The following is a 56,179-nucleotide window of genomic DNA, read 5'->3' as shown; positions in this document are numbered from 1 at the left end:
CAGAGATAATTTTGTTTCGTTTGTCGAGCCGTGCGATGCGGGCCTCCGCACGGCGTCCGTGCCGCAGATCTTGCCAGTTCCGGAGAAGAGGCAAGAGATTTCAAAGAGATGTAACCCCGGATGAGTGTGAGTCAAAGCGATCGGGCCGAGCTTCTGGCGTCGGGGTTGTTCGATGCGGACTGGTATCGTGAAACCTATCCGGACGTGGACCAGTCCGGCCTCGCCCCGCTCGAGCACTATCTGCGGATCGGGCGGCATCTGGTGCGAAGCCCCGGTCCCGATTTCGACAGCGCGCGGTACCTGTCCGCTCACGAGGATCTCGCCCGCGCCAACGTCGATCCGCTGCAGCACTACATCCGCCACGGGAGGCGCGAGAACCGCCAGGCCTTCACCCGCGCGGCGCCGGCCCCGGTGAAGGAGGCGCCGCACCGCGTCGAGGGCGCGGTCGCCCGCCGTCCGGGACGCCCGACCGTCATGCTCTGCGCCCATGTCGCGGCACAGCACCTGTTCGGCAGCGAGCGCAGCCTGATGGACATGCTCAACGCGCTGAACGCGCTGGATTTCAACGTCGTGGTCACGGTTCCGGCCGTGCAGAACACGGCGTATTTCGACGCGCTGCTGGGTCAGGCGATGGCGGCCTATGTGATCCCCTACGGCTGGTGGCGTCGGAATGTCCCGATCAACGAGCCGGTGATCGGCACCTTCTGCTCGGCGATCGCGGCCGACAGCGTCGATGTGGTCCATGTCAACACCATCATGCTGCGCGAGCCGCTGCTCGCGGCGCGCCGGATGGGGATCCGCGGAATCGTCCACGTGCGAGAGCTCATTCGCCACGACGATGCGCTGCTCGAGATCATGGGCGAGACACCGGACGAGATCGTGGCGGGGGTCTGGGACAGCGCCGATCTGCTGATCGCCAATTCACAGGCGACCTGCGCCGGGTTCGAGGATGACGGGCGGCTGCCGGTGGTGGTCTACAACACCGCCGACATGGACGACCTGCGCGCGCTCGACGCGCCGGGCGGGCCGGGGCCGCTGCGGGTCGCGATGATCAGCTCGAACATTCCGAAGAAGGGGGTGTGGGACTTCTGCGAGGTCGCGCGTGCCCTGCATGCCGACCATCCCGAGGTCCGGTTCTGCCTGATCGGCCCCCATAACGAACATACCGAGCAGATTGCCAGCAGGATCCATGCCGGCGACCTGCCGCCCTCGATCGAACTGCTCGGCTACAGCAGCAGCCCGGTGGAGGCGATTGCCCAGGCTGACGTCGTGCTCAGCCTGTCGACGTTCCAGGAATCCTTCGGGCGGACGGTGCTCGAGGGGATGGCGGCCGGCCGGCCGGTGATCGTCTATGACCACGGCGGTCCGCCCGAACTGGTGCGGGAGGGGGAGTCCGGCTTTGTCGTGCCGGTGGGCGATACCGCAGCGGTCGCGGACCGGCTGCGCGTGCTGGCCGGTGACCGCGCGCGGCTGGCGCGCATGGGTGCGGCGGCCCGCGCCGATGCCGATGAGCGCTTCGGGCGCAAGGCCTATGTCGCGCAGATGCGGGCCGCCTATGACCGGGTGCTGTCCTCGCCGCACGCGCCGCAGAAGATGGTGCTGCCTGCCCGCGCCGATCTGGCGCCGACACCGCGCAGCGAGATGAAGGTCGCCTATTTCATGTGGCACTTCCCGGTGCCGTCGGAGACCTTCGTTCTCAACGAATTGCGCATCCTGCGCGCCATGGGGATCGATGTGCGGGTGTTCTGCCGGCAGTCGCCCTATCCCGACTTCACGCCCGATTTCGACATCGAGTGGGAAAGCGTGCGCGACCCCGACCACCTGGCCGAGCGGCTTCGCGCCACGGGCCGTTCGATCGTGCACAGCCATTTCGTCTATCCGACCGTCACCAACATGGTGATGCCGGCCTGCGAGCGGGCCGAGATCCCCTTCACCTTCATCGCCCATGCGCAGGACATCTTCCGCTATCGCAACGACATCGAGAACCGCATCGGCGAGGTGAGCCGGTCGCGCTGGTGCCGCAAGGTGCTCGTGCCGTCGCAGTTCCACTTCCGCTACCTCGCGGCGCGCGGGGTGCCGACGGACAGGATGATGCTCAGCGCCAACGGCTGCGACGACACGCTCTATGTCGACGGCCGGATCGCCAACCGGGCGGCCCGACCGTTCCGGCGCATCGTCGCGATCCATCGCTTCACCGAGAAGAAGGGGCTCATCCACCTGATCCGCGCCGGCAAGCTGCTGGCGGACGAGGGGGTTCGGATCGCGCTTTACGGTTACGGCGATCTCGAGCAGCAGTATCGGGACGTGGTGGCGCAGGAGGGCATCACCAACGTCGAGTTCTGCGGCGCGGTCGCCAACCGCGAGGCGATGCTCGAGGTGTTCCGCGGCGCCGACCTGTTCGCCTGCCCGTCGGTGCGGGCCTCGGATGGCGACATGGACGGCATCCCGACCGTGGTGATGGAGGCGATGTCGGCCGGCCTGCCGGTCCTCACCACGGCGATCTCGGGAATTCCCGATCTGGTCGACGACGGGATCACCGGCATCATCTGCGACGCCGACCCCCGGTCCATCGCTGCCCGCGTGCGCGACTACTACGCGCTGCCCGAGGCCGCGGTCGAGGCGATCATCGAGAACGGGCTGGACCGCATCCGCCAGAACTACAATTCCGAGCGTCTGGTCGAAGGGATGATGCGGGTCTGGGCCAACGAGACGATCGACCTGATGATCGTCAGCTGGAACAACCTGCCCGAACTGGCCGAGGTCACACGGCGTCTGATCGCCAACACCAGCCTGCCGTATCACCTGGTGATCTGCGACAACGGCTCGCGCGCCGCGACACTGGCCTATCTCATAGACCTGCAGGCCAACAACGACCGTGTCACGCTGATCCTGAACCGCGACAACGCCTATGTCGGCCCCGGCACCAACATCTGTCTGGAACACGGGCGCTCGGATTACGCGATCTACGTCTGCGGCAAGGAGGGCATGACCCTTCGCAAGGGCTGGGAACTGCCGCTGGTCCACTACATGGACGCCCATCCGCGCGTGGGGCAGGGGGGCACGTTGTGCTATTCCCCCAGCTACCTGCGGGGGCGCGACTATCCCACGGGCGTTGCGCTGTTCGACAAGTTCCGGAACAGGGATTTCGCCGCGCGTCACCCCGACCGCATCTTCTCGCACGTCCAGGGCGGCTTCTTCATCCTGAGGCGGCAGATGGTCGACGAGGTGGGCGGCTTCTCGACCGCTGTCCCGCACAACTACACGGATGTGGAGTTCTCGTATTTCGTCGAGAGCAGCGGCTGGGAGCTGGGCGAGACCCCCGGCCTCAAGTCGCTGTTCAACAAGACACGGCCTGGCCTGTTTCACCGCATCGACGAGGGCATGGGCGCCGTCCATCCGCCGACGCTGGCGGACCTGCCGGCGCTGGACGCCATCGCCAATGCCGAGGTCTGCCACTGCAACATCTGCGCCACGCAGTTTCCGGCCTTCAACGCCGAACAGGGCGCGTCGACCTGTCCGAATTGCGGCGCCGACCGGCGGGCGCGCAGCGTGCATCGCACCCTTGCCGAGTCCACGCTGCTGTTCCAGCGGCTGCTTGCCCTGGGCGTCAACCTGCCCACGGGCCTGAAGCCGTTCTGGCAGGCGCAGTTCCAGGGGCCCGTGATGGGCACCGGGGAACTGGTCGGGGCGCTTCAGGGCAAATCGGGGCGGCTGGACCTGCCGGACGGTCGCCTCAAGGTGATCCTGCTGAACGGGCTTTTCGAGGCGGAGATCGGTGCCGAGGCGCGCGTCCGGGTCCTTGCCGAGGCGCAGCGGCTGATGGCCGCCGATGGTGTGTGCCTGGTGACGGGCGGGGGGGTCGATGCCGCGGCGCAGGTGACCATCGCGCGCGCGGGTCTGCGGCTGACCGAACGCCGGCGCCATGTCAGCCGGGTCACGCATTACGATTGGCACCCGGTGCTGACCTACGAGAAAAGCGCGTGAGCGCCGCACGGCAAGGAGACGACATCGTGAAACGGAAAACCGTCATCGTCGGCGGCGCCGGGTTCCTGGGGACCAGCATCGCGCGCGATCTCGCTCAGACCCGTGACGTGCTGGTGGTCGACACCGCCTCGCGCTTGCAGGCAGCGGCAGAGTGGCTGGGCGACACGCCCTCGGCGGTTCTCGAGTTTCCCGACGACCTGTCGGCGGCGCCCGACCTTTTTGCCGGGGCGGATGCGCTGGTCTGTCTGTCCTGGACCTCGACACCCTCGAGTTCGATGAACGACCTTGCCGGCGATGCGCTCGAGAACGTCGTGGCGAGTGCCCGCATCTTCGAGGAGGCTGGCCGGGCCGGCGTGCGCCGGGTGGTCTTCGCGTCCTCGGGCGGCACGGTCTACGGCAACCCCGAGACGGTGCCGGTGCCCGAGGAGGCGGCCCGCAACCCGCTGTCGGGCTACGGCGCCTCCAAGCTTGCGGCCGAGCACTTCCTTCACGTCGCGGCGGCACGCGACGGGTTCAGCGGCGTGAGCCTGCGGGTCGGCAATCCCTATGGCCCCTTCCAGCTGCGCGGCGCCGCCATCGGCATCATCGCGCAGTTCCTCAACAGCATCGCCCGGGGCGAGACCCCCGAGATCTGGGGCGACGGGATGGTGGTGCGGGACTTTCTGCACGTGGACGACGTGATCTCGGCCTTTCGCCACGCCGTCGATGTCGCGGACATCCCCTCGGGGGCCTACAACGTGGGCTCGGGGCAGGGCACGAGCGTCCTTGACGTTTGGGCGTTGATCCGCACGATCACCGGAACCCGGATCGACCCGATCCACAAACCTTCACGCGGCTTCGATGTCGAGACGATCTACCTCGACACCCGCCGGTTCCGCGCGGCAACCGGATGGGCGCCCCGGGTCTCGCTGCGCGAGGGAATCCAGCGGCTCTGGGACGAGACGCGCACGAGGCAAGTGGCATGAGGCCCGCCGGAGCAGCGGGAAAGCGACAGGCAGGCCGGGGCAAACGCCGCAAGGTCGCCCCCACGACGAGAATGCGAGAGAGTTCGATGGAGAGTAATCGGCAAGAAGCGTCGCGCGTCGCGCTGGTGGTGCTGGGGATGCACCGTTCCGGCACCTCGGCCCTGGCCGGCGCGCTGACCTTGCTGGGCTGCGACGGACCTGCCACGCCGATGAAGCCGACGCCGGACAACGCCAAGGGCTATTTCGAGCCCGAGCCCCTCTACCCCCTCCATACCCGGTTGCTGGAAGCCGCGTCGTCCCGATGGGACGACTGGCTGGCCGTCGAGGCCGGCTGGCTGGAGAGCGCGCAGGCCGAGGACTTCCGGTCGCGCGCGGCGGCCGTGATCGAAAAGCAGTTCGGCGAGTCCCCCCTGTTCGTGCTGAAGGATCCGCGCATCTGCCGGCTCGTGCCGTTCTGGGAGAAGGTGATGGACGATCTGGGCGTCACGCCGCGCTACATCCTGACCCACCGCAATCCGCTGGAAGTGGGCCAGTCGCTGAACAGCCGCAACGGGATGGAGATCGAGATCGCGCTGCTGATCTGGCTGCGGCACGTCCTCGACGCCGAAGCGGCGACGCGCGGCAAGCCGCGGTGCTTCACCAATTATGCCGAACTGATGACCGACTGGAACGGCGTGGCGCGGAAGATCGAGACCGAACTGGACGTCGCGCTGCCGCGCCTGTCCGAGGCGGCGACGGGCGACCTCGAGGAATTCCTCAGCACCAATCTGCGCCACCAGTCCGTGGCGGCAGACGAGGCGATAACCGACAAGCGCACCGCCGGGTGGGTCCGGGAAGTCTTCGGCATCCTCGAGAAATGGGTGGCCGAAGGGGAATCCGAGGCAGACTTCGACGCGCTCGACACGGTGCGGGCGCAATTCGACGGTTCGGCGCACGTTTATGCCCGGCCGCTGCAGCTCGTGCAGAAGGCGCAGGAAGAGTTGAAGAAACTGACCGCCGAAAGCACTCGCTGGGCCGAAGAGCGGGCGACGCTCGAGCGCGAGCTGGACACCCTGCGCGCGAACACTGTGCAAAGCGACCGTGGACCGGCCGCGGCGGACCACTGGGATCTGGCCCTGAAGGTCGAGACGCTGCGCCTGAACTTTGCCAATCTCGAGGGCCAGATCGCCGCGCTCGCGGCCGCGCGCGACGAGATGGTGGGTGCCGGCGCAGCCCAGGCGAAGGCGCACGAGGCGCGCATCGCGGAACTGGAGATCGAGCTGGCGGTCACGCGCGGCGCGCTGGACGAGCGCCGCATGACCGCGGCGCAGGCCGAGGCGGCGATGGCGGAGCTGCGCGAGCGGATGATCCAGCGCGAGGGCGCGCACCAGCGCACCGTGACCAGCCTGCAGGGCGAGCTTGCCGCGCTGCAGGCGGCGGTCGAAAAGGCCGAGGTGGATGCGGGCGAGCGTCAGGCGGTGATCGCCGGCCGTCTCGCGGACCGCGAAGCCCTCGCGCAGCGGCTCGAGCGCAGCCTGGACGAGCGCACCCGCGAACTCGCCGAACTGACCCGGATCATCGTGCGACGCGAGACCGAGCAGGCCGAGGCCGAGCGTGCGCTGGCCGAGCGGCATCGCGAATTCGCCCATCTCCAGCAGATCGGCGCGACACGCGAATCCGAGCGGGATGAAGAGGCCCGCAAGCTTGCGCAGCGCGGCGAAGAGATCGAGGCGCTGAGGCAGCATGTGGCGGCACTCGAGGCCGAGACGGCGGCGCAACGGGCCTATATCGCGGAACTCTTCGTCAGCCGGTCGTGGAAGGTGACGAAGCCCCTGCGCAGCGTATCCACCGCGGCGCGGCGCGTTCTGCGGCGCGGCTGATCGGCCCGCGATGCCGGGCGGAGGAGGCTGCCCGTTCCGCCCCGGATCACCCGGCGCGGAGGTCGTCTTCGGGCGCGGGCGCGGTGGCCTCGATGCGGTCGGGGTTTGAGATCGATTGTCCTTAACCGGCCCCACCCTCACACCACCCCCACCACCCCCAGCCCCGCTCCGAACAGCACCATCGCCCGCACATAAAGCGCCAGCGCGGCGCCCATCTCGGCCGCCCGCGGATCGGGGGCGCCCGCGTTGACCCAGGGCTCCTCCGCCACGGTCGTGCCGTAGGTCCGCGGGCCGGACAGGCGGATGCCGAGCGCGCCGGCCATGGCGGCCTCGGGCCAGCCGGCGTTGGGTGAGCGGTGCCGGCGCGCGTCGCGGGCCATGACCCCCAGCGCCGCCCGCGGCCGGGTCGAGGCCACCGCGAACAGCACCCCCGTCAGCCGCGCCGGGACCAGGTTCATCAGGTCGTCCAGCCGCGCCGCGGCCTTGCCGAAATCCTCGTAGCGGGCGCTGCGATGCCCGATCATGGAATCGAGCGTGTTGGCCGCCTTGTAGGCCGCAAGCCCCGGCAGCCCGAGCACCGCCCCCCAGACGAGCGGCGCCACCACCCCGTCCGAGGCGTTCTCGGCCAGGCTCTCGATCCCCGCGCGGGCCACGCCGGCGGCGTCGAGCCGGGCCGGATCGCGGCCGACGATCAGCGCGACGGCCCGCCGCGCGGCCTCGAGGTCGCGCGCGGCCAGTGGGCGCGCCACGGCGGCGACGTGATCGTAGAGCGACCGCACCGCGACCAGCGGCCAGGCGAGGATCGCGGCGACCAGAACGCCCGCCACCCCTTGGGGCAGCAGGCGTTGGGCCAGCACCGCCGGCCCCACCGCGACGGCCAGCACCACCGCGACGCAGGCCGCGCCGGCCACGCGCCGCCGCCACGTGCCGCCGCGGTTGAGGCGCGCCTCCAGCGCTGAAATGAGGCGACCGATCCAGGTGACCGGGTGCCCGATCCGGGCATAAAGCCGCTCCGGCCAGCCCATGACGGCGTCGAGGGCGAGCGCGAGGGCCATGGCGGCAGCAAGGCTCATCCCCGCCCCCCGGTGCGGAAGCGCAGGACGCCGGCGTAGCCTGCCGCGCGCAGCCGCGCCTCGGCCGCGGGCGGGGCGGTGCCGGGAGCGAAGATCAGCGCCCGGGCCGATCCTGTGTGGGCGCGGGCATGGCCGAGCGCGCCCAGGGCCCGGGCCAGCGCGGGGGTGGGGTCGTCCTGCGGGCCGCGCAGCGCGGTGGTGCGCGCGGCCGAGAGCGCGGCGAGCCGCGCCGCACCGCGCAGGTCGGGGCCGCGCTGCCACTCGGCCACCAGGTCGTCGATGCGCGGAAACGCCGTGTCCGCCGGATCGGTGGGGCAGGGGGGGCCCCAGAACCCGCCGACGATCTCGGCCCCGGGCGGGGGTGTGAGCGGCGTCAGCACCCGCGCCGCGCGCGGGGCCCACAGCACGGCGTCGGGCGCCGGCAGCATCAGCGGATCGGTGGCCCCTTCGAGCGTCAGGCAGGCAGCGGCGAGCCCCTCCTCGGCTGCCCCGCTGGCGCGGGCCAGCGCCACGAGCGCGGCGGTGGACATCCCCGCACCGCCGCCGGGCGGCAGGTCGGCGCTCAGCCGCACCTCACCCGTCGCGGGCCGCCCGAGCGCCGCGAGGAACGCGCGGCACCGCGGCGCGTCCAGCAGGGGGGCGTTCTGCTCGATCCGCAGATCGCGCGCCGGGCACCAGGCGGCGTGCACGCCGGCCACCGGGCAGGCGAGCGTCACCAGCGCGACCCGCCCCTCGGGCCCGCAAAGGCCCTGAAGCCACTCACCGAAATGTCCCGCGACGAAGACCATGGCTCAGCCGCGGGGCCGCGCGGGGGGAGATGCGGGCGGCCGCGACGGCGCGGCCAACGTCACCCTTTCACACACCCTCACCCCCTCGATCCCGCCCATCGTCAGCCCCGGCGCAGCAGATAGATGTCCATGATCCAGCCCTGCGCAGCGCGGGCGGCGGCGCGGGTGGCCAATATCTCGTCCTGCACCTCGGCCAGCGGACCGGCGCGCAGCATCTGTTCGGCCATGCCGACATAGGCCCCCCACCAGATCGTCACCCCCGCCGGATCGAGCGCCGCGAAGGCCCCGCCCGCGTCCAGCATGACGACGACGGTCGAGGCCCCCGCGGGCCAGCCGTCCCGGCGCAGCGCCCGGCCGGTGGTGATGGTGACGGGCGCGCCGAGATCGTTCAGCGGAATGGCATGGGCCGCGCACAGCATCTGGATCGCGGTGATGCCGGGGATGACGGTCAGCGCCAGCGGCAGCCTCTGCCCGACCCGCGCCGCGATGCGCAGGCTGCTGTCGTAGAGCGACGGGTCGCCCCAGACGAGCAGCGCCACCCGGGGGCCGCCGCCGCTGGCCAGATGGGCGCGCATCGCACCCTCCCACCGGGCGGCGATGGCGTCGTGCCAGTCGCTGACCCGGGCGAGATAGTCGGGGTTGGCCGGATCGCGGACCGGCAACGCGAACGTCTCGATCCGGGTGGCGGGGTTGGTGACGCAGGCCCGGCAGATCCGCAGCCGCAGCCCGGCGAGGTCGGCCTTGTCCTCGCCCTTCAGCGGGATGAGGATCAGGTCGGCCGCGTCCATCGCCGCCTGCGCCTCGCGCGTAACGTGGTCGGGATTGCCCGTGCCGATCCCGATGAGCGAAAGCTGGATCATGCGGGGTCCCCGTCAGGGACCGGGCGCCGCCTCAGACGGGCGCGCCCGGCGATGCGGTCAGGGTCAGGCGGCGTAGAGGCGGCGGGCGACGAGCGCCTCGGGCAGCCGGCCGCGCAGCGCCTTGGCGGCGGCGAGGACGGCCAGATCGACCAGCGGCTCAAGCAGCACGACGCTCATGTAGGCCAGCCCGAACGAGGCGATGGCGGCGGTGGCCCCGAACCCCTGGCCGTAGAGCGCCCAGAACGCGACCCAGGCCACGATGCCCCCCTGATAGATCAGCGACATCTGCATGACTTGGGCATAGCGCAGGTCCACGTAAGGCGTGCCCGGCGCGATCACGCGGCGCGCGACCTCGTGCAGCGCGAAGAGGGGCACCAGCAGCGTGGTCAGGTTCATGCCGTATTGCGGCAGGTCCGAGGGGGCGAAGAACAGCCCCTGAATCAGCAGCCCCAGCGCCAGCCCGATGGCCGAGGGCCCGGCCCCAAGCAGCAGGAACAGCGTCGAGCCGAGGATGAGATGCACCTCGGAGACGCCAACGGGGACGTGCGGCAGCACCTCGAAGAAGACGAAGGTCAGGACGGTCGCGGTCAGGCTGCGCAGGACCAGCGACGGCAGGCCGCGCTCGCGCAGCGCCTGTCCGGCGAAATAGAGGCCGGTGGCGCCGGCAGCGACGGCGGTGGCATAGCTCAGGGCGATCTTGCTGGGATCGACCAGGCCCGGTTCGATATGCATATGTGCTCCTTTCCGTCACACCCGACGGAGGTTGGGTTGTCGTCGCACAAGGCCGGTCTCCTGGCTGGCGGGTCGATGCGTCCCTTCGCCTTCCCGGCCCGGGGGCCAGTGGCTGTTGAAAGGACGCTCACCGCTGACAGTCGCGGGGGCGGCTGGGGTGGGGGCACCGCAACTTGGTCTGCCCTTCCCCATTCCCGTTTCAGCCCCTTGGCGCGTTCGGCCGCGGGGCACCTTGTGGGGCCACTCATCGGCCGATCGGCGCGGGCAGGCAAGCGGAAATCGCCCGGCCCGCTGCGGCATCGGGCCGTTCCCTTCGGCGCCGCCGCCGCTCAGCCGGCCGGGGCCGCGCTAAGGTCGATCAGGTGGAAGAAGCTGCCGCTGACCACCGCTTCCCCGGTTCCCCGGCATGAGCCCGTCTCGGCCACCGCGGCGCCGGTCGCATCCTCGACCGCGGCCAGCGGCGGGTCGGGCTGGGCGAGGATCGTGGCATAGTGGAACTCGTGACCCCGCAGAGCGTGGTCGCGGCCGAGGCCCGGCAGCGGGTGCAGGGGCCGCGCCAGCCGATAGCCGAGGTGCATCCGCCGGGTGGCGAAGCTGGTCTCGAGCCCCAGCAGCCCGGCCATCCGGTGCCGCGTCCCGTCCGCGGCGACCAACCCCGCCCCCAGCGCCATGTAGCCGCCGCACTCGCCATGGACCGGCCGGGTCCGGGCAAAGGCGGCCAGCCCGGCGCGGAACCCCTCGGCGGCGGCGAGGGCGCCCGCGTGCAGCTCGGGGTAGCCGCCGGGCAGCCAGCAGACGGTGGCGCTGGGGTCGGGGCCCGCGTCCTGCAACGGCGAGAACGGCAGGATCGTCGCCCCCGCGGCCCGCCAGTCGGCGAGCAGATGCGGATAGATGAACGAGAACGCCGCATCCCGCGCCAGCGCGATCCGCTCGCCCGGCGGCGGGACGGGCGGGCCGCCGGCGGGCGGTGCGCGCCCCCCGGCCAGCGCCCGCAACGCCGTCAGGTCGCAATGCGCGGCGACGAAGGTGCCGAGCGCCGCCAGCGTCGCGTCGAGGCGCGGCAGCTCCTCGGCCTGCACCAGCCCGAGGTGCCGCGCGGGCAGGGTCACGTCGGCGCGGCGCGGCAGGGCGCCCAGCACCGGGATGCCGGCGCTGGCGAAGCCCGCCCGCACCAGCGCCTCGTGCCGGGCCGAGGCGACGCGGTTCAGGATCACCCCCGCAAGCGTCACGTCGGCGCGGAAGCGGGCGAGCCCCAGCCCCACCGCCGCCGCCGTCTGCGCCTGCCCCGCGCAGTCGATCACCGCCACCACCGGCCAGCCGGTCAGCGCGGCGATGTCGGCGCTGGCCCCGGTCCCCGCCGCGCCCGGCCGGGCCACGCCGTCGAAAAGCCCCATCGCCCCCTCGGCGATCACCAGATCGGCGCCCGCGGCCGCCCCGACCAGCGCGCCGATCCGCCCCGGCCCCATCGCCCAGCTGTCGAGGTTGAGCGACACCCGCCCCGCCGCCGCGGCGTGAAAGGCCGGGTCGATGTAGTCCGGCCCGCACTTGAAGGGCTGCACCGCCACGCCCTCGGCCCGCAGCGCCGCGATCAGCCCCAGCGTCACGGTGGTCTTGCCGCTGCCCGATCCGGCGGCCGCGATCAGCAGCCCGGGCGGGGTCATTCGGGGAACCGCGGCGCGGGGCCGACCGGGCGATAGCGGCGGTCGTAGTCCCCGGCGTAAAGGCGGCTTTCGTCGAACCCCTCGGCGCCGAGCGCGGGGCCCACGAGGATCAGTGCGGTGCGTTCGCCCCGCCCGATGGCCGGATCGAGCGTGCCGAGCGTCGCGCGCACCACCTGCTCGTCGGGCCAGCTCGCCCGGAACACCACCGCCACCGGGCAGTCGGCGCCATAGGAGGGCGTCAGCCGCGCCACCACCTCGTCCAGCACCTGCACCGACAGGTGGATGGCGAGCGTCGCCCCGGTGCGGGCGAAGTTTTCGAGCGTTTCGGCCGCGGGCATGGCCGAGGCGCGGCCCGATGTGCGGGTCAGCACCACCGATTGCGCGACGCCCGGCAGGGTCAGCTCGGCCTCGAGCACCGCGGCCGCGGCGGCGAACGACGGCACCCCCGGCGTCACGTCGAAGGGGATGCCGAGCGCCCGCAGCCGGCGCAGCTGCTCGCCCATCGCCGACCAGATCGACAGATCGCCCGAGTGCAGCCGCGCCACGTCCAGCCCGGCCGCGTGGGCGGCGGCGATCTCGGCCATGATCTCGTCGAGCGACAGCGGCGCGGTGTTCACGATCCGCGCGCCCGGCGGGCAATGGGCAAGCAGCGCCTGCGGCACCAGCGACCCGGCGTAGAGGCAGACCGGGCAGGCCGCGATCAGGTCGCGCCCGCGCAGGGTGATGAGGTCGGGGGCCCCCGGCCCCGCGCCGATGAAGTGAACCGTCATGCGTCCTCTCCCCTCACTTCGGCGATGGCGCAGGTCGCCATGCCGCCCGGCGCGATCATCCGCGCCACGGTGATCCGCGCCCCCGGTCCTGCCGCGGCCAGCGCCGCCGCCTCGGCCACCGATCCGGTGCCGTGCAGCGCCTCGATCCGGGGTGAGCGGGTCGGGGTCGGCACGCCCGCCACCGCGACCCCCAGCACCGGCAGCCCCCGCGCCTGCCCGAGCGCGCGCAGCCCGGCGACCTTGCCGGGCAGGGTGGCCAGCGCCGCGACCGGGCCGCCCGCGGCCTCGGCGCGGGCCAGCACCTCGCGCAGCGCCGCCGCCAGCGCCTCGGGCGCGGCGCCCTCGCGGTAGCCGATCCCGGCGACCCTCATCGCTGCCCCCGCCACTGCACCACCGGCCGCGCCGCCTGCCAGTCGCGGAACCGCCCCAGCCGGCCGGCGGCGGCGATCTCGATCCTGAGCAGCGTGCCGCCGTGGCGGGCGTGCAGGTCCGACAGCAGGCCCTCGGCCTCGAGCGTCACGCCGTTGGCGACGACCGGGGTTCCGGGCGGCAGGCACGACCAGAGCGCGTCGTAAAGCGCCGCCTCGCCGCCGCCGCCGACGAAGACCGCGGCGGGGCGGGGCAGGGCGGGCAGGGCCGTAAGCGCCCGCTCCGCCCGCACCTCCATCCGGTGCGAGAGGCCGAAGTGCTGCGCGTTGGCGCGGATGGTGGCGGCCCGGTCGGCCCGCGCCTCGACCGCGATGGCGCGGCCGCCGGCGAGGCACCATTCGACTGAGACCGAGCCGGACCCCGCGCCCAGATCCCACAGCAGCGCGCCGGGCCGGGGGGCGAGGGCCGACAGCGTGACGGCGCGCACCGGCGCCTTGGTGATCTGGCCGTCGTGGCGGAACAGCTCGTCGGGCAGCCCGCTGGCCCGTGGCAGGCCCGCGCCCGGCGGCAGCGTCGCGCCGTCGATCGCCACCGCCACCGGCGCGGCGATGTCGGGCCAGCCGGCCCCCTCGCGCAGCCGCTCGCGCGGGCCGCCGAGCGCCTCGGCCACCGTCAGCCGCGCGGCACCAAAGCCGTTCGCGCCCAGCCAGCCCGACAGCGCCCCCACCGCCGGCCCGTCGCGCAGCGTGCAGAGCACCCGCACCCCCGGCGCAAGCACCGGGCGCAAGCGCTCGAACGGGGCGGCGTGCAGGCCGAGGCAGACGACCTCCTCCAGCCGCCAGCCGAGCCGCGCGGCGAGCAGCGAGAAGCTGCCGGCGACGGGGTGCGCGACCCACTCGGCCGGGGACAACTGGGCTGCGACCGAACCGCCCGCGCCGAACCAGAACGGATCGCCCGAGACGAGCATCGCCACTGGCTGCCCGCGCCGGGCGAGCAGCGGGCCGAGGTCGAAGGGCACCGGCCACGCCTGCCCCCGCGCCCCGGCGCCGACGAGCGCCAGGTGCCGGGGGGCGCCGAACACGACCTCGGCCCGGGCCAGCGCGGCGCGGCTTGCGTCCGACAGGCCCGCCGGCCCATCTTCGCCCAACCCGATGATGGCAAGCCAAGGTTCAGTCATGCCGCGCATCCTGCTGCTGGGCGGCACGACCGAAGCGAGCCTCATGGCCCGCGCGCTGGCCGAGGCCGGGGTAGAGGCGGTGTTTTCCTACGCCGGCCGCACCCACCAGCCGGTGCCGCAGCCGCTGCCGGTGCGGGTGGGCGGGTTCGGCGGCGCGGCGGGGCTGGCCCGGTGGCTGCGCGCCGAGGGCATCAGCCACGTCATCGACGCCACCCACCCCTTTGCCGCGCAGATGAGCCGCAACGCGGTCGAGGCCTGCGCCCGCACCGCCACCCCGCTGATCGGGCTGGAACGGCCGCCGTGGCAGGCCGGGCCCGGCGACGACTGGCGCCCCGTGGCCGACCCCGCGGCGGCGGTCGCGGCGCTGCCCGAGGCCCCGGCGCGGGTGTTCCTCGCGATCGGGAAACAGGGGCTCGCCGCCTTTGCCGCCCGCCCGCAGCACCACTACCTGCTGCGGCTCGTCGATCCGCCGGCCGAGCCCCTGCCGCTGCCGCAGGCGTCGGTGGTCATCGCCCGCGGGCCGTTCGATGCGGCGGCCGACACCGCGCTGCTGCGCGCCCACGCGATCACCCATGTGGTCGCCAAGAACGCTGGCGGCTCCGGCGCCGCGGCCAAGCTGACCGCCGCCCGCACGCTCGGCCTGCCGGTGATCCTGATCGACCGCCCCGTGCTGCCGCCGCGCGCGGTCGCGGCCACGGTCGCCGAGGTGATGGCGTGGCTCGGTCATGCCGGCACCCCGCGCGGGGTATAGACCCAGCGCCCCACCCGGCGGGTGGCCTGATTGCCGACGATCACCACCGTCCGCATGTCGGCCATCTCGGGCGCCGCCTCGGCAAGCGTGACGCAGGTCAGGCGCTCCTCGGGCGTGCTGACCGCGCGGGCAAAGAGGACCAGCCGCTCCGGCTCGCACTCGGCGCGCAGCAGGCTGAGCACCTGCCCGAACTGGTGCGGCCGCGCGCGCGAGCGGGGGTTGTAGAACGCCATCGCAAAGCCGCCGCGGGCGGCGTGGCGGACGCGACGCTCGACCTCGGTAAAGGGCTTGAGGTTGTCGCTGAGGTTGATGGCGCAGAAATCATGCCCCAGCGGCGCCCCGGCGCGCGCCGCCGCGGCCAGCATCGCGGTGATGCCGGGCAGGATGCGGATGTCGGCGCCCTGTCGGCCCGGGTGCGCCTCGAGCGCCTCGAACAGCGCCGAGGCCATGGCGAAGACACCCGGATCGCCGGACGACACGATCACCACCCGCGCCCCCGCCGCGGCAAGGTCGAGCGCGTGGCGGGCGCGGTCCAGCTCGACCCGGTTGTCGGTGGCGTGCAGGGTCAGCCCCGGGCGGGGCGCCACCCGCGCGACATAGGGGATATACCCCACCACGTCGGTCGCCTGCGCCAGCGCCGCGGTGACCTCGGGCGTGACGAGGGCCGCATCGCCCGGGCCGAGGCCCGCCACCGTGACCCACCCCCCGCTCATGCGCTGCGCACCGCGGCGATGGGGCGGCGGCCCCGGCCGTGGACCAGCACGATGGCGAAATAGGGGCAGTCGGCGGCATCGACCTCGACCAGCCGGGCCAGGCGCTGATCCTCCATCGTCCCGCGCTCGATCAGCCAGGCGTCCTCGAGCCGCCCGGCCGCCGCCAGCGCGCGGCGCACGCGGGGCAGGTTGCGCCCGGTCTTCATGATCGCCAGCGCGTCGGCGCCGCGCATGTGGCGGATCAGCTCGGGTTCGGGCAGGGTGCCCATCAGCACCGTCAGCACGTCGTCGCCCCAGCTGATCGGCACCTGCGTGGCGTTCCAGCAGCCGACCATGCCGGGGATGCCGGGGATCACCTCGACCGGCACCCGGCCCTGCAGCCGGACATAGAGATGCATGAACGAGCCGTAGAAGAACGGGTCGCCTTCGCAAAGCACCACCACCTCGTGCCCCTGCGCCACGAGGGATTGCAACCGCGCGGTCCAGTCGTCGTAGAACCCCGACAGCAGGTCGTTGTAGTCGGCCCCGTCGAAGGGCAGCTCGGTCGTGACGGGGTATTCCATCGGGTATTCGACGGCGCCCGGGGCCAGCATCCCCCGGACGATGCGTCGCGCCTGACCCTGCCGGCCGGGCTTGCGGAAATAGGCGACGTGGCGGGCGGCGCGGATCGCCCGGTCGGCGCGCACCGACATCAGCTCGGGGTCGCCGGGGCCGAGCCCGGCGCAGATGATGCGGCCACGGGGGAGGGCAGGGGGCAGGCCAGTGGGCAGGGAATGGGGCAGGGGGGCGCTCATTCGACGCGGCTCGCCAGCGCGTTGACGGCGGCGACCGTGATCGCCGACCCGCCGAGCCGCCCCGCGACCACCACCGCCGGGGCCGGGGGCGCCTCGATCAGCGCGGCCTTGGATTCCGCCGCGCCGACGAAGCCCACGGGGCAGCCGATGATCGCGGCCGGGCGCGGGCAGGCGGGATCCTCGAGCAGGTTGAGCAGGTGGAAGAGCGCGGTCGGCGCGTTGCCGATCGCCACCACCGCGCCGGCGAGATGCGGCCGCCACAGCTCGACCGCCGCCGCCGAGCGGGTGTTGCCGATCCGCGCGGCGAGGGCGGGCACGGCGGGGTCGTGCAGGGTGCAGATGACCTCGTTCCCCGCCGGCAGGCGCGGGCGGGTGATCCCCTCGCTCACCATCCGCGCGTCGCAGAGGATCGGCGCGCCCCCCTCCAGCGCCGTCCGCGCCGCGAGGGCCATGCCGGGGGTGAAGCGCACGTCGCGGGCGAGCGCCACGAGGCCCGCGGCGTGGATCATGCGGACCACCACGACCTCCTCTTCCGGGGTGAAGGCGGCCAGGTCGGCCTCGGCCCGGATGGTGGCGAAGGACTGGCGATAGATCGCCGCCCCGTCCGTCTCGTAAGCATGGGGCATCAGAACAAATCCTTGGGATCGAGAGTGTCGGCGGACAGCCCCCGCTGCATCGGGGGGGCGCCGGGGGCGCCGTCGCGGATCAGGTCGAAGCCCGCGCCGGTGGCGACCAGCGTCACGTCGGCCGCGCCGGGATGGGCGCAGCCCTTGGCGCAGCCCGAGACGTGCAGCACCCGCCCCGCGGGCACCCCGGGCGCGAGCCGCCGGGCGAGCGTGCGCACCGGGGCAAGGCCCTGCAGGCAGTCCGGCGCGCCGGGGCAGGCCGCGACCCGCAGGATCGGGTCGGCGGGGTCGGTGATGACCTCGGGCAGGGCGGGCAGGCGGGTCGCGCCCTCGATGAGCAGCATCCGCCACGGCGTCATGCGCACGGGCCCCAGCGCGCCGAGGGCGGCGAGCGTCCCGGCGCGCATCCGGCCGAAGGCCACGGCGACGAGCGCGCCCTCGGGGCGAAGGCCGGGGACCGGCGCGGGGGCGGGCGCCGCCGGGGCGATGCGCCCGGCGAGCGCGTCCGGCGGCACCGCGCCGCGGGCGATCAGCCGCGCTATCCGGCCGCGCCCCCCGCTCACCCCGCCCGCCGCCACGAACCAGCGCGCCAGCGCGACCACGGCCGCCGCCGCATCCTCGACCGGCGCGCCAAGCGCCGCGCCGTCGCAGCGGACGAGCAGCCGGCCGTCGGCGGACCGCTCGAGGCGGATGTCGGCGGCGACCGCCGAAAGGACCGGGGCCGGGCCGGTGTCCACGGCAAAGCCGAACTTCGCCGGCAGTGCGGGCATCTGCGCCAGCACCCCCTGCACCGCGGCCGCGAGCGCCAGCGTCGCGGCATCGGCGAAGGGCGTCACGAGGATGTTGCGGCGCCGTTCCGCCTCGGCGTCGGGGTCGATCAGCCCCAGCGCCGAGAGCGCGGCGATCAGGCCCGGATGGCCCGCCTCGGACACCCCGCGCAGCTGCACGTTGCCGCGCGCCGAAAGCTCGATCCAGCCGTTGCCGAAGGCGCCGGCGGCCGCGGCGAGGCCGCGGGCCTGCGCCCCCGTCAGCCGGCCGAGCGCCGGGCGCACTCGCACCACCAGCCCGTCGCCCGACGGCATCGGGCGCAGCGCGCCGGGACACCAGCCCTGGACCTGGAACCCGCTCATCCCCCCACCCCCAGCGTGGCGGCGATCGAGTTGCGGCGGGTGACCCACAGCCCGGCCTCGGCGAGCCTGTGGAACAGGTCGCGCAGCGCCGCCAGCGCGGCGGGATTCTCGCGCGCCATGAAGGCCACCAGATCGTCGCGGCCGAGCGTCGCGTCGTGGTAGAGGTCGAAGAGATGCGGCGGCACCACCCCGGCCAGATGGGCAAAGGCTGCCATGTGGTCGGCGGTGGCCGCGATCTCGGCCGCGCCGCGGAAGCCGTGCCGCATCATCCCGTCGGCCCAGGCCGGGTCGGCGGCGCGGGCGCGGACCACGCGGGCGATTTCCTCGGTCAGGCTCCGGGCGCGGGGGCGCTCGGGGCGGGTCGCGTCGAGATGGTAGAGCGCGGGGGTGGCCGTCCCCAGCCGGGCCAGCGCGGCGGCAAACCCCGCCTCATGCGCGGCATAGTCGGCGGCGAGCAGCAGGTCGCTTTCGGGCAGATCCTGCGCATGGACGAAGCTGTCGGCCCCGCGCAGCCGCGCCTCGAGCCCCGCGCGGTCGGGACGGGACTGCCCGTCGGCGCCGATCGCCCAGCTCGAGGCGGCAAGCCACGCCTCGCCCGCCGCGGCCCGCGCCGCGGCGTTGAAATCGTCCATCGCCACCCCCATGCCCAGCCCGTACTGCCCCGGCCGGGGGCCGAAGACGCGGGCGGCGGCGGCGCGATAGGGGTTGTCGGCGGCCCCCTCGTCCCGGGCGGCGAGCATCGCGGCGCCGGTCTCGAAGAGCGTCGCAAGCCCCGGGAACACGTCGCGGAAGAGGCCCGAGACGCGCAGCGTCACGTCGATCCGGGGCCGGCCGAGCTGCGCGAGCGCCAGCACCTCGACGCCCGAGACGCGCGCCGAGCCCGCATCCCAGACCGGGGCGAGCCCGGCGAGGTGCAGCGCCATGGCGAACTCTTCACCCGCGGTGCGCATGGTGGCGCTGCCCCACAGATCGACGACCAGCCCCTGCGGCCAGTCGCCGTGGTCCTGCAAATGGCGGCGCAGCAGCTCTTCGGCTAGCCGGACGCCCTGCGCGTGGGCGGCTCGGCTCGGCACCGCGCGGGGATCGACGGCAAAGAGGTTGCGCCCGGTCGGCAGCACGTCCGACCGCCCCCGCGCGGGCGAGCCCGACGGCCCCGGCGCCACCCGCAGGCCGGCGAGCGCGCGGCGCAGCCCGTCGCGCTCGGCCGGGCCGCAGGGGCCGCGGCCCAGCACGTGCAGCCCGTCGCCGTAGCTGCTTTCCTTGATGTCGCAGACGAAGCGGTCGATCCGGGTCATCGCCTCGGCGGCCGAGGCGCCGGCCGAGATGCCGAGGTCGGCCTCGACGCCCGAAGCCTGCGCCTCGGCCCGGATGTCGCCGATCAGCCGGTCCCGGCGGGCGGGGTCGAGCCCGTCGGCGGTGGAATATTCGTCGAGCAGCCGTTCCAGCCGCGCCATCCCCGCAGGCAGCGCGGCGGTGCGCAGGGGCGGGGGCAGGTGGCCCAGCGTCAGCGCCCCGATCCGGCGCTTGGCCTGCGCGGCCTCGCCCGGGTCGTTGACGATGAAGGGATAGATCACCGGCAGGTCGCCCGCGAGCGCCTCGGGCCAGCAGGCCGCCGACAGCGCGACCGACTTGCCCGGCAACCATTCGAGCGTCCCGTGCGCGCCCACGTGCAGCATCGCGTGCAGCCCCTGCGCCCGCAGCCACAGGTAGAAGGCGACGTAGCCGTGCCGGGGGACGCGGGAGAGGTCGTGATAGTCGTCGTCGCGGCGCGCGACCTCGCCCCGTTCCGGTTGCAGCGCCACCAGCGCCGCCCCGCAGCGGGTGGCCGCGAACCAAAAGGCGCCGTCGCGGCAGGCGGGGTCGTCGGCCGGATCGCCCCACGCCGCGTCGAGGTCGGCCCGCAGCGCCGCGGGCAGGGCGTCCAGCGCGGCGCGATAGTCGGCGAGCGGCCAGGCGAGCGTCTCGGTCCGCAGGGCGGGGGCGAGCGGGCGGGGGGCCACGGCGTAGCCCTCGGCCGCGAGATCGGCCAGCAGCGCCTCGGTCGAGGCGAGCGCGTCGAGGCCCACCGCATGGGCCATCTGGTGCGCGCGCCCCGGATAGGTCGAGAGCACCACGGCCAGCCGCCGGTCGGCAGGCGCGGCCGCGGCCAGCCGCAGCCAGCCCGCGATGCGGGCCACCGCCGCGGCCACGCGCTCGGGCTCGGCGCGGTGGGCGAAGCGGGCGAATTGCAGGGCGGGGTCGCGCCGGCCCGCGCTCTTGAACGAGACGACGCCCGCGAACAGGCGCCCGTCCACCTCGGGCAGGACGACGTGCATGGCGAGGTCGGCGGGTGACAACCCGCGCTCGGACCCGGCCCAGTCGCGGCGCCGCGCGGTCGAGAGCGCGACCTGGAACACCGGGCAGTCGGCGGGGTCGAAGGGCGTCTCGCCCGCGTCCGAGCGGGCGGAAAAGGCGGTGGCGTTGACGATGGCGGGCGGGTTGGCCGCGGCGAGGATCGGGCGCAGCCACGCGGCGAAGCCCGGCGCCTTGAGCGAGGGGGCGAAGACGCCGATCGCCGCCAGCCCCGAAGCGCGCAGGGCACGGATCAGCGCATCGACCGGGGCGGTGTCGGCAGCGGTCAGGTAGCTGCGGTAGAAGCAGACGAGCACCACCCGGCCGGGCGGCAGCTCGCCCACCACGCCCAGATCGGGGTCGTAAAGCCCCATCTCGGGCACCAGCCGCTCGCCCGCGACCGGGGCCGCGTCAAGCCCCGCCGCCTGCGCCAGCTCCGCCAGCGCCGCTTGCGCCGCCACCGCGCCGCCTGCATCGCAGAGCCCGGCCAGCCGCCGCAGCACCGGCCCGGGCAGGGTCGAGGCCGCCTCGAGCGCCGGGTCGGGCCGCCCGTCGGCGGGCAGCACGGCAAGCGCGATCCCCCGCCGCCGCGCGAGGTCCTGGATCGAGGCGATGCCGTAGGGCCAATAAGCCGCGCCGCCGATCAGCCGGATCAGGATGGCCTTCGCCCCGGCCAGCGTGCGCTCGACATAGGTGTCGACCGACAGCGGGTGGCGCAGGGCCACGATGTTCTGCACCCGCAGCGCGGGCAGGGTGCCGCCCGCCCGCCGCCACCCCGCCGCGAACGCGCCGAGGTCGCTGTCCGAGAACGACAGCACCACCAGGTCGGCCGGGTCCTGCGCCGGATCGAAGGGCGCCTCGGCCTCGTCCAGCCCCCGGCTGTCGCGGAAGACGACGTGCATCCGTGGCTAGCCCACAAGCACCGCGCGGATCGCCGCCGGGTCGATGTGGTCATGCTCGGCGATCACCACCAGCCGCCCCTGCCGGGGCGCGTCCCCCCACGGGCGGTCGAACTGGTGGCGCACCCGCTCGCCCACCGCCTGCACGAGCAGCCGCATGGGCTTGCCCGCGACGGCGACGTGGCCCTTGACGCGCAGCACCTGCTGCTCGCGCGCCAGCCGCTCGATGCGGGCGGCGAGAAGGGCCGGGTCGGCGATCTCGGGCAGGTCGATCACCACGCTGTCGAAGTCGTCGTGCTCGTGGTCGTCGGCGCCGTCGTGGTGGCTGGGACGGGCGGCGAGATCATCCTCGGCCGCCGCGTCGAGGCCGAGGACGACGCGCGGGTCCACCGCCCCCTCGACCACCGGGAGGATCGGCAGGCGGCGCGGGTTCTCGGCCTCGATCGCCGCGCGCGCCGCCTCGACCCCCGCGGGGCCGGCCAGATCGGCCTTGGTCAGCAGGATCAGGTCGGCGCAGGCGATCTGGTCCTCGAACACCTCGGCCAGCGGGGTGTCGTGGTCGAGGCTGTCGTCGGCCGCCCGCTGTGCCGCCACCGCCGCGGGGTCGGGGGCAAAGCGCCCCGCCGCCACCGCCTCGGCATCGGCGAGCGCGATGACCCCGTCCACGGTGATCCGCGACCGGATCGCCGGCCAGTCGAACGCCTTGAGCAGCGGCTTCGGCAGCGCGAGGCCCGAGGTCTCGATCAGGATGTGGTCGGGGCGCTGGGGCATCGCCATCAGCGCCTCGATCGTCGGGATGAAGTCGTCGGCGACGGTGCAGCAGATGCAGCCGTTGGCCAGTTCCACGATGTTCTCGGCCGGGCAGTTGGCGTCGGCGCAGGATTTCAGGATCTCGCCGTCGACGCCCACGGTGCCGAACTCGTTGACGAGGATCGCGAGGCGCCGGCCCTGCGGGTTCTGCATCAGCTGGCGGATGAGCGTGGTCTTGCCCGCCCCGAGGAAGCCGGTGATGACGGTGACGGGGATCTTGGTCAGGTCGGACATGGGTCAGCTTTCGATCGGGGGGATGCGGGCAAGGCTCTGCTTGCGGAAGATCACCGGCCGGTCGCGCCAGGGCACCAGACCGTCGGGCGTCGCGGCGAAGAGCCCGGCGCCGCGCAGGATCTCGGGCGCGTCGTTGGGCGTCATGCGGCCGTAGACATAGGACCAGCCGCCGGGCTTCGTCAGCGCGACGGAACAGCCGTGATCGCAGGCCGACAGGCACTCGACGGCGCGCAGGGTCACCCCCGCGGGCGCGGCGGACCGGGCGAGACGGTCGTGCAGGCGCTGGCCGGCGCAGGCCTCGCCCTCGGTCACGGGCTGCCCGGCGCGGCAGGTGGTGCAGACGTGCAGAACCGTGGTCATGGCCTTCTCCCGCAAAAACGAACGGGGTCAGCCTGCAGCATGGGCGCGCGCGTCGGCCCGGATGCCGAAGGTCACGGAACACCCCGTCCGCGCATTCAGTTCAGGCGCTGGCAGGTCTCCCGGCTTGCGGATATCGGGGCAGGCGCGAGGGCCTGACCCGGCGCTCTGCCCGTCTTCCCGAACCTTGCGGCCAGTGACATGCGGCAGACCTTTCCGGTCACGGTCGCGGGGGCGGCTGCGCTTGGGGCGGTGCGGCAGGCGTGCCGCGAACCCTGTCGCATTCCCTTTTCACCTGCCCTAAGACAGGCACCTGCGCCTGCGCACCTAGTCTGCGACCCGGGCCTTGCTGTCAAGAACGAAGGAGGCGCCCGATGCCCGACACCGCCGACACCGCCGACACGACCACCCTGGAGGCGCCCGACGATCTGGCCCGCCACGCCGGGAAGATGGCGAAGAAGAAGGCCGCCCGCGACCGGATCATGGCCGGGAAGTCGGGCGACAAGGGCCTGCTGATCGTCCACACCGGGTCGGGCAAGGGCAAGTCCTCGGCCGGGTTCGGGATGATCCTGCGCTGCATCGCCCACGGGATGCCCTGCGCCGTGGTGCAGTTCATCAAGGGCGCCTGGGACACGGGCGAGCGGCGGCTGATCGAGGGGCAGTTCGGCCATCTGTGCGCGTTCCACGCGATGGGCGAGGGGTTCACCTGGGAAACGCAGGACAAGGCCCGCGACATCGCCGCCGCCCGCGCCGCGTGGGAGAAGGCGAAAGAACTGATCCGCAACCCTGCGATCCGCTTCGTCCTGCTGGACGAGATCAACATCGCGCTGCGCTACGACTACCTCGATCTGGACGAGGTGCTGGCCTTCCTGCGCGACGAGCGCCCCCTCCTGACCCACGTCTGCCTGACCGGCCGCAACGCCAGCCCGGCGCTGATCGATGCGGCCGATCTGGTCACCGAGATGACGCTGGTCAAGCACCCCTTCCGGTCGGGGATCAAGGGCCAGCCCGGCGTCGAGTTCTGACCCCATGCCCGCGCTCATGGTGCAGGGCTGCGGGTCGAACGTCGGCAAGTCGATGCTGGTCGCGGGCCTCTGCCGGGCGGCGCGGCGGCGCGGGCTGACGGTCGCCCCGTTCAAGCCGCAGAACATGTCGAACAACGCTGCCGTGACGGCGGACGGGGGCGAGATCGGGCGCGCGCAGGCTCTGCAGGCGATGGCCTGCGGGCTGGACCCGGTCACCGACATGAACCCGGTGCTGCTGAAGCCCGAGAGCGACACCGGCGCGCAGGTCGTGGTGCAGGGGAAGCGCCTGACCACCACCCGCGCCCGCGACTATGCGGCGCTGAAGCCACGGCTGATGGGCGCGGTGCTGGAGAGTTTCCACCGCCTCGCGGCCGCCCATGACCTCGTGATCGTCGAGGGCGCCGGCAGCCCGGCCGAGGTCAACCTGCGCGCGAACGACATCGCCAACATGGGGTTTGCCCGCGCCGCGGGCGTGCCCGTGGTGCTGGTCGGCGACATCGACCGCGGCGGGGTGATCGCGCAGATCGTGGGCACGCAGGCGGTGATCGACCCCGCGGATGCCGCGCTGATCGCGGGGTTTCTGGTCAACAAGTTCCGCGGCGACCCGCGGCTCTTCGACGACGGCTACCGCTTCGTGGCCGAGCGGACCGGCTGGCCCGGCTTCGGCGTCGTGCCGTGGTTCCCGGACGCGCATCTGCTGCCGGCCGAGGATGCGCTGGACCTCGCCAGCGGCCGGCGCCGCGAGGGCGTGACGATCGCCGCGCTGTGCCTGTCGCGGATCGCCAACTTCGACGACCTCGACCCGCTCGGGGCCGAGCCGGGGGTCGATCTGGTGATGGTCGCGCCCGGCCAGCCGATCCCCGGCGACGCGCGGCTGGTGATCCTGCCGGGGACGAAATCGACCCGCGGCGACCTGGCCTTCCTGCGGGATCAGGGCTGGGACGTGGATCTGGCCGCCCATGTCCGGCGCGGCGGCCATGTGCTGGGCATCTGCGGCGGCTATCAGATGCTCGGCAGCCTCATCGCCGACCCCGAGGGGATCGAGGGCGCGGCCGGGCAGACGCCGGGCCTCGGCCTTCTGGACGTCCAGACGGTGATGTCGCCCGACAAGCGCCTGAGCCGGGTGACGGGTCAGCACATCGCCAGCGGCCTGCCGCTGGCGGGGTATGAGATCCACATCGGCCGGACCACCGGCCCCGATTGCGCGCGGCCCTTCGCACTGGTCGAGGGCCGCCCCGAGGGCGCGCAAAGCGCCTGCGGCCGGATCGGGGGCACCTATCTGCACGGGATGTTCCTGTCGGACGCGTTCCGCGCCGCGTTTCTGGCCCGCCTCGGCGTCGCCGCCGCGCCGCGCAGCCACGCGGCGGCGGTCGAGGCGACGCTGGATGCCCTCGCCGATCACCTCGAGGCGCATCTGGACGTGCCGGGGCTGCTGGCGCTCGCCCGCTAGGGGCTGAGCGCGGCGGCGAGGCGGTGCCACTCGGCCTCGGGCCCCGGCAGGCCGAGGCGCAGCAGGCGCTCGGACCAGGGGAAGATCCGGCTCCAGACCCGGTGCCGGGCGAGGCGGTCCTGCGCCGCCCGCGCATCCGGCGTCTCATAGAGGCGGAAGAGCGTCGTGCCGCCCGCCAGCCGCCAGCCCGCGGCGCGCGCGAGGCCATCGGCCCGTGCCGCGTTCTGCGCGAGTTGCACGCGCATCGCCGCGGCCCAGCGGTCGTCGGAGAGCGCCCGCCGCCCGATCTCGATGGCCGGGCCCGAGACCGGCCACGGCCCGGCCAGCTGCGCCAGCGCCGCGATGTCGGCGGGCGCGCCGAAGGCGAAGCCCAGCCGCAGCCCGGCGAGCCCGTAGAACTTGCCGAACGAGCGCAGGATCAGCAGCCTGTCCCGCCCCGCCTGCGGCAGCAGCGACAGTTCGGGCGCGACGTCGGCGAAGCTTTCATCGACCACCAGCAGCCCGACCCTCTGCGCCAGCGCGAGCAACTCGGCCGGGGCATGGGTGCGCCCGTCGGGGTTGTTGGGGTTGACCACCACCGCCAGATCGGCGCCGTGCAGCGCGTCGCGGTCGGTCACGGTCGCCACCGTCCATCCCGCCCGGTCGAGGCTCGCCGCGTGCTCGTTGTAGGTCGGCCCGAGCACCGCCGCCCGACCGGGCCGGCGCAGCAGCGGCAGCAGCTGGATCGCCGCCTGCGCCCCGCCGAGCGCGACCCCCGCTGCCGGTGCTGCGACGCCCCAGGCCCGCGCGGCCTGCGCCACCAGCGCCTCTTGCGCCGCGCGGGTCGGCAGGTGGCGCCAGACCTCGGCATCGAGCGGGGGGAGGGGCCAGGGGCGGCGGTTGATGCCCGTGGACAGGTCGATCCAGTCGCCGGCGCCGAAGCGGGCCACGGCCGCGTCCAGATTGCCCCCGTGGTCGCGCAAACCCCGCCCTCCCGTGATCTGGCGGGGGTTAGCGAGGCGTCGTGCGCTGTGCAAGCGGGGGAGGGGGGCTGCGCCGGCCGGTCAGGCCACGCGTCAGTTCACCAGCAGCTTGCCGTTTCGGACATGGCGGGCGGCGAGCCTGCGGCCCATCCAGCCCGGAACCAGAACGCGGGCGGGGGACGGAACAAAATCCCGGTCCGCCAATTCGGGAAACAGCGCAAAGATTTCCCGGCGCGCCGCCGCGCCGACCGTCTTCAGCGCCTCGGGGCCGGTATAGAGGGACTCGGTTTCCGCGCCGTTCGAGATCACCACCTCGTGTCGGTCGAACATCAGGTGGAAATAGGTGACCTCGGTCACGTCGCGGGCGACCTCGATCCCGTCGATCTCGCACAGCTGCTTGGCGGCGACGAGGATCTCGGGCGTGCCGAACATCTTCTGCGCGATCTTCGAGCGCACCAGAACCCGGTGCTGCGGGCTCACCAGCAGGTCGGCCGAGGGGATGTTGGTGCCGAGCGCGTGGCGGCGGATGCGGATCGGGCGCATCTGCGCGCGCGCCGCGAGGTCGGCCGCCGACAGCCTGCGCGACCCGATCCAGCGGATCGCCTGCATCCCGCGATCGCGGGTGAGGACGAGGTCGCCCGCGCGCAGATCCTCGACCGCCACCTCGCCCCGGTCCGTCGCGATCCGCGTGCCCGCGGCAAAGCAGCACGGGTCCATCGTGTCGATGTCGGACTGCCAGCTCAGCTCGCCCAGCAACCCCCCGGCCGAGAGGCCGGAGAAGTCGATGATCATGGTCGTGTAGAGATCGCCCACGGCCGACGCGCCGGCAAGATTGACGATGCCCGTATAGGTCACCGTGATCGTGCCGTCGGGGTCGGGGCCATCGGGGTTCAGCCGGAACGGATAGCCGCTCGACGAGCCCGGGGTCGAGGACGCACTGTCGGTGCTGACCACCGTATCGAACGCCGAGATGGCGGGCTGAAGGTCGAATTGAAGCGAGGTCAGAAGCTTGGTCGTCGTCAGACTGTGCCATGCATAGCCGTAGGACATCGAGATGTCCGTGCCGACCGCCGCCCCGTTGGTGTAGGGGTCGGTGGCGTGCCACGTGAGGATTTCCACCGACCCGTCGGCATATGTCGCCGTGATCGTGGCCCCTTCGAGATCGACCCCGCGCGACACGGTGTCGGCCCGCAATCCGTTGACGAACTCAAACGGGCTCTCGTCCAGCCTGACAATGCTGATCGCCGGCATTTTCCCAGATCACCTTATCACTCGTAACGCGCCGAAAAACTCAACAGTTGGGTCGTGTCACCATTTTCGGAGGCAGCGGACCCGGTGCGACCTGCCGTCGTGGTGTGCCGGCTCTCTAGAGGAGAGAGAGCCGTCTGCGTCTTGCGTGCCGTCCCCCGTCCTCGATGTGACGGCGCGCGGCGCTCTCAGGTCGACGCGCAGACGTCACTCATCCGTTAGAGGGCCCCAGCGCGGCCCGTCGCGCAAGCTGGTTTTTTCGGTAGTCTGCTCGTGGTTGTGGAGGTCGGGTGATCGGCGTGGCCGCGCGGTGGGCGCCGGCGTCGGCAAACCTGCTATAACGCGAATTATGTAATTCATTGGTGCGGTCGGCGGCTCTGGCGGCCGCGCGACAGTCACCCATCAAGCGTCGCCAGAACCTCCGACGTGCGGGCATCGCCTCCGAGCGCGCACGTCTCGGTGTCCCCCAAAGAAAAACCCCGCCCGATGCCGGGCGGGGCCGGTTCACGCCGCCGCCGTCCCGAAGCTCCCGGCCGCCTTCAACCGCCCCAGGAACATCTCGCGGAAGTCGGCGGGGACCGCGGCGCGGACGCTGGGGCGGTCGGCGAGGACCCGGCGCCAGGCGTCCAGACGCGGCAACCCGTCGAACAGGTCGAGCGGCCGCACCGTCTCGAGCGCATCGAGCTGGCGGAAGGCCGGGGCACAGGCCGCATCCACCGCCGAGAACGCCGCGCCGGAGAAATAGGGCCCCCGCAGCGCCTCTTCCAGCGGGGCGAGACGGGACCGCACCGCGGCGCGCGCCTCGTCGAAGCCGGCCCGGTCCGGCGCCATGCCCAGCCGGTACACGTCGCCGAGCAGGCTGCCCGCGTATTCCACCCACGCCCGCTGCACAGCCCGGTCGAGCGGGTCGGCGGCGAAGAGCGTCGGGCCCGGCAGCGTCTCGTCGAGATACTGCAGGATCACGGTGCTTTCGAAGAGGATCGCGGGCGCGCGGCCCTCGGCCTCGACCTTCAGCACCGGCACCTTGCCCAAGGGCGAGATCTTCAGGAACCAGTCCGGCTTGTCGGCCAGATCGATGTAGATCACGTCGAAATCGACGCCCCGTTCCTTGAGCGCGATCACCGCGCGCTGGACGAAGGGGCAGGTCGGGAAACTGATCAGCGTCAGTTTGGGGGCCGAGGCTGCCGTCGCGGCGTCGGCCCCGGGCATCTCGCACAGCCCGCCGTCGCAGGTTGCGCCAGTCTCGCCCAGGGGGATCAGCGGGCCGTTCATGCGCGGGCACCCCCCTGCTCGGCGGCGACCTGCCTCAGGGCACGCAGGAACAGCTCCGACGGCTGGGCGCCGGAGACGGCGTATTTGCCGCCGACCACGTAGAACGGCACGCCCTGCACGCCAATGGCGGTGCCTTGCGCCTTGTCGGCCTCGACCGCCTGCCGGTAGGTCCCGTCCGTCAGCGCGGCCAGCGCCGCGGCGCGGTCGAGCCCGACCTCGGCGGCCAGATCGGCCAGCGCGTCGTCGTGGCCGACGTGGCGCCCTTCGGTGAAATAGGCGCGAAGCAGCCGTTCCTTCATCTCGGCGCCCTTGCCGTGGGCCTTGGCGAAATGGATCAGCTCATGCGCCTTGCCGGTGTTGGTCACCTTGACGTCGCCCAGGCGATAGTCGAGCCCGTCGGCCTTGGCGGTCGCGGTCACGTTCTGGCCCATCGCGGCGATCTGCTGCGGGGTCGCGCCGAGGTGGCGGGCCAGATAATCGGCCTGCGTGCCCTCGAAGTCGACCGGCGCCGCGGGGTTCAGCTCGAAGCTGTGGTATTCGATCTCGACCGGGGCCTCGCCGAACTGCGCCAGCGCGCCCTCGAGCCGGCGCTTGCCGATGTAGCACCACGGGCAGGCGATGTCGGACCAGATGTCGATCTTGATGGGGGTGGCCATGTTCGTCGTCCTTTCAGGGTTCAGGCCGCGCGCGGCGCCGTCAGCGCCGCCCGCAGGTCGTCTTGGTTCAGCACCGCGCCGAAGACGGGGCTGCCGATGGCAAAGGCGCGCGCAGTCGACAGCGGCCCGGCGTCGACCGGATCGAAGCCGATCCGGTCGATGAACCCGGCCACCGCGGCGCGCGCCGCAGGGTCGTCGCCGGCGACCGCCATGGCGCGCCGGTCGGCGTCGCCCTTGGGCCGGGCGGCGCCGTCGATCTCGTGATAGCCGAGGTGGTTGAGGCTGCGCACGATGCGCGCCCCCGGCAGATGCGCCGCCACCACCTCGCTGCTCGCCCGCGGGCCTTCGAAATCCGCAAGCGTCCCGTCGGTCGCGGGCCAGTAGTTCATCGCGTCGATCACGACCTTGCCGGCCAGCGCCTCGGGCGCGAGGCTGCGATAGCGCGACAGCGGCAGCGCCAGCACCACGAGGTCGCTGGCCGCGATCACGTCCGGCAGATCACCGGCCACCGCACCGGGCGCGGTGAACTGCAACAGCAGCCCGGTTTCCGCCGCCGGGCGGGCCGAGGCGACCCGCACCTCATACCCGGCGGCGACGGCGCGGCGCGCCACAGCGGTCCCCACGCGCCCCGCGCCGATGATGCCGATGGTCCTGATCTCCGTCATGGGCCTCCTCCCTTTCACACGGCCGCCGCGGGCGCGGCGGCGGGCTTGGCCAGCGCGGCGTCGACCAGAGGCTTCACCCGCGTCCCGAGCAGCTCGATCGAGTGCAGAAAGTCCTTCTGCGGCACCTGGCCCAGATCCATCTGGAAGAAATGCCGGTCGTGACCCATCACGCCGTGCAGATCGACGATGCGCGCGGCGATCTCCTCGGGCGAGCCGACGAACAGCGCGCCGCGGCCGTTGGCCTCGACATCATAGCCGGCCCGACGCGGCGCGGGGAAACCGCGGATCTCGCCCAGGGCGCGGAAGGCCTCGTGGTAGTGGGTCCACCAGAAATCCTTGGCCGTCTGCGCGTCGTCGCCGATGAAGCCGGGGCTGGCGACCGAGATGCGGGTGTCGGCACCGGGCAGGTTCACCTGCTCGACCGCCTTGCGGTAGAGCGCGGCCAGCGGCGCGAAGCGCACGGCCTCGCCGCCGATGATCGCATAGCTCACCGGCAGCCCCGCCATCGCCGCCCGCACGGTCGAGGACGGGTTGCCCCCGGTCGCCAGCCAGATCGGCAGCTTGCCGCGCTCGGGCCGCGGCACCACCAGCGCATGGTCCAGCGCCGGGCGGAACCGCCCCTCCCACGTGATCTCCTCGCTCTCGTTCAGCTTGAGCAGCAGGTCGAGCTTTTCGGCGTAGAGTTCGTCATAGTCGTTCAGGCTGTGGCCGAAGAGCGGGAAGCTTTCGGTCGACGAGCCGCGCCCGGCGGTGATCTCGGCCCGGCCGTTCGACAGCGCGTCGAGCGTGGCGAACTGCTGGAACACCCGCACCGGATCGTCGGTGGACAGCACCGTGACCGCGCTGCCCAGCGTGATGTTCGTCGTCGTCGCCGCCGCCGCCCCCAGCACGACCGAGGCCGCCGAGGCCGGCATCTCGCGGGTGTGGTGTTCGCCGATGCCGAAATAATCCAGCCCGACCTGATCGGCGAGCTGGATCGCCTCGAGCAGGTTGCGCTGCGCCTCGGCGGTCGATCCCAGCGCCCCGGTCCGCGGGTCGCGCTGCACGTCGCCGAAGCTGTAGACTCCCAGTTCCATGTCGTTTCCTCCTGACATCCGCGACGCCGGAAATTTTTCGACGGCGCCCGGTATCAATTTGTAACCTGCACCTATATTGATACCTGATTTCACCGCGCAAGGAGGCACATCCGTGATACCTGATCCCGAAGCGGCCGGGCCGAACCTGCTCGACGCCTGCGCGCCGGTGCGGGCGATCCTGAACCGGGTCGGCGACAAGTGGTCGGTGCTGATCGTGATGGCGCTCTGCGCCGGGCCGCTGCGGTTCAACGAGCTGAAGCGCGCGGTGACCGGGATCACCCAGCGGATGCTGACCCTGACCCTGCGCGGGATGGAGCGTGACGGGCTTGTGACCCGCGCGGTCCTGCCGACGACGCCACCGCGGGTGGAATACGCGCTGACCGACCTCGGCCGGTCGCTGCGCGAGCCGGTCGAGGCGATCGGCGCGTGGGCGGTCAGGAACGAGGCGCGGATCGCGGCGGCGCAGGCGCGCTATGACGCGGCGCTGGCGAAGGGCGAGGCGCCGGACGCTTGACCCCTCTGCCCGTTCGGCGCAGGCGAACGCCGGCTTCGCCCGTCGGCCTCTCGCGCGACGGCCCTGCCATCGCCTTATCGGATGCAAACGCCGGCCCCGATCGGGTGCCGGCCAGACACCAGCGGCGCTGTCCCCGGCTCATCGACCCCGTGCGTCCTGCCGGCCCGGCGCCCCTTGAGGAGGGTTCCATGCGCGCGTTCGGCTTTCTCAGTTTCGGTCACTACGGCAATTCCTTCGGCTCTCAGGCCCGCACCGCCGCCGACATGATCCGGCAGGCGGTCGAGATCGGCGTCGGCGCCGAAGAGCTTGGCGTCAACGGCGCATATTTCCGCGTCCACCACTTCGCCCGCCAGCAGGCCGCCCCGATCCCCCTGCTCACCGCCATCGCGGCAAAGACCAAGCGGATCGAGGTCGGCACCGGCGTCATCGACATGCGCTATGAAAACCCGCTGCACCTGGCCGAGGAGGCCGCCGCCCTCGACGTGATCGCGGACGGCCGGCTGGCGCTGGGGATCAGCCGCGGCTCGCCCGAGACGGCGCTGCGCGGCTACGAGGCCTTCGGCTACACCGGCTCGACCGACCCGCGCGGCGCCGACATCGCCCGCGCGAAGTTCGATCTGTTCCTGCGCGCGATCGAGGGCGAGCGGCTGGCGCCGGGCAACCCCGACCACGTGGGCCGCGGGCAGATGCTGGCGATCGAGCCGCAGTCACCGACGCTCCGCGACCACATCTGGTGGGGTTCGGCCACGCGCGACAGCGCCGAATGGACGGGCCGGCTGGGGCTGAACATGATGTCCTCGACGGCGCTGGTCGAGGATACCGGCCAACCCTTCCACGAGCTGCAGGCCGAGCAGATCCTGCGCTTCCGCGAGGCGTACCGCGCCGCCGGCCACACCGGCGCGCCGCGCGTCTCGGTCAGCCGCAGCATCATCCCGCTGGTGAACGAGCTGGACGTCGCCTACTTCGGCCACCGCGGCGGGGCCGAGTCCCGCGACAGCCGCGGCATGATGGACGGGTTCCGCGCGACCTCGGGGCGGACCTATGCCGCCGAGCCCGACCGGCTGATCGAAGAGCTGAAGCAGGACCAGGCCATCGCGCTGGCCGATACGCTGATGCTGACGATCCCGAGCCAGCTCGGGCCGGACTACAACCTGCACATCCTCGAGTCCTTCGCGAAGCACGTCGCCCCCGCCCTGGGCTGGAAGCCGAACACCGAGGGCCCGGTCACGGGTGATCCGATCGCCTGATCGGTGGGGGGGCGGGCCGGGCGCTGTTCGTCCAGCGGCCCGGCGGTCGGCGCGCCCCCCTAACGTCCGGTCGGCCCGCAGGCGCGGGCTGACCAATCGCCGGGCGCCGGTCCCGCCCGGCGCCCGCCCGCGCCCCTGATCGCATGGGCAGCGGGGCCGGCCAGATACCACCTGCCCCGCGGATCGCGGCGGTTCAGCCCGTCAGGCTCGGTGCCGAGTCGCGATGAGCGTGGCGGCGGCGTCGATGCGGGCCTCGATCTCGTCCCAGGGGGGCGGCGTCCCCATCAGCGCGCGATTGACCGCGTCGGTCACGATCATGTCGTGAAACAGCATGGCGCTCTGCGCGGCCTCGGCCCCGCCGCCCAGGAACGCGGTGATGACGGACTGGCTCGTCTCGGGCCCGACCCGGTACCATTCGGCCATCTGTGCCGGCAGCCGGTCCGAGACCGCCAGCACCATGCGCTGGAACGCGATGTGGCGCGGCTGGATGAGCTGCCGCATCAGCGTCCGTCCGAGGATGACCAGCCCCGCGCGCGTCCCGACCCCGCCGAGGTCGAGCACCTCGAGCGGCGACAGGAACTCGGCGGCGAGGCGGCGGACCACGGCGGCGAACAGCCCCTCCTTGTCGCCGAACTGGCGGTAGACGTTGGTCTTGGACCCGCCGGCCGCGCGGACGATCTCGTCCACGCTGGTCGCGTCGAAGCCGCGGCCGAGGAATGCCTCGGTCGCGGCCTCGATGATCTGCTCGTGGCGGGCGGCGCCCCGGATGTTCAGCCGGGGCGTCCGCGGCGTCTCGGTCATTCGGCGGGAATCCCCTTGGCCAGTTGCCGGGCGGACGGCGCGTGGTGCCGCGCGACCCGGAAGGCGCGGCGGTCCACGTGCTGGCCATACAGCAGGCTGACGATCACGACCACAACCCCGAGGGACTGCAGCGGCGACGGGACGAAGCCGCGGAAGAGGGCGTCGAGCGCGAAGGCGGTGATCGGCGTCAGCAGCATCATCGGCGCGACGGCGGCAGGCCCCCCTGCCCCCTGCACCGCCGCGAACCACAGCACGAAGGCAAGCGCCGTCACGACCAGCGCCATGATGACGAGCCCCGCGATGTTGACGAGGTCGAGGCTGGCCGGCACGTCGCCCAGCAGGGCCGCGACGACGGAAAGCTCGATCCCCGCCACGACCATCTGCCATCCGGTCAGCCCGACGATGGATTGCGGCCGGCCCCATTTGTGCACCAGCGAACTGCCGAGCGCCATCGACAGCGCCGCGCCGAGCGCCGCGGCGACGCCGATCAGGTCGAGCGCCGCATCGCCTTTCAGCACGACCATCGCCACGCCGACGACGCCCAGCCCCACCGCGGCCAGCTTGGACGGTGACGGGATGGCGCCCAGCAGCGGCCAGGCCATCAGGACCATGAACAGCGGACCGAGCGCCTGGAAGGTGGCCGCCATCCCGCCGGGCAGGCGGATCGCGGCGACGAACAGCAGGGCGAAGAACAGCGCGCTGTTGAGCGTGCCGAGGATGATGATGCGCCCCCACCACGCGCGCGGTGGGATCTCGCGCGCGATCAGCAGCAGCGGCAGCCCGCCGCCCAGGGCGCGCACCGCCGCGATGAACATCGGGTTGGGGGGAAGCATCGTGGTCGTGATGATGTAGGTGAAGCCCCACAGGATCGCCGCAAGCGCGGCGGCGGGGAGTGGTGGAAGCGTCATGATGGTCCTCGATGTGCCGGAGCGTTGTTGATACGATATAGTATCGATACGGTACGCATCGGTATGCAATCTCGGCATGGCGGGGTTCTGCCGTGACGGTCCTCGTCGTCACCTTCCGGGCCGCGGCGCGGCGCGGACCGGCGCCGTCCATGCGGAGCTTGTGAGCCTCAGCGGGGCACTTTCGGCGTCGATGTGGCAGGTGATCGGCACTGCCCCGAGTCACCGCAGCGCCCACCCAGCGCGCCCGGCACGCCGCCAACTCCTCGGGCGCAGCCCGGGTGTCAGAGCGGCGACGTCACGCCCCGCACTGAAGGCCACAGGGACGATGCGAGCCGCGATGAGCGCCTCGTGATTCGCTGGTCCGGCCCTGCCGTGGCCGAGCCGGGAAGGGTCCGACCCACGGCGGATGGAAGATGTAGAATCTATTGCGCCATACGACGAAGCAATATATTTTCGATAATAAGGTGGAGGAGCGTAGGATCCCCGGCACGAATCTCGACGCGGGGCACCCCCGCCGAGACCGCCGAACCGACCGCCGCGAGACCTGCGACCTGCCCATGGCGGATCCGTGACCGCCGCCTGCCACATCAGAGGAGGACACGCCCATGACGGCCATCACCGGAAAGGTGGCGATCACCAAGCGCCCGGGCGAGCTCGGGATCCATTCGATGGACACCTTCAGCATGATGGTGCCCGACCTGAAGGTCGCCGAGCATTTCTATCGCTCCTTCGGGCTCGACGTCCGCGAGGAGGGCCAGGGCCTCGGCATCTATACCTTCGGGTCGGACCACCGCTGGGTCAGCCTCGACGAGGGGCCGCGCAAGAAGCTGAACCACCTCAGCTTCGCGGTCTTCGAAGAGGATTTCGACCCCATCCGCCGCCGGATCGAGGCGAACGGCGTCCGCATCATGGACGCGCCCCGCGCCTCTGGCCGCGATTCCAACGGCTTCTGGATCCAGGACCCGTTCGGGATGTCGGTCGAGATCAAGATCGCCGAAAAGACCTCGCCGGATGCCAAGGTCGACTTCCTCACCACCTCGTGCGAGGCCGGACGGATGGGGTCCGTGTCCCGGTCGCGCGCCCCGAAGGTCGAGCCGCGGCGGCTGGCGCATCTGCTGGTGTTCACCCCGTCGGTGCCGGATTCGCTGACCTTCTATGCGCGCAACCTCGGGCTGCGGCTTTCGGACCGCTCGGGTGACGGCATCTGCTTCATGCACGGCATCCACGGCTCGGACCACCACCTCATCGCCTTTGCGAAATCCTCAGCGCCGGGGCTGCATCATGTCTCGTGGGACGTGGGCGGGATCAACGAGATCGGGCTCGGCGCCTCGCAGATGGCCGACAAGGGCTATCAGAAGGGCTGGGGGCTCGGCCGCCACGTCCTCGGGTCGAACTACTTCCACTACGTGAAGGACCCGTGGGGCAGCTACTCGGAATACTCCGCCGACATCGACTATATCCCCGTCACCCAGGACTGGGAGGCGGGCGACTATCCGCCCGAGGACGGGATATACCTCTGGGGGCCCGAGATGCCGAGCGATTTCGTCCACAACTACGAGGCCGCGGACGCCGACGCCGTGACCCCCGGCGCGGCAGCGGGCGCTGTCTGACCCAGGCGCCGTCTGACCCAGGCGCCGTCTGACCCCGACGCTGTCTGACCCGGGCGCTGGCGCGCGCGGCGGTGCGGCCGTCGTGACGCTGCCGGCCCGCGCAATCTGACCGGGCCGACCCTGCCCCACCGACTGTCCGGGGCACCGCCCGGACACGGGCGCCCCCGCAGGGCGCCCGACGCCTTCCTGTTGCCCCGCCCCTGCCCCCCCTGCCCCACGACGGCACGGCGGCGGGCGGGCAGCGACAGGCACGATTGTCCATTCAAGGAGGAGCCCCGGAATGAACCAACCCATCGAAACCGATGTGCTGATCGTCGGCAGCGGCCCGGCCGGGTCGTCCTCGGCGGCGCTGCTCAGCAGCTACGGCATCCGCAACATCATGATCAACCGGCATGGCTGGCTGGCCGACACGCCGCGCGCCCACATCACCAACCAGCGCACGATGGAGGTGCTGCGCGACCTCGGGCTCGAGGAGGAGGCCGTCTCGGTCTCGAGCGTGCAGCACCAGATGGCGAACTGCGTCTTCTGCTACAGCCTCGCGGGCGAGGAATTCGGGCGGCTGCTGGCCTGGGGCAACCATCCGCAGCGGCGCGCGGACTATGAGCTCTCGAGCCCGACCGAGATGTGCGACATCCCCCAGACCTACATGGAGCCGATCCTGTTCAAGGCGGCGGGCGCCCGTGGCACCTCGATCCGCATGAACACCATCTTCCGCAGCCTGACGCAGGATGCGGAGGGCGTGACGGCGACGGTGACCGACCGCACCTCGGGCACCGACTACCAGATCCGGGCGAAGTACCTGATCGGTGCCGACGGCGCGCGCAGCGACGTGGCGAAGGCGATCGACCTGCCGATGGAGGGCAAGACCGGCCTTTCGGCCAGCACCAACGTCATCTTCGAGGCCGATCTGACCAGATATGTCGCGCACCGGCCCAGCGTCCTCTACTGGCTGCAGCAGCCTGGCTCGAACGTCGGCGGCATCGGCGCCAGCGTGCTGCGGATGGTGCGGCCCTGGACGGAATGGCAGTCGATCTGGGGCGTCGATCTCGACAAGGTCGAGACGAACATCACGAAGGAAGAGGCCGAGGCGACGCTGCGCCAGCTGATCGGCGACCCGGACATCCCGATCCGGGTCAAGTCGACCGCGGTCTGGACCGTCAACAACATGTACGCGCGCGACTATGCGGTCGGCCGGGTGTTCTGCATGGGCGATGCGGTCCACCGCCACCCGCCGCTGAACGGGCTGGGGTCGAACACCTGCATCCAGGACGCCTTCAACCTGTGCTGGAAGCTGGCGATGGTGCTGAAGGGGCAGGCGGCGCCGTCGCTGCTCGACAGCTATTCCATCGAGCGCCAGCCGGTGGGCCAACAGATCGTGACCCGCGCGAACAAGAGCGCCGAGGACTATCCGCCGCTCTTCGATGCGATCGGAATCCTCGGCTCGGACGACCCCGATGCGTTGCGCCAGCGGATCGAGGACCGCAAGGCCCCGACCCCCGAGGGGAAGGCGCGTCGCCGCCGCATCCACGCGGCGGTGCAGCAGAAGAACTATGAGTTCAACACCCACGGCGTCGAGATGGGGGAGCGCTACCGCAACTCGCCCGCCATCGTTACCGATGGGCAGCCCGAACCCGACTACACCCGCGACCCCGAGCTGTATTACCACCCGACCACCTGGCCGGGCGCGCGCCTGCCGCACGTCTGGGTCGAGCGCGACGGGGCGCGGGTCTCGACCCTCGATCTGTGCGGGCACGGGCAGTTCACCCTGCTGACCGGGATCGGCGGCGAGGCGTGGCACGAGGCCGCCCGCGCGACCCCGGGCGCCTATGGGATCGAGCTGCCCTGCCTGACCATCGGCCCCTCGGGATCGGATGCGATGGACATCTTCGGCGACTGGTTCCGTGCCGCCGAGATCGAGGAGGACGGCGCCATCCTCGTGCGCCCCGACCACCATGTCGCCTGGCGGGCGCCGTCCACCCGCGCCACCGCGACCGAGGATCTGAAGGCCGTCATGGGACGCATCCTCGGCCGCGCCTGAGGCGGGCGGCGCCCTTCGAAAATGGCATGACCCGGCCGGCAGACCTGCCGGCCGGGTTCTTTCGTCGCCGTTCGTTGCCCGCGCCCGCCCCTGCAAAGATACGGAAAGGCCGCCGTCGATCCCGCCGGCGGCCTTAGCCTCGCCCGTTTGAGGCGCCGCGCTACAGCACGACCGTCACCACACCCGGCACCAGCAGGCAGATCACGATCAGCAGCGCCATCGCCGCCACATAGGGCATCACCCCGGCGAACACGTCCTGCAGCGTCACGAGGTCGCCGACCGTGCTCTTCACCACGAACACGCTGATGCCGAAGGGCGGTGTCAGCAGCCCCATCTCGACCGCGATCACGGTGATGATGCCGAACCAGATCAGCACGTCGGGGCCGATGACGCCGGTGCCGAGCTGGACCACCAGCGGCATCACGATGGGCACGGCGATCACGATGATCGAGGTCGAATCGAGGAACATCCCCATGATGATGACGACCAGCAGGAAGAGCAGGATCACCCCCCAGAAGCCGAAGCCCGAGGCAACGGCGGCATCGACCATGACCGCCGGCACCGTGGACATGACCAGCGCCTTGGTCAGCACGCTGGCCGCGATGACCAGCGACAGGACCGCGACGGTGATCTGCCCCGTCTCGCGCAGGACGTTCCACAGCGCGGCGCGCGTCAGCTTGCGCCGCAGAAGCGTGACGATCATCGTCGCAAAGGCGCCGACCGCGCCGGCCTGCGTGGGCGTGAACCAGCCGAGATAGATGCCGCCAAGGACGATCGTCACCAGCACCGCGATCGGCAGCAGCCGCCGCGCCGACGAGACCAGCGTCTCGGGCTCGAGATCATCGTTGCCGGCCGGGCGGCCGACGAAATCGGGCCGGAACTTCGCCAGCAGCAGGATCGTCACGCAGAAGATCACCGCCATCAGCAGGCCGGGCACGAAGGCGGCGAGAAACAGCTTGCCGACCGAGGTCTCCGTCACGAAGCCGTAGATGATGAGCAGCAGGCTCGGCGGGATCATCATCCCCAGGACCGACGACCCGGCCACGGTGCCGGTGGCGAAGCGCGGGGTGTAGCCATGCGCGATCATCTGCGGCACCGCCACGCGCGAGAAGATCGCCGACGAGGCGATCGAGATGCCGGTGACCGCGGCAAAGACCGCGTTGGCGACGACGGTGGCGATCCCGAGCCCGCCCAGCAGCTTGCGCGTCCACCAGGCCGCCACTCGATAGGCGTCGCGGCCGATGTCCGAGATGTCGGTGAACAGGCCCATCAGCACGAACAGCGGCACCACGCCGAAGTCGAACTTGTTGATCGTCCCGGTGGCCGAGGTCCGAAACGAGTTGAGCGCCACCATCGGGTTGTCGCGGATCAGCCAGATGGCGATGACGCCCACGACCGACAGGACCACCGCGACGTGCATCCCGGCCATCAGCAGGGCGAGCAGAAAGACGATGGACAGGATGCCGAGCGTCACCCGGCCAAGATCGCCGGTCGCCACGACCAGCACCGCCACGGCAAAGACCGCGATCCCCGCCAGCACCAGCGTCAGGTACCGGCCGCGGCCGCGGGCCAGCATCCCCGGCAGGCCGCGCACCACGTCCGCGACCTCGAGCAGGAACTGCGCGGTCAGCGCCGCGCTGCCGACGAAGGTCAGGAACTTGAAGGGCCAGGTCGGCAGGGTGAAGATCCCCATCGTCCCGAAATAGTCGCCCCCCCGCCGGGCCGCGGCGAAGTCGCCCCAGAGCGCCCAGGTCAGCGCCCCGAAAAGCAGCCCGCCCACCGCCAGGAACAGCGCATTGAGCAGCGCGGCCGCCGCCGGGTCGGCCTTCTGCAACGGCGCGAACAGAAAGTCGGCGCGGGTCAGCCGGCCATGCCCCAGCGCATGGGCGAGTTGCAGGAAGACGACCGGGACGATGGTCTCCTCGACCAGCTCTACCACGCCGTAGATCGGGCGCGAAAACAGCGCGAGCCCGGCGACATCGGCACAGATCAGCAGCATCGCCACGAAGATCCATATCGTGCCCAACGCCGACAAGGCGCCGGTGACATGGTGAAAGGCGCGGTTCGCCGCGCTTTCGGCGGCGATCGGTCCGTCGTCGGATTGCAGCATGGGCTCTCTCTCCCTCCCCCTCGTGCCAGCCGGTGGTGCCAGAGGCCGGCCGGGGCCGCGCGGCGGCGGCCCGGCCGGCGACGGGACGCTCAGTTCAGGGTCCAGTCGCGGGCGGGCGTGCCGCCGGCGGCGCGGATCGCGGCCATGTAGGCGTCGAGCAGGGCCTTGCCCTCGGGCAACTTCGCGCCCCAGCTCGCGGCCAGGTCCGGCAGCGCATCGACCCATTTCTGGCGCTCAGCCGGGTCCAGCGTCGTCAGCGTCACCTTGGGATCGGCGCGCAGCTCGGCCAGGATGGCGTCGTAACGCTCCTTGAGGATGGCCGCGTTGCGGGCGCCGTATTCCGGCCCGAGGTCGGTCAACACCTGCTTCACGTCGTCGGGCAGGCCGTCCCAGACATCCTTGTTGACGCCGAACCCGCCGATGTAGTTGGCGCCCGCGCCGACCAGCGTGACATAGGGCGCGACCTCCTGGATCTTCAGCGGGTGGGCGCCGCTGACGATCGAGATCACGCCGTCGGCCACGCCCGTCTCGATCTGGTTGTAATAGGTCGGCAGCGCGCCGTTCACCGGCACCGCGCCGATCGCGGCCATCCACGGTCCGGTCGGACCGGGGGCGAGGATCTTCTTGCCGCGCAGGTCCGCGAGCGTCGTGACCGGGAACTTGGTGTAGAGGTGATAGGTGTCCGCCCCCGTCGCGCCGAGGAAATGGACGTTGTTCTGTTCCCATTCCGCCTGCAGCGCCGGGATCTGGTGATAGAGCGTGTTGAAGACGTCGATCAGCAGCCCCGGATCGTCGGTCGTGAAGGGGGTGAAATAGGTGACGTTGCTGTAGGGCATCTTCGCCTCTTCCCACAGCGCGCCGATCCAGCCGGAATCGGTGATCCCGTCGCCCACCGCCTCGAGCGTGTCGCTGAAGTTGTAAAGCGCGCCGCCGTAGGATTCGGTCCAGGTGACGCGGTTCTCGGACCCCATCGCCTCGAGCCGCTTGTTGGTCTCGGTGACGATCACCTCATGCAGCGGCGCGACCCAGGGGATCTGGATGCCGTGGCTGGAGGAGATGGTCAGGGGAATGTCCTCGGCCCAGGCGGCGGGTGCGGCCAGAAGGGCGAGGGTCGCAAGGGTCGTTGAGCGCAACATCGGGCGTCCTTTCGGTGAAGGGTCAGGGAGTGCCGGGCGATGCCCAGGCACGGGTCGAGGGCGAGAGCGGCGCTGCAGGGGCGAGGGCGCGGTCAGGTCACGCTGGCGCCCGCCAGCCGCCACGTGCGCCGCGCCCGGGCCACGAGCGCGGCGGGGGAGTTCATGCCACGGCTTGATCGTGACGAAGGGCCACGGCGCCGAGATCGCGGAACACCGCGCGCGGTTCGCGGATGTGCGCGCGGGGCGTGTGGGCAATGGTCTCGAATTTGGTGACGGTGATCGCGGCGACCTGCTCACGTGCGAGAAGGGCGGTGAGGGTCAGGCCCGCAGGACCGGCGCCGATGACTGGAACATCCGTGGTCTCGATGCGCATATGATCCTCCCTCATCAGATGCTGTCGATGGTCGTGTTCTCTGGGGCGGACGATCCGTTCCGCGGGCTCGGCGAGCCGGGGATTGCGCCGGGGTCGGCCTCCCTGCCCTCCCCCGCGACCGATTCGTGCCTCTAATAACGAATATGCGGTCAATATTCGAAAATAAAGCGGCGCATATGATCCGCGTCGCGCAGGCCACAAATATTCGAAAGTTGATCGCGTTCACGAAGCGATGTGCTATGGCAAATCAAAGCGAGCCCTCACGCGTGGCAAGGAGCCCCGATCATGATCATGACGTCCCGACCCTCCGGCGAGACCCGGACCCTGATGGCGTCGGTCTATGACCGGCTGCGCAGCGACATCGTCGATGGCGAGCTGCGGCCCGGCGCGCGGCTGCGGTTCGAAGAGCTGAAAGAGGGGTATGGCGTCGGCCTGTCGCCGCTGCGCGAGGCGCTGACGCGGCTTGCGGCCGAAAAGCTGGTCATCCTCGAGGAGCACAAGGGCTTCCGGGTCGCGCCGATCTCGCGTTCGGACCTGCGCGACCTGCTGATGATGCGGCAGGAGATCGAGGGGCTGGGCATCCGCCGGTCGATCGAGCGCGGCGACGACGCCTGGGAGGGGGCGATCGTCGCGGCGATCCACGCACTCGGCAAGCGCGGCAGCCTGACCGACGACGGCCGGATCGACCCCGAGTGGGAGCTGCGGCACCGGGTGTTCCACGACAGCCTCGTGGCGGCGTGCGACTCGCCGCGGCTGCTGCTGTTCCACCAGCAGCTCACCGACCATGCCGACCGCTACCGGCGGCTGTCGCACCACTACCCTGCCGCCGGGCGGGACCATCTGTCCGAACACGTCGCCCTGTCCGAGGCGGTGGTCAATCGCCAGGCCGCGCTGGCCGATGAGCTGATCCGCGCCCATCTGGCGCGCACCGTCGAGATCCTCCTCGCGGACGACGATCTTCAGGAAAGTGGAATGGACGCCTGATTTTCGAAAATCCATTGCCTCTTCGCTGATTCTCCGGTATGACTGGGTTGCACAAGGCGCGACTCGGTCATTCAGGAGGACGACATGCGGGTGATGAGCTATCGGAAAGGGGCGGACACCGGTCTCGCGGTGGCGCGGGGCGACGGCTGGGCGGACCTGGGCGCCGCGGACCTGCTGGCGGTGCTGGCCGGCGACCACGCCGGGGCAGCGGACACCGCGCCCGAACTCGACCTTGCCGGCGTCACGCCCGCGCTGCCGCTGGCGCGGCCGGGCAAGATCATCTGCGTCGGGCTGAACTACGCCGACCACACGGCGGAATCGCCCTACGAGCAGCCGAACTATCCGACGCTCTTTCCGCGCTTCACCACCAGTCTGATCCCGGACGGCGCGCCGATCGTGCGGCCGCGCGTCTCGCAGGACCTCGATTTCGAAGGCGAGGTCGTGGCGATCATCGGCAAGGCCGGGCGCCACATCGCGCGCGACAAGGCGCTTGAGCACGTCGCCGGCTATTCGATCTTCAACGACGGCTCGCTGCGGGACTATCAGTTCAAGTCGCCCCAGTGGACGGTCGGCAAGAACTTCGACAACACCGGCGCCTTCGGCCCGGTCGTCGTGTCCGCCGACGCCCTGCCGCCGGGCGCCAGGGGGCTGCGGCTTCAGACCCGCCTGAACGGCGAGGTCATGCAGGACGCCAACACCGACGACATGATCTATCCGGTGGACGAGCTGATCGCCATCATCTCCGAGGCGATCACGCTTGAGCCGGGCGACCTGATCGTGACCGGCACGCCGGCCGGCATCGGCATGGCCCGCGACCCCAAGCGCTACATGAAGCCCGGCGACGTCATCGAGGTCGTGGTCGAGGGCATCGGCGTGCTGCGCAACCCCGTCGAGGAGTCAGCGATCTGGAGGGCGCGGTCGAGGATACGCGCATGATCGCCGGCGCGGCGCTGGTCGACAGCACACCCGATCGCGCCCTGATGTCGTCGAACGCGCGCCATGCCGAGCTGATCCTGCACCGCGCGGCGGCCTCGTCGCTGCATTCGATCGGGTTGGAGGCGCTCGATCCCAAGCACGTGGACGAGGTCGCGCGGCGGGCCGAGGCGGCCGGGCTGCGCGTGATCTCTGACCAGCCCTCGCTGCCGGTGATCGAGCGGGCGGTGCGGGTGGCGTTCCCCGAGGGCCATGTGATCGAGGTCCATACCCCGATGCCGCGCGACCGCGCCCCGCGCTACGCCGGGCCGGGCATCCATCCGCGCTATCTCGACCACGCCAACATGACCGCCGTCGACCCCGAGACCTCGGCCCGGCTGATGATCGAGGTGCTGGGGCTCAAGCTCTCGGAACGGACCGAGGGGTGGGAGCTTGCCTGGATGCGCGCCGGCGACGGGCGCCACCACACCCTGGCCTTCGCCAAGTCGGCGGTCGGCGGCGGGCTGCACCACTACAGCTGGGAGTTCGCGGATTTCGCCGATTTCAAGCGGCTGGGCGACGTGCTGGACGCGCAGGACCGGACCCTCGTGTGGGGACCGGGGCGGCACGGCGCGGGCGACAACATCTTCGCCTATTACGTCGATGCGGCGGGCTTTCTCGTCGAGACCACGGCCGAGATGGAGATCATCGCCGATCCCGACTTCCAGCCCCGGATCGTCGATCCGGGCGAGAACCTTTCGAACTACCGCGTCGTCAACCGCTGGGGCCAGCTGCCGTCCGAGGCGTGGCTGGCGCATTACAACCCGTGTGCGGCGTGACACCCCCGGACATCGCCGCGCTCGAGGCGCAGCGCTACGCGGCGATGCTGGCGGGCGACGTGGACCGGCTGCGCGTGCTCTTGTCCGAGCGGCTGCACTACAGCCACTCGCTGGGTGATCAGGACAGCCGGGACAGCCTGCTGGCCCGGATCGGGGCCGGCGACATCATCTATCACGAGGTCACGGCGCCCGTCGCCTGGACCGAGCGGCTGGCCGATGCGGTGCTGCTGGGCGGCCGGATGACCGCGCGGGCGACCGTATCGGGCGTCCCGCGCAGCATCGACAACGCCTTCCTCGCCGTCTGGGCGATCGAGGATGACGGCCACTGGCGGCTCATCGCCTATCAGCCGACGCCGCTGCCGCACTGACGCTGCCCGAGGTTTCGGGCGGCCAGAGTTTTCAGGGGGGAGAGAGATCGATGGATCTGGGGCTGAACGGCCGGATCGCCGTCGTCGTCGGCGGCAGCAAGGGGATCGGCAAGGGCGCCGCCCGGGCGCTCGCCGCCGAGGGATGCGCGCTGTTCCTTCTGGCGCGCGACGCGGCCGGGCTTGAGGCGACGGCGCGCGAGATCGCCGCTGAGTTCGGCGTCCCGGTGACGCCCATCGCCTGCGACGTCGCCGATGCCGCGTCGGTCCGCAGGGCCGCGGCCGAGGTGGCGGCCGCCGCGCCGCGCATCAACATCCTCGTCACCAGCGTCGGCACGGCGATCCGCCGCCAGGACCGCACGATCACCTGGGACGACGCCGACTGGCAGGCCGACATCGAGATCAAGGTCACCGGCGTCCTGCGGGTGATCCGCGAGTTCGAGGCGATGCTGGCCGAGGACGGATCGGGCCGGATCGTCAACGTGACCGGCGCGTCGGGGATGATGGCCTGGATGCCGGCCCTGAACTACGGCATGAACAACGCCGCCGTCATCCACGCCACGCGCTATCTGGCCGCCGACCTCGCGGGCCGCCAGATCACCGTCAACACCGTGGTGCCGGGGATCGTCGGCACCGAGTGGCGGCAGGGCTGGGCCGGGGGCATGGCCGGCGACCAGCCGCCCGAGGACTGGCTGCGCGAATTCTGCGGCGGCAAGGGCATCCTCGCCCGCCGTTGGGCGCGGGTCGAGGAAATCGGCGATGCCATTGCCTTTCTTGCCTCGGCGCGGGCGGGCTATATCACCGGCACGCAGCTCGTCGTCGATGGCGGGCTGACCGCGAACGTGAGGTAACATGCTGAGACTGCAAATCATCGTCGGCAGCGTCCGACAGGGCCGGGGCGGGCTGTCGGTCGCCGAGTGGTTCGAGGAGATCGCCCGCCGCGATGCCCGGTTCGAGGTCGAGCGGGTCGATCTGGCCGAGCTGAAGCTGCCGCTGATGGACGAGCCGAACCACCCGCGGCTACAGCGCTATACCCACGACCACACGAAGCGGTTCAGCGAGATCATCGCCCGTGGCGATGCCTATGTCTTCGTGACGACCGAATACAATTATGCCCTGCCGGGGGCGCTGAAGAACGCGCTCGACTATCTGAGCGTCGAATGGGCCGGCAAGCCGATGTGTGCGGTGGCCTACGGCGGCATTTCCGGGGCCGCGCGCGCGGTCGAGGATCTGCGCCGGGTGGCCGTCGCGCTCAAGATGATCCCGCTGGTGCAGGGGGTCGTGTGCCCGCTCTATGCCGGGCAGCGCGACGCCGAGGGGCGCTTTCACGGCAACGAGGTGCAAACGGCCGCGGCCCACGAGACGCTGGACACGCTCGCCGATTTCGGCGCCCTGCTGAAGACGCGCCGTCTCGCCGCGGGGTGAGAGGGCGATCCGGCCCGTGGCGGAGGCGCTGCGGCCGGTCCGACGGTCGCGGCGCCCCCCCACGGGCAGTCTCGGTCCGGCCGCGGCCGCTGATGGGCGGAGAGGACAGCGCCCCCTCGGCGCGTCACCCGTGAGGCGCCGCAAGGGATCGGAGCTTCCCGGCGGGACGGGCTTGATGGAAGATGGATCACAGGTCGGCATAGGTGCGCAGGATGGCATCGAAGGGCTCGCGTCACGGCGTCCGCCACGGGCTCGCGGGGCTGCGGTTTGCCTTCGCCGATCCCACGGTGCGCAGCCTTCCGGGTCTCATCCCGGGACTGATCGCGTTCGGCGCGGTGGTCTATCACTGGATCGAGGGGTGGCGGCTGCTCGCCGCGGCCTGTTTTTTGGCCATCACGCTGGCCACGGTCGGCCATGGCGATTTCGCGCCGCGCACGGACGCGGGCAAGCTCTTCACCATCGGGTTCATGCTGGTCGGGATCGGGCTCTTCGTCGCGCTGGTCAGCGCGGTAGCCGAGCGCATCATCACCTTCCGCAGGACGACGCCTTGACCCTGCGGCGGGCGCTTCTCGCCGGGGGGTACGGTGCGGTGGCGGGCGGCGTGACCGCGATCGTGTTCCGCGCCATGCAGGCGCTGACGAACGTGATCTGGGGCAGCGAGACGACACCGCACAGCGCCACGACGGTGTTCGGCACCATCATGCTCGGCGGGGCGCTGATCGCCCTTTTGCGCTGGGTCGAGACCCGGCTGGCGGGCGGGGCGCCCCCGTCGCCCGACAGCTTCGGCGAGCAGCTCGAGGCCGCCGCCACCCTGCCGGTCGATCATCTGCGCCAGGGTCTGATGGTCGGGCTTGCCGCGACGCTGGCCGTCGCCTTCGGCGGGGCCGTCGGGCCCGAGGCAGGCCTCGTCGCGGTGGCCACCGAACTGTCCGCGCTGGTCGCGGCGCTGATGGCGCGGGATGCCGACGAGCGCCGGCTGATCGGCGCGGCCGGGGCGGCGGGCGCGCTTGGCGGGTTCTACGCGTCGCCGCCGGCCGGGGCCTTCCTGGCCGAGAGCCCCGGCCCCGAGGATCGGTTGCCGCGCGCGCTGGTCTTCCTCGCCAGCGTCGCGGGTCTGGCGGGCTTCGTCCTCGTCCTGCAGATGCTGCCGGGGGGTGAGGGGCATCTGGTCGTGGCGCTGCCGGATTACACCCCCTCACGCACCGCAACCGAGCTGCTGGCGGTCGTCCCGCCCGCGTTGGGCGGGGGGCTGGTCGGCCTCGTCTTCGTCACCATCCTGCCGAGGCTCAGGGCGGGGCTCGAGACGCTGGGCGGCCCCGTCACGCAGACCCTGGCCGGGACGCTGGCCTTTGCCGCGCTGGCGGCGCTGTGGCCCGAGCTGCGGTTTTCGGGGCATCACCAGATCGGCGCGATGCTTGAGTGGGGTGCGCAGGCAGGGCCCGGTCCCCTGGCCATGCTCGCAGGGCTGAAGGTGCTAGCGCTGTCGCTCTGCCTCGCCGCAGGCTGGCGCGGCGGGGCCATCTTTCCGCTGCTGTTCGCAGGCGCGGCGGCCGGCGCCGCGGTGGCCGCGGCCATCCCGCTTGAGGCGCCCGTGTCGGCCGGACTGCTCGCTGGGGTGACGGCGGCGGCGACGCTGGGGATGGGCAGGCCGGTGGCCGCGGTGCTGATCGTGGCGTTCCTCGTCAGCCCCACAGCCATCGGTCCGCTGTCAGTAGGCGCTTTGATCGGGGTCGCCCTCGCCCGGCTCGGGCCCCCGCCGACGCTTCACTGAAGCGGCGGTCGCCCAACCTGCCCGGGACGGGCACCGCATCCCCCGAGCGCGTCCGGCAGGTGACATCCGATCCGCCGACCGCGCGCGACGCGGAAATCACCGGGCCGCAGGCCGGCGCTAGTCGGTCCTCTCGTGGACGATCTTGGCGGACGGACGGAACGCTAGACCAGAAGCCTTACCCTGCCGGTGCAGCGCCCGTCCAGCACGGGCCTTCGAAGAGCTGCCGCTTCCTCCCAGGAGTGCCGACATCAACGTGAAACTTTGACGGCGGATGCGCTCACGCAGGTCCGGCGCGCCCCGCTTCATAGCACTACTAAATCAGTCAACATTATTGACCCCTGCCGCGCCGGCGTCTAATCCGGCCCCGCGTGAAGCCTGAAGCCACACGCTGTGCTCAGGAAAGGACACGCTCATGCGAATGCTATTTTCGGCCGGATTCGCGGCCCTGTTGGCCTCCACCGCCGTTGCCGCCGAGGTGCGGATCGACACCGCCCAGGGTGCGGTCTCGCTGCCCGAGGCACCGGCGAAGGTCGCGGTGCTCGACCTCGGGGCGGCCGACACCATGATGGCGCTCGGCGTGACGCCGCGGGCGGTGCCGGACAAGCTCTACATCGATCACCTGCAGCCGCTGGCCCAAGGCGCCGAGCCCGTCGGCACCTTGCAGGAGCCGAACCTCGAGAAGCTGGCCGAGGTCGGGCCCGACCTCATCGTCGTCGCCAACCGCTCGGCCGTGAAGAGGGACGCGGTGGCGCAGGTCGCCCCGGCCATCGACATGACCGTGGATGGCGCGCGGCTCATCGACGACGCCAAGGCGCGGCTCACCGCATTTGCCACGCTCTTCGGGAAACAGGCCGAGGGCGAGGCGCTGCTGGCCACGCTGGACGGCAAGCTGGCCGCCGTGCGCGCGGCGGGCAAGGACAAGGGCCGCGCGCTCGTGGTCCTGACCAACGGGCCGAAGATGTCGGCCTATGGCGAGGGCTCGCGCTTCGGCTGGCTTTACGACGTGACCGGGCTGCCGCAGGTCGGGGTCGCGCTGGACGCCTCGGCCAACCACGGCGACGCCATCAGCCACGAGTTCATCGCGCAGGCGAACCCCGACTGGCTCTTCGTGCTGGACCGGGGCGCCGCGATCGGCGCGGACGAGCCGTCGGCGCAGGCGACGCTGGACAATGAGCTGGTGCGCCGCACCAACGCCTGGAAGAACGGCAACGTCGTCTATCTGCCCGCCGACAACGTCTATCTGGCGCCCGGCGGCTACACCGCGCTGTCCGAAACGCTGGATGCCCTGACCGCCGCGCTGGCCGGATGACGGCCCGCCCGCTCGGCCTGGCGCTGGCGCTGGCGGCGCTGACGCTGGCCAGCCTGGGCCTCGGCGCGGCGCGCATCGACCTGCGCGACGCGGCGGGGGGCGGCTGGACGATGCTCGTGCTGATGGAATCGCGGCTGCCGCGGACGCTCGCCGTGCTGCTGTCCGGGGCGGCACTGGCAGTCGCGGGCGTCGTGATCCAGAGCCTCGTGCGGAACCGCTTCGTCGGTCCCGATACGGCGGGCACGGGCGAGAGCGCGGCGCTGGGGCTGCTCGGCGTCACTCTGATCGCCCCCGGCGCGCCGATCTGGGTCAAGATGGTGGCGGCCAGCCTGGCGGCCATGGCGGGCACGGCGCTGTTTCTGGCCATCATCCGCCGCCTGCCGGTGCGCGAGGTCATGCTGGTCCCCATCGCCGGCCTGATCCTGTCGGGCATCATCGGCAGCGTCGTGACCTCGATCGCGTGGGAGGCGGACCTGCTGCAGTTCGTCGGCACCTGGCTGATGTCGGGAGAGTTCTCGGGCGTCATCGCCGGCCGCTACGAGCTGCTGTGGGTCGCGGGGGCTGCGGCGGCGCTGGCCTGGTTCGCGGCCGACCGCTTCGCGATCCTGTCGCTGGGCGATCAGGTGGCGACGGGGCTCGGGCTCTCGTCGCGGGGCGTGATGCGGCTGGGGATGGTGGTCGTGTCGGTCGTCTCGGCGATGGTGGTGACCACGGTCGGGATGATCCCCTTCGTCGGGCTGGTGGTCCCGAACATCGTCGCGCGGGTGATGGGCGACAACCTGCGCGCCTCGATCCCGGTGGTGGCGGCCGGGGGCGCGGGGCTGCTGCTGGCCTGCGACCTGATCGGCCGCAGCGTGCGCTACCCCTACGAGATCCCGGTCGGGACCATCCTCGGCATCGTCGGCTCGGCGATCTTCCTGTGGCTTCTCTACCGGCCGGCCGCGCATGGATAGGGCGGCCGCGATCCTGATCGGCACGCTGCTGGGGCTGCTGGCGGCGTCCTCGCTGATCTGGATGTTCCAGGGGATCGGCGGCGGCAACCGCGGCTTCATCCTGCATCTGCGCGCAACGAAGCTGGCCGGGCTGGTGGTGGTCGGCGCGGCCATCGGCATCGCCACGGTGCTGTTCCAGACGGTCGCCGCCAACCGGGTGCTGACGCCCGCGATCATGGGCTTCGACGCGCTCTACGTGCTGCTGCAGACCGGGCTCGTCGCGGCGCTCGGCGTCGCGGGCTTCGCCGGGCTGCCGGGTGGCGCCAAGTTCCTGGCCGAGGTCGCGATCATGTCGCTGCTGGCGGCGGTGCTGTTCGGCACGCTGCTGGGGCGGGGGGCGCGCGACATCCCGCGCACCATCCTGACCGGGGTGATCCTCGGCGTGCTGTTCCGCTCGCTCTCGTCCTTCCTGGCCCGCGTCATGGACCCCAACGCCTTCGCCGTGGTGCAGGCCGCGAGCTTCGCCAGCTTCGGCCGGATCGATGCCACGCTGCTGCCGATGGCCGGCGCGATCGCGGCCGCCTGCGTCGCGGCGGCGCTGTGGCTGGCGCCGCGTCTCGACGTGCTGGCGCTGGGGCGCGAGGCTGCGGTGCCGCTGGGCCTGCGGTTCGAGCGCTTCGTGCTGGTGACGCTGGGGCTGGTGGGGATGCTGGTCGCGGTGTCGACGGCGCTGGTCGGGCCCGTGGCCTTCTTCGGGCTGCTGGTGGCGGGCCTCGCCCACGGCCTCGCGCCTGCGTCGCGCCACGCGGTGCTGCTGCCGGCGGCCGGGCTGATCGGGGCGCTGATCCTCGTCGCCGGCCAGACCCTGTTCGAGCGCCTGATGGGCCAGACCGCGACGCTGTCGGTCGTGGTCGAATTCGCCGGCGGCATCTTCTTCCTGTTCCTGCTGCTGAAAGGACGCGCGCGATGATCGTGATCGAGGGGGTGAACCACCGCATCGGCGCCGCGCCGATCCTCAAGGACATAGACCTGACGCTGCCGCGCGGCAAGCTGATCGCACTGATCGGGCCGAACGGCGCGGGCAAGTCCACGCTGCTGCGCCTCGTCGCCCGGCTCGAGCCCTTGCAATGCGGCCGGATCGGGATCGACGGGCTGGACCTCGCCACGACGCCCACCGAGCGGCTGGCGCGGGTCATGGCGGTCATGGGCCAGCAGACCCACATCGCCAGCCGGCTGCGCGTGGCCGAGCTGGTGGGCTTCGGGCGCTGGCCGCATCACCGCGGCCGCCCCCGCCCCGCCGACCGCGCGGCGGTTGACGACGCGCTGGCGGCCTTTGGCCTGACGCCGCTCGCCCACCGCTTCCTCGACGAGATTTCCGGCGGGCAGGCGCAGCGCGCGCATCTGGCGATGACCTTCGCGCAGGGGACCGACTGGCTGCTGCTGGACGAGCCGCTGAACAACCTCGACATGGCCCATTCCCGCGCGCTGATGGCGCGGCTGGCGGACCTCGTGCGCGGCAGCGGCCGCAGCGTCGTCACGGTCGTGCATGAGGTCAACTACGCCGCCGCCTGGGCCGACCACATCGTGGCCATGAAGGACGGCCGCATCGTCGCCGAAGGCGCGCCCGAGGCCGTGCTGACCGAGCCGATGCTCTCTGCCCTCTACGACACGCCGGTCGAGGTCGCGCGCCACGACGACCGGCCGCTGGTGCTGCACCACCACTGGCACGACGACCTGGGCGCGCCCTTCCCCACCGCGGGCGACACGCGCCCCCACCTTCCCCGCCCCCATCTGCACTGAGGCTTCCATGATCTCGACCGCGCGCTACCCCACCCCGAATGCATCGAAGTACGTCCAGCAACTCGCCAAGCACTTCGCCCACAAGATCGAGGTCCGCTCGGACGCGGACTCGGCCGATTTCACTGTGCAGGCGGGTCGCGTGCGTCTGACGGCCGAGGACGGCGCCTTCGTGGCGCGGGTCGAGGCCGAGGATGCGAAGGGCCTGATCGACGCCCGCTACGTCATCGACAAGCATCTGGTGATCTTCGCCTTCCGCGAGGGCTTCACGGGCCTCGACTGGCAGATCGCGGATGCCGCCTGAGGGGCTGCCGCCGACGCTCGCCGACTATCGTCGCGCCGCCGAGGCCGTGCTGCGCGCGGATGTCACCGCCTGGGTCATGGGCGGCGCGGGTGACGAGCGGACGCTGCGCCGCAACGAGGCCGCCTTTGACGCGCTGCCGCTGCTGCCGCGCGTGCTGCGCGATGTGGGCTGTTGCGACACCACGCTGACGCTGCTGGGGACGCGGCTCGACCACCCGATCCTCGTCGCGCCGGTCGCCTGGCAGCGGCTCGTCCACCCTGATGCCGAGCGCGCGATGGCCGCGGGCGCCACGGCGCAGGGCGCGCGCATGGTGCTGAGCGCGCAGGCCACGACCTCGCTGGCCGCGGCGCGGGCGGCGGGCGCGCTCTGCGACTGGTTCCAGCTCTACTGGCTGGGGCGGGAGGCGACGCTGACGCTCGCCCGCCGCGCCGCCGAGGCGGGCTGTGCGGCGCTGGTCCTGACCGTGGACGCGCCGGTGGCGGGCCAGCGCCTGCGCGAGTTGCGGGCCGGCTTCGCGCTGCCCGCGGGGATCGAGGCGGTGAACCTCGCCGGTCTGCCGCGGCAGGGCGTGACCTTCGACGCCCTCACCGCCGCCGCGCCGCGATGGGCGGATCTCGCCTGGCTCTGCGCCGCCGCGCCGTTGCCGATGCTGGTCAAGGGCATCCTGCACCCCGACGACGCGGTCCACGCGATCGGCGCGGGCGCGGCCGGGATCGTCGTCTCGAACCACGGCGGCCGGGTGCTGGACGGCCTGCCCGCCAGCATCGAGGCGCTGCCCGCCGTCGCGGCCGCGGTGGCGGGGCGCGTCCCGGTGCTGGTGGACGGCGGCATCCGGTCCGGGGCCGACGTGCAGCGGGCGCTCGCCCGCGGGGCCGACGCGGTGATGGTGGGGCGGCCGCTGGTCTGGGGACTGGCCGCGGCGGGGGCGACGGGCGTCGCCCATGTCCTGCGCCTTTTGCGCGACGAGCTGCGGATCGCCATGGCCCTGACCGGCTGCGCGCGGCTGTCCGACATCGCCCCGGCGTTGATTTTCGGCCATAATCAGGGAGAAAGCCGGTTGACTCCGGGTTCCCTAGCAAATTACTAGGGCATTAGCCAGTCCGACGCCCCTCACGGCGCGTGCAAGCCTTTCCCCCTGCACGAAACCGAGAGAGAGGCCGCCGATGCCCCCGATTTCCCCTTCCTCCCTTCGACCCCTCCTGTGCGGCGCGGGCGCGTCCTTCGGCGCCCTCGTCGCGACCGGCATACCGCACCCTGCGCTGGCGCAGGACGGCGCCGCGGCCGAGCCCATGCCCGACGGCGTGGTGCAGCTGGACACGGTCGTCCTGACCGCCTCGGACGAGGCGTCCCTCAACACCAACGCGGCTAACACCGGCATCGCCCGCCTGCCCGGCACCGTGCGCGAGACGCCCAAGGTCGTGACCGTGGTCCCGGCCGAGATCATCCCCCAGCAGGCCGCCACCACCCTGCAGGAGGCGCTGCGGAACGTGCCCGGCATCACGCTCTCGACCGGCGAGGGGCGGGGCGGCTCGTCCGGCGACCAGTTCCGCATCCGCGGCCTTGCGGCGCAGGGGGACGTCTATCAGGACGGCCTGCGCGACTTCGGCGTCTATACCCGCGACAGCTTCAACACCGAGGGCGTGCAGGTCATCAAGGGACCGTCCGGCGACAGCTTCGGCGTCGGCAACCTCGGCGGCCTGATCAACCAGCAGCGCAAGAAAGCCGGGCTCGAGGCGTTCAGCGAGCTTCAGGGCAGCGCCAGCACCGGCGCCACGCAGCGCCTGCAGTACGACACCAATCGCGTCATCGGCGACACCGAGGCGCTGCGCCTGAACGTGATGGTCCAGAACGGCGAGGCGGCCGACCGCGACCGCGTGACCGACGACCGGCTGGGCCTCACGGTGGATTACGGCCGCGGGCTCGGCACCGGGACGCAGTGGCATCTGGGCTATTCCTATCTGCGCAACCGCGGTGTGCCGGACATGGGCCAGCCGATGGGCGAGGCCGCGGACGGACGCCTGCGTCCGCTGCTCGAGTTCGACGTGCCGGGATATGACCGCGACATCTCCTACGTCCGCAGCACCGACCGCGACGACGCGGATGTCCACATGGTGACCTGGTCCCTCACGCATGAGCTGGACGGCGGCTGGACCCTGTCGAACGACACCCGCGTGACCCGCTACGCGCGCGATTTCTCGGCCACCAACCCCGCGCTCTGCGATGCGGCCTGCGTCGCGGGGCTGCGGGCGGGGATCGACCAGCCCCTCCGCTACGGCGCGGGCGGCGGCATGACCTATGACCAGCAGGGCTGGGGCGTCCAGAACGTGACCACGCTGAAGGGCGAGGCGGTGACCGGGGGCATCCGGCATCAGGTCACCGCGGGGCTCGACCTGTCATGGCAGATCGACCACCGCCGCCGCGGCGCGTGGCTTGTCGCCCGGCCCGAGGGCACGATCCTCGACCCGGTGTTCGACGCCCGCGACGCCGTCTTCGCGTGGGACGACCGCGACAGCACCGCCAAGGCGCTGAACGCCGGGCTGTTCCTTGCGGACCGGATGCACTTCGGCGACCAGGTCTCGGTCCTCGCCAGCGCCCGTGCGGACTGGTTCGAAAGCTCGTTCGACGGCACGCTGATCGGCGGGACCTCGCCCGTCAGCGGCAGCATCGACGGCTTCGAGATCAGCCCCTCGCTGAGCCTGATCTGGGAACCCACGCCCGACCGCATGGCCTATCTGACCTTCGCGCGGACCTATCGCCCGCTGGGGACCGACATCGCCGCCGCCGCCAACGCCTTCGAGACCGAGGTGCCGGCCAGCGACCGCGACTTCGCGCCCGAGCGGTCCGACCTGATCGAGCTGGGCGGCAAGATCGACGTGCTGGACCACCGGCTGGGCCTGACGGCGGCGCTGTTCCAGATCGACAAGAGAAACTCGTTCGACCGCGACCCGACCACGGGCGAGATCACGCCGGGCTTCAGCGCCAACGGCGAGAACCGCCGCATCCGCGGCCTCGAGCTGGGCGCCTCGGGCGAGGTCGCGCCGGGCGTGGACCTGCTGCTGGCCTACTCGAACCTCGACGGCGAGATCACCGGCGGGCGCGGCGCCGACGCGGCGAAGGTGGGCCGCGATGCGCCGGGCGTGCCGCGCCATAACCTCGCCCTCTGGGCCAGCCATGCCCGCCCCGTCGGCACCGGCGGCGGCGAGGTCACGGTCGCGGGCGGGGTCCGCTATGCCTCGGACTACTGGTCCGACAGCGCCAACGCCGCCCGCATCCCCGAGACCGTCTCGGTCGACATGATGCTGGCCTACGAGCAGGACAACTGGCGGGTGGCGCTGAACGGCACCAACCTGACCGATCACCGGAACTACGCCTCGGCCTTCAGCGGCAGCCGGGTCGAGCCCGAGGCCGGGCGCGTCTTCACGCTCAGCCTGTCGCAGCGGTTCTGACCCTGCGCGGGGCGGCCGACCGGGCCGCCCCCCCCCCCCCCCCCCCCCCCCCCCGCCCCCCCCCCCCCCCCCCCCCCCCCCCCCCCCCCCCCCCCCCCCCCCCCCCCCCCCCCCCCCCCCG

52 protein-coding genes and 2 riboswitches are annotated in these 56,179 nt (G+C 72.0%); of the genes, 26 read left to right on the top strand and 26 right to left on the bottom strand.

Annotation, left to right across the window (positions count from 1 at the left end; genetic code table 11):
* Positions 1-120: 120 nt before the first annotated feature.
* The 3 genes from BLW17_RS13125 to BLW17_RS13115 all read left to right on the top strand — a co-directional run bounded on the left by BLW17_RS13125 (position 121) and on the right by BLW17_RS13115 (position 6,808).
* On the top strand, positions 121-3,984 hold the full coding sequence (locus BLW17_RS13125; protein ID WP_052176486.1) for a glycosyltransferase: 3,864 nt from the start codon (positions 121-123) through the stop codon (positions 3,982-3,984).
* Between the two features lie 26 nt (positions 3,985-4,010).
* Positions 4,011-4,949, top strand: coding sequence for an NAD-dependent epimerase/dehydratase family protein (locus BLW17_RS17460; RefSeq protein ID WP_052176485.1), 939 nt, complete (start codon positions 4,011-4,013; stop codon positions 4,947-4,949).
* 137 nt (positions 4,950-5,086) lie between these two features.
* Positions 5,087-6,808 carry a hypothetical protein gene (locus BLW17_RS13115; RefSeq protein WP_211656942.1) on the top strand — a complete coding sequence of 574 codons (1,722 nt, stop codon included), beginning with the start codon at positions 5,087-5,089 and terminating at the stop codon, positions 6,806-6,808.
* 137 nt (positions 6,809-6,945) lie between these two features.
* On the opposite strand, the gene cbiB is transcribed toward BLW17_RS13115, so the two are convergent.
* From cbiB to cbiT, 8 genes are all read right to left on the bottom strand, one after another.
* Positions 6,946-7,881, bottom strand: coding sequence for an adenosylcobinamide-phosphate synthase CbiB (gene cbiB, locus BLW17_RS13110; RefSeq protein ID WP_074826808.1), 936 nt, complete (start codon positions 7,879-7,881; stop codon positions 6,946-6,948).
* Positions 7,878-8,669, bottom strand: coding sequence for a propanediol utilization protein (locus BLW17_RS13105; protein ID WP_139306017.1), 792 nt, complete (start codon positions 8,667-8,669; stop codon positions 7,878-7,880). Before BLW17_RS13105 ends, cbiB begins: the two co-directional genes overlap by 4 nt.
* 101 nt (positions 8,670-8,770) lie before the next feature.
* Complete coding sequence (gene cobF / locus BLW17_RS13100; protein ID WP_036736808.1) at positions 8,771-9,529, bottom strand: precorrin-6A synthase (deacetylating); 759 nt, start codon at positions 9,527-9,529, stop codon at positions 8,771-8,773.
* A gap of 63 nt (positions 9,530-9,592) precedes the next feature.
* On the bottom strand, positions 9,593-10,261 hold the full coding sequence (locus BLW17_RS13095; RefSeq protein ID WP_036736810.1) for an energy-coupling factor ABC transporter permease: 669 nt from the start codon (positions 10,259-10,261) through the stop codon (positions 9,593-9,595).
* A gap of 33 nt (positions 10,262-10,294) precedes the next feature.
* Positions 10,295-10,511: riboswitch (cobalamin riboswitch) on the bottom strand.
* 79 nt (positions 10,512-10,590) lie between these two features.
* Positions 10,591-11,922 (bottom strand): cobyrinic acid a,c-diamide synthase CobB, encoded by a 1,332-nt coding sequence (locus tag BLW17_RS13090; protein WP_074826805.1) that lies wholly within the window; start codon positions 11,920-11,922, stop codon positions 10,591-10,593.
* Positions 11,919-12,692 (bottom strand): precorrin-4 C(11)-methyltransferase, encoded by a 774-nt coding sequence (gene cobM / locus BLW17_RS13085; RefSeq protein WP_036736590.1) that lies wholly within the window; start codon positions 12,690-12,692, stop codon positions 11,919-11,921. Before cobM ends, BLW17_RS13090 begins: the two co-directional genes overlap by 4 nt.
* A complete protein-coding gene (locus BLW17_RS13080) occupies positions 12,689-13,063 on the bottom strand; it encodes a cobalamin biosynthesis protein (protein WP_036736588.1) in 375 nt (124 codons plus the stop codon). Before BLW17_RS13080 ends, cobM begins: the two co-directional genes overlap by 4 nt.
* A complete protein-coding gene (cbiT, locus tag BLW17_RS13075; protein ID WP_036736586.1) occupies positions 13,060-14,238 on the bottom strand; it encodes a precorrin-6Y C5,15-methyltransferase (decarboxylating) subunit CbiT in 1,179 nt (392 codons plus the stop codon). The genes BLW17_RS13080 and cbiT overlap by 4 nt, the downstream gene beginning before the upstream one ends.
* Here cbiT and BLW17_RS13070 point away from each other — a divergent pair.
* Positions 14,237-14,989, top strand: a complete 753-nt coding sequence (locus BLW17_RS13070) for a cobalt-precorrin-6A reductase (protein WP_036736585.1) — start codon at positions 14,237-14,239, stop codon at positions 14,987-14,989. The two genes, cbiT and BLW17_RS13070, sit on opposite strands and share 2 nt — an antisense overlap.
* On the opposite strand, the gene cobJ is transcribed toward BLW17_RS13070, so the two are convergent.
* From cobJ to BLW17_RS13035, 7 genes are read right to left on the bottom strand one after another with little or no spacing between them, the layout of a single operon-like run.
* Positions 14,962-15,702, bottom strand: a complete 741-nt coding sequence (gene cobJ / locus BLW17_RS13065; RefSeq protein WP_036736583.1) for a precorrin-3B C(17)-methyltransferase — start codon at positions 15,700-15,702, stop codon at positions 14,962-14,964. The two genes, BLW17_RS13070 and cobJ, sit on opposite strands and share 28 nt — an antisense overlap.
* Positions 15,699-16,496, bottom strand: coding sequence for a precorrin-2 C(20)-methyltransferase (locus BLW17_RS13060; protein ID WP_074826800.1), 798 nt, complete (start codon positions 16,494-16,496; stop codon positions 15,699-15,701). Before BLW17_RS13060 ends, cobJ begins: the two co-directional genes overlap by 4 nt.
* Positions 16,493-17,122 (bottom strand): precorrin-8X methylmutase, encoded by a 630-nt coding sequence (locus BLW17_RS13055; protein WP_036734225.1) that lies wholly within the window; start codon positions 17,120-17,122, stop codon positions 16,493-16,495. Before BLW17_RS13055 ends, BLW17_RS13060 begins: the two co-directional genes overlap by 4 nt.
* Positions 17,122-18,252 (bottom strand): precorrin-3B synthase, encoded by a 1,131-nt coding sequence (gene cobG, locus BLW17_RS13050; protein ID WP_036734223.1) that lies wholly within the window; start codon positions 18,250-18,252, stop codon positions 17,122-17,124. The genes BLW17_RS13055 and cobG overlap by 1 nt, the downstream gene beginning before the upstream one ends.
* Positions 18,249-21,485 (bottom strand): cobaltochelatase subunit CobN, encoded by a 3,237-nt coding sequence (gene cobN, locus BLW17_RS13045; RefSeq protein ID WP_036734221.1) that lies wholly within the window; start codon positions 21,483-21,485, stop codon positions 18,249-18,251. Before cobN ends, cobG begins: the two co-directional genes overlap by 4 nt.
* A 6-nt stretch (positions 21,486-21,491) precedes the next feature.
* Positions 21,492-22,526 carry a cobalamin biosynthesis protein CobW gene (gene cobW / locus BLW17_RS13040; protein WP_036734219.1) on the bottom strand — a complete coding sequence of 345 codons (1,035 nt, stop codon included), beginning with the start codon at positions 22,524-22,526 and terminating at the stop codon, positions 21,492-21,494.
* 3 nt (positions 22,527-22,529) lie between these two features.
* Entirely contained in the window at positions 22,530-22,886 is a 357-nt protein-coding gene (locus BLW17_RS13035; RefSeq protein WP_036734217.1) for a DUF1636 family protein, read from the bottom strand.
* A gap of 92 nt (positions 22,887-22,978) precedes the next feature.
* Positions 22,979-23,215: riboswitch (cobalamin riboswitch) on the bottom strand.
* Positions 23,216-23,257: 42 nt separating this feature from the next.
* Between BLW17_RS13035 and cobO the strand changes: the two genes are divergently transcribed.
* Both cobO and BLW17_RS13025 read left to right on the top strand, forming a co-directional pair.
* Complete coding sequence (gene cobO / locus BLW17_RS13030) at positions 23,258-23,908, top strand: cob(I)yrinic acid a,c-diamide adenosyltransferase (protein WP_036734215.1); 651 nt, start codon at positions 23,258-23,260, stop codon at positions 23,906-23,908.
* Positions 23,909-23,912: 4 nt separating this feature from the next.
* Entirely contained in the window at positions 23,913-25,358 is a 1,446-nt protein-coding gene (locus BLW17_RS13025; RefSeq protein WP_036734213.1) for a cobyric acid synthase, read from the top strand.
* Here BLW17_RS13025 and cobD read toward each other — a convergent pair.
* The 6 genes from cobD to BLW17_RS12995 all read right to left on the bottom strand — a co-directional run bounded on the left by cobD (position 25,355) and on the right by BLW17_RS12995 (position 31,237).
* A complete protein-coding gene (cobD, locus tag BLW17_RS13020; RefSeq protein ID WP_074826796.1) occupies positions 25,355-26,320 on the bottom strand; it encodes a threonine-phosphate decarboxylase CobD in 966 nt (321 codons plus the stop codon). The two genes, BLW17_RS13025 and cobD, sit on opposite strands and share 4 nt — an antisense overlap.
* 93 nt (positions 26,321-26,413) lie before the next feature.
* Positions 26,414-27,571: a Hint domain-containing protein gene (locus tag BLW17_RS13015; RefSeq protein WP_074826793.1), complete on the bottom strand. Its 1,158-nt coding sequence runs from the start codon at positions 27,569-27,571 to the stop codon at positions 26,414-26,416.
* Between the two features lie 501 nt (positions 27,572-28,072).
* Positions 28,073-28,840 carry a glutathione S-transferase family protein gene (locus tag BLW17_RS13010; RefSeq protein WP_197055285.1) on the bottom strand — a complete coding sequence of 256 codons (768 nt, stop codon included), beginning with the start codon at positions 28,838-28,840 and terminating at the stop codon, positions 28,073-28,075.
* Positions 28,837-29,496, bottom strand: a complete 660-nt coding sequence (locus tag BLW17_RS13005) for a DsbA family oxidoreductase (RefSeq protein WP_036734209.1) — start codon at positions 29,494-29,496, stop codon at positions 28,837-28,839. The genes BLW17_RS13010 and BLW17_RS13005 overlap by 4 nt, the downstream gene beginning before the upstream one ends.
* 20 nt (positions 29,497-29,516) lie before the next feature.
* Positions 29,517-30,161 (bottom strand): NADPH-dependent F420 reductase, encoded by a 645-nt coding sequence (locus BLW17_RS13000; RefSeq protein WP_036734208.1) that lies wholly within the window; start codon positions 30,159-30,161, stop codon positions 29,517-29,519.
* A 14-nt stretch (positions 30,162-30,175) separates the two neighbouring features.
* On the bottom strand, positions 30,176-31,237 hold the full coding sequence (locus BLW17_RS12995) for an LLM class flavin-dependent oxidoreductase (RefSeq protein WP_036734207.1): 1,062 nt from the start codon (positions 31,235-31,237) through the stop codon (positions 30,176-30,178).
* A 112-nt stretch (positions 31,238-31,349) separates the two neighbouring features.
* On the opposite strand from BLW17_RS12995, the gene BLW17_RS12990 reads away from it, so the two are divergent.
* Both BLW17_RS12990 and BLW17_RS12985 read left to right on the top strand, forming a co-directional pair.
* Positions 31,350-31,751, top strand: a complete 402-nt coding sequence (locus BLW17_RS12990) for a winged helix-turn-helix transcriptional regulator (RefSeq protein WP_331429084.1) — start codon at positions 31,350-31,352, stop codon at positions 31,749-31,751.
* 188 nt (positions 31,752-31,939) lie between these two features.
* Positions 31,940-32,998, top strand: a complete 1,059-nt coding sequence (locus BLW17_RS12985) for an LLM class flavin-dependent oxidoreductase (RefSeq protein ID WP_036734206.1) — start codon at positions 31,940-31,942, stop codon at positions 32,996-32,998.
* 201 nt (positions 32,999-33,199) lie between these two features.
* Here the strand turns inward: BLW17_RS12985 and BLW17_RS12980 are convergent, their stop codons facing one another.
* Positions 33,200-33,799, bottom strand: a complete 600-nt coding sequence (locus BLW17_RS12980; protein ID WP_036734205.1) for a TetR/AcrR family transcriptional regulator — start codon at positions 33,797-33,799, stop codon at positions 33,200-33,202.
* Positions 33,796-34,707: a DMT family transporter gene (locus BLW17_RS12975; protein WP_036734203.1), complete on the bottom strand. Its 912-nt coding sequence runs from the start codon at positions 34,705-34,707 to the stop codon at positions 33,796-33,798. The genes BLW17_RS12980 and BLW17_RS12975 overlap by 4 nt, the downstream gene beginning before the upstream one ends.
* 605 nt (positions 34,708-35,312) lie before the next feature.
* On the opposite strand from BLW17_RS12975, the gene BLW17_RS12970 reads away from it, so the two are divergent.
* Together BLW17_RS12970 and BLW17_RS12965 are read left to right on the top strand one after the other, a co-directional pair.
* Positions 35,313-36,317 carry a VOC family protein gene (locus tag BLW17_RS12970; RefSeq protein ID WP_052176448.1) on the top strand — a complete coding sequence of 335 codons (1,005 nt, stop codon included), beginning with the start codon at positions 35,313-35,315 and terminating at the stop codon, positions 36,315-36,317.
* A gap of 280 nt (positions 36,318-36,597) precedes the next feature.
* On the top strand, positions 36,598-38,355 hold the full coding sequence (locus BLW17_RS12965; protein ID WP_036734917.1) for an FAD-dependent monooxygenase: 1,758 nt from the start codon (positions 36,598-36,600) through the stop codon (positions 38,353-38,355).
* 160 nt (positions 38,356-38,515) lie between these two features.
* On the opposite strand, the gene BLW17_RS12960 is transcribed toward BLW17_RS12965, so the two are convergent.
* From BLW17_RS12960 to BLW17_RS12950, 3 genes are all read right to left on the bottom strand, one after another.
* On the bottom strand, positions 38,516-40,465 hold the full coding sequence (locus tag BLW17_RS12960; protein WP_081969183.1) for a TRAP transporter large permease subunit: 1,950 nt from the start codon (positions 40,463-40,465) through the stop codon (positions 38,516-38,518).
* Between the two features lie 89 nt (positions 40,466-40,554).
* Positions 40,555-41,601 (bottom strand): C4-dicarboxylate TRAP transporter substrate-binding protein, encoded by a 1,047-nt coding sequence (locus BLW17_RS12955; protein WP_036734919.1) that lies wholly within the window; start codon positions 41,599-41,601, stop codon positions 40,555-40,557.
* Positions 41,602-41,761: 160 nt separating this feature from the next.
* The gene (locus tag BLW17_RS12950; protein WP_036734920.1) at positions 41,762-41,974 is read right to left on the bottom strand and encodes an FAD-dependent monooxygenase; all 213 of its coding nucleotides are present in this window, start codon (positions 41,972-41,974) and stop codon (positions 41,762-41,764) included.
* On the opposite strand from BLW17_RS12950, the gene BLW17_RS18840 reads away from it, so the two are divergent.
* From BLW17_RS18840 to BLW17_RS12875, 16 genes are all read left to right on the top strand, one after another.
* Entirely contained in the window at positions 41,975-42,109 is a 135-nt protein-coding gene (locus tag BLW17_RS18840; RefSeq protein ID WP_280141338.1) for a hypothetical protein, read from the top strand. It abuts the gene before it with no gap.
* Positions 42,110-42,259: 150 nt separating this feature from the next.
* A complete protein-coding gene (locus tag BLW17_RS12945) occupies positions 42,260-42,958 on the top strand; it encodes a GntR family transcriptional regulator (protein ID WP_036734922.1) in 699 nt (232 codons plus the stop codon).
* A gap of 93 nt (positions 42,959-43,051) precedes the next feature.
* Positions 43,052-43,894: a fumarylacetoacetate hydrolase family protein gene (locus tag BLW17_RS12940; protein WP_231572816.1), complete on the top strand. Its 843-nt coding sequence runs from the start codon at positions 43,052-43,054 to the stop codon at positions 43,892-43,894.
* A complete protein-coding gene (locus BLW17_RS12935; RefSeq protein ID WP_052176499.1) occupies positions 43,891-44,709 on the top strand; it encodes a VOC family protein in 819 nt (272 codons plus the stop codon). Before BLW17_RS12940 ends, BLW17_RS12935 begins: the two co-directional genes overlap by 4 nt.
* Complete coding sequence (locus BLW17_RS12930) at positions 44,706-45,077, top strand: nuclear transport factor 2 family protein (RefSeq protein ID WP_139306016.1); 372 nt, start codon at positions 44,706-44,708, stop codon at positions 45,075-45,077. Before BLW17_RS12935 ends, BLW17_RS12930 begins: the two co-directional genes overlap by 4 nt.
* Positions 45,078-45,127: 50 nt before the next feature.
* Complete coding sequence (locus BLW17_RS12925) at positions 45,128-45,925, top strand: SDR family NAD(P)-dependent oxidoreductase (RefSeq protein ID WP_036734928.1); 798 nt, start codon at positions 45,128-45,130, stop codon at positions 45,923-45,925.
* 1 nt (position 45,926) lies between these two features.
* Positions 45,927-46,499: an NADPH-dependent FMN reductase gene (locus BLW17_RS12920; RefSeq protein ID WP_036702920.1), complete on the top strand. Its 573-nt coding sequence runs from the start codon at positions 45,927-45,929 to the stop codon at positions 46,497-46,499.
* Positions 46,500-46,711: 212 nt separating this feature from the next.
* A complete protein-coding gene (locus tag BLW17_RS12915; RefSeq protein WP_052176500.1) occupies positions 46,712-47,050 on the top strand; it encodes a potassium channel family protein in 339 nt (112 codons plus the stop codon).
* On the top strand, positions 47,047-48,270 hold the full coding sequence (locus BLW17_RS12910; protein ID WP_036734930.1) for a chloride channel protein: 1,224 nt from the start codon (positions 47,047-47,049) through the stop codon (positions 48,268-48,270). The genes BLW17_RS12915 and BLW17_RS12910 overlap by 4 nt, the downstream gene beginning before the upstream one ends.
* Positions 48,271-48,718: 448 nt before the next feature.
* Complete coding sequence (locus BLW17_RS12905; protein ID WP_244507333.1) at positions 48,719-49,579, top strand: siderophore ABC transporter substrate-binding protein; 861 nt, start codon at positions 48,719-48,721, stop codon at positions 49,577-49,579.
* Positions 49,576-50,532: an ABC transporter permease gene (locus tag BLW17_RS12900; protein ID WP_036734936.1), complete on the top strand. Its 957-nt coding sequence runs from the start codon at positions 49,576-49,578 to the stop codon at positions 50,530-50,532. The genes BLW17_RS12905 and BLW17_RS12900 overlap by 4 nt, the downstream gene beginning before the upstream one ends.
* The gene (locus BLW17_RS12895) at positions 50,525-51,481 is read left to right on the top strand and encodes an iron chelate uptake ABC transporter family permease subunit (protein ID WP_036734939.1); all 957 of its coding nucleotides are present in this window, start codon (positions 50,525-50,527) and stop codon (positions 51,479-51,481) included. Before BLW17_RS12900 ends, BLW17_RS12895 begins: the two co-directional genes overlap by 8 nt.
* Positions 51,478-52,311 (top strand): iron ABC transporter ATP-binding protein, encoded by an 834-nt coding sequence (locus BLW17_RS12890; RefSeq protein WP_083388376.1) that lies wholly within the window; start codon positions 51,478-51,480, stop codon positions 52,309-52,311. The genes BLW17_RS12895 and BLW17_RS12890 overlap by 4 nt, the downstream gene beginning before the upstream one ends.
* A 7-nt stretch (positions 52,312-52,318) precedes the next feature.
* A complete protein-coding gene (locus tag BLW17_RS12885; RefSeq protein ID WP_036736789.1) occupies positions 52,319-52,612 on the top strand; it encodes a DUF2218 domain-containing protein in 294 nt (97 codons plus the stop codon).
* Positions 52,602-53,699 (top strand): alpha-hydroxy acid oxidase, encoded by a 1,098-nt coding sequence (locus BLW17_RS12880; RefSeq protein ID WP_052176665.1) that lies wholly within the window; start codon positions 52,602-52,604, stop codon positions 53,697-53,699. The genes BLW17_RS12885 and BLW17_RS12880 overlap by 11 nt, the downstream gene beginning before the upstream one ends.
* Before the next feature lie 202 nt (positions 53,700-53,901).
* A complete protein-coding gene (locus tag BLW17_RS12875) occupies positions 53,902-56,058 on the top strand; it encodes a TonB-dependent receptor (RefSeq protein WP_074826782.1) in 2,157 nt (718 codons plus the stop codon).
* Positions 56,059-56,179 lie beyond the last annotated feature (121 nt).

The sequence above is a fragment of the Paracoccus sanguinis genome, from assembly GCF_900106665.1.
Taxonomy (GTDB): domain Bacteria; phylum Pseudomonadota; class Alphaproteobacteria; order Rhodobacterales; family Rhodobacteraceae; genus Paracoccus; species Paracoccus panacisoli.
The sequence above is the reverse complement of the archived record's forward strand: the minus strand, read 5'-3'. Positions and strand labels throughout refer to the sequence as shown.

Bases quoted from the DNA above. Each gene is read 5' to 3' on its own strand.
- BLW17_RS13125 (WP_052176486.1), top strand. From the start codon at position 121: ATGAGTGTGAGTCAAAGCGATCGGGCCGAGCTTCTGGCGTCGGGGTTG.
- BLW17_RS13115 (WP_211656942.1), top strand. From the start codon at position 5,087: ATGCACCGTTCCGGCACCTCGGCCCTGGCCGGCGCGCTGACCTTGCTG.
- cbiB (WP_074826808.1), bottom strand. From the start codon at position 7,881: ATGAGCCTTGCTGCCGCCATGGCCCTCGCGCTCGCCCTCGACGCCGTC.
- BLW17_RS13105 (WP_139306017.1), bottom strand. From the start codon at position 8,669: ATGGTCTTCGTCGCGGGACATTTCGGTGAGTGGCTTCAGGGCCTTTGC.
- cobF (WP_036736808.1), bottom strand. From the start codon at position 9,529: ATGATCCAGCTTTCGCTCATCGGGATCGGCACGGGCAATCCCGACCAC.
- BLW17_RS13095 (WP_036736810.1), bottom strand. From the start codon at position 10,261: ATGCATATCGAACCGGGCCTGGTCGATCCCAGCAAGATCGCCCTGAGC.
- BLW17_RS13090 (WP_074826805.1), bottom strand. From the start codon at position 11,922: ATGACCCCGCCCGGGCTGCTGATCGCGGCCGCCGGATCGGGCAGCGGC.
- cobM (WP_036736590.1), bottom strand. From the start codon at position 12,692: ATGACGGTTCACTTCATCGGCGCGGGGCCGGGGGCCCCCGACCTCATC.
- BLW17_RS13080 (WP_036736588.1), bottom strand. From the start codon at position 13,063: ATGAGGGTCGCCGGGATCGGCTACCGCGAGGGCGCCGCGCCCGAGGCG.
- BLW17_RS13070 (WP_036736585.1), top strand. From the start codon at position 14,237: ATGCCGCGCATCCTGCTGCTGGGCGGCACGACCGAAGCGAGCCTCATG.
- cbiT (WP_036736586.1), bottom strand. From the start codon at position 14,238: ATGACTGAACCTTGGCTTGCCATCATCGGGTTGGGCGAAGATGGGCCG.
- cobJ (WP_036736583.1), bottom strand. From the start codon at position 15,702: ATGAGCGGGGGGTGGGTCACGGTGGCGGGCCTCGGCCCGGGCGATGCG.
- BLW17_RS13060 (WP_074826800.1), bottom strand. From the start codon at position 16,496: ATGAGCGCCCCCCTGCCCCATTCCCTGCCCACTGGCCTGCCCCCTGCC.
- BLW17_RS13055 (WP_036734225.1), bottom strand. From the start codon at position 17,122: ATGCCCCATGCTTACGAGACGGACGGGGCGGCGATCTATCGCCAGTCC.
- cobG (WP_036734223.1), bottom strand. From the start codon at position 18,252: ATGAGCGGGTTCCAGGTCCAGGGCTGGTGTCCCGGCGCGCTGCGCCCG.
- cobN (WP_036734221.1), bottom strand. From the start codon at position 21,485: ATGCACGTCGTCTTCCGCGACAGCCGGGGGCTGGACGAGGCCGAGGCG.
- cobW (WP_036734219.1), bottom strand. From the start codon at position 22,526: ATGTCCGACCTGACCAAGATCCCCGTCACCGTCATCACCGGCTTCCTC.
- BLW17_RS13035 (WP_036734217.1), bottom strand. From the start codon at position 22,886: ATGACCACGGTTCTGCACGTCTGCACCACCTGCCGCGCCGGGCAGCCC.
- cobO (WP_036734215.1), top strand. From the start codon at position 23,258: ATGCCCGACACCGCCGACACCGCCGACACGACCACCCTGGAGGCGCCC.
- BLW17_RS13025 (WP_036734213.1), top strand. From the start codon at position 23,913: ATGCCCGCGCTCATGGTGCAGGGCTGCGGGTCGAACGTCGGCAAGTCG.
- BLW17_RS13015 (WP_074826793.1), bottom strand. From the start codon at position 27,571: ATGCCGGCGATCAGCATTGTCAGGCTGGACGAGAGCCCGTTTGAGTTC.
- BLW17_RS13010 (WP_197055285.1), bottom strand. From the start codon at position 28,840: ATGAACGGCCCGCTGATCCCCCTGGGCGAGACTGGCGCAACCTGCGAC.
- BLW17_RS13005 (WP_036734209.1), bottom strand. From the start codon at position 29,496: ATGGCCACCCCCATCAAGATCGACATCTGGTCCGACATCGCCTGCCCG.
- BLW17_RS13000 (WP_036734208.1), bottom strand. From the start codon at position 30,161: ATGACGGAGATCAGGACCATCGGCATCATCGGCGCGGGGCGCGTGGGG.
- BLW17_RS12995 (WP_036734207.1), bottom strand. From the start codon at position 31,237: ATGGAACTGGGAGTCTACAGCTTCGGCGACGTGCAGCGCGACCCGCGG.
- BLW17_RS12985 (WP_036734206.1), top strand. From the start codon at position 31,940: ATGCGCGCGTTCGGCTTTCTCAGTTTCGGTCACTACGGCAATTCCTTC.
- BLW17_RS12980 (WP_036734205.1), bottom strand. From the start codon at position 33,799: ATGACCGAGACGCCGCGGACGCCCCGGCTGAACATCCGGGGCGCCGCC.
- BLW17_RS12975 (WP_036734203.1), bottom strand. From the start codon at position 34,707: ATGACGCTTCCACCACTCCCCGCCGCCGCGCTTGCGGCGATCCTGTGG.
- BLW17_RS12970 (WP_052176448.1), top strand. From the start codon at position 35,313: ATGACGGCCATCACCGGAAAGGTGGCGATCACCAAGCGCCCGGGCGAG.
- BLW17_RS12965 (WP_036734917.1), top strand. From the start codon at position 36,598: ATGAACCAACCCATCGAAACCGATGTGCTGATCGTCGGCAGCGGCCCG.
- BLW17_RS12960 (WP_081969183.1), bottom strand. From the start codon at position 40,465: ATGCTGCAATCCGACGACGGACCGATCGCCGCCGAAAGCGCGGCGAAC.
- BLW17_RS12955 (WP_036734919.1), bottom strand. From the start codon at position 41,601: ATGTTGCGCTCAACGACCCTTGCGACCCTCGCCCTTCTGGCCGCACCC.
- BLW17_RS12950 (WP_036734920.1), bottom strand. From the start codon at position 41,974: ATGCGCATCGAGACCACGGATGTTCCAGTCATCGGCGCCGGTCCTGCG.
- BLW17_RS18840 (WP_280141338.1), top strand. From the start codon at position 41,975: ATGATCCTCCCTCATCAGATGCTGTCGATGGTCGTGTTCTCTGGGGCG.
- BLW17_RS12945 (WP_036734922.1), top strand. From the start codon at position 42,260: ATGATCATGACGTCCCGACCCTCCGGCGAGACCCGGACCCTGATGGCG.
- BLW17_RS12940 (WP_231572816.1), top strand. From the start codon at position 43,052: ATGAGCTATCGGAAAGGGGCGGACACCGGTCTCGCGGTGGCGCGGGGC.
- BLW17_RS12935 (WP_052176499.1), top strand. From the start codon at position 43,891: ATGATCGCCGGCGCGGCGCTGGTCGACAGCACACCCGATCGCGCCCTG.
- BLW17_RS12925 (WP_036734928.1), top strand. From the start codon at position 45,128: ATGGATCTGGGGCTGAACGGCCGGATCGCCGTCGTCGTCGGCGGCAGC.
- BLW17_RS12920 (WP_036702920.1), top strand. From the start codon at position 45,927: ATGCTGAGACTGCAAATCATCGTCGGCAGCGTCCGACAGGGCCGGGGC.
- BLW17_RS12915 (WP_052176500.1), top strand. From the start codon at position 46,712: ATGGCATCGAAGGGCTCGCGTCACGGCGTCCGCCACGGGCTCGCGGGG.
- BLW17_RS12900 (WP_036734936.1), top strand. From the start codon at position 49,576: ATGACGGCCCGCCCGCTCGGCCTGGCGCTGGCGCTGGCGGCGCTGACG.
- BLW17_RS12895 (WP_036734939.1), top strand. From the start codon at position 50,525: ATGGATAGGGCGGCCGCGATCCTGATCGGCACGCTGCTGGGGCTGCTG.
- BLW17_RS12890 (WP_083388376.1), top strand. From the start codon at position 51,478: ATGATCGTGATCGAGGGGGTGAACCACCGCATCGGCGCCGCGCCGATC.
- BLW17_RS12885 (WP_036736789.1), top strand. From the start codon at position 52,319: ATGATCTCGACCGCGCGCTACCCCACCCCGAATGCATCGAAGTACGTC.
- BLW17_RS12880 (WP_052176665.1), top strand. From the start codon at position 52,602: ATGCCGCCTGAGGGGCTGCCGCCGACGCTCGCCGACTATCGTCGCGCC.
- BLW17_RS12875 (WP_074826782.1), top strand. From the start codon at position 53,902: ATGCCCGACGGCGTGGTGCAGCTGGACACGGTCGTCCTGACCGCCTCG.